This is a genomic window from Shinella sp. 838 (assembly GCF_029623935.1).
GTDB lineage: Bacteria > Pseudomonadota > Alphaproteobacteria > Rhizobiales > Rhizobiaceae > Shinella.
In genome coordinates this window covers 960027-1017129 of sequence record NZ_JARSBQ010000001.1, presented here as the reverse complement: position 1 = coordinate 1017129, position 57103 = coordinate 960027, and the positions used below count along the sequence as shown (strand labels likewise).

General features: G+C 64.6%; 50 protein-coding genes and 1 other RNA gene (1 of these 51 running past the window's edge). 14 read left to right on the top strand and 37 right to left on the bottom strand.

What is annotated here, in order from left to right; genetic code table 11:
* The 8 genes from ligA to P9A16_RS04755 form a co-directional block, all read right to left on the bottom strand.
* Window positions 1–686 carry the 5' portion of an NAD-dependent DNA ligase LigA gene (gene ligA, locus P9A16_RS04790; protein ID WP_278025563.1) on the bottom strand. The gene continues 1477 nt to the left of window position 1, outside the view, so only the first 686 of its 2163 coding nucleotides appear in the window; it begins with the start codon at window positions 684–686; the stop codon falls past the left edge of the window.
* A gap of 82 nt (window positions 687–768) precedes the next feature.
* Entirely contained in the window at window positions 769–2439 is a 1671-nt protein-coding gene (gene recN / locus P9A16_RS04785) for a DNA repair protein RecN (RefSeq protein WP_023513534.1), read from the bottom strand.
* A gap of 20 nt (window positions 2440–2459) precedes the next feature.
* Window positions 2460–3326, bottom strand: a complete 867-nt coding sequence (locus P9A16_RS04780; protein ID WP_023513535.1) for an outer membrane protein assembly factor BamD — start codon at window positions 3324–3326, stop codon at window positions 2460–2462.
* A 154-nt stretch (window positions 3327–3480) separates the two neighbouring features.
* Window positions 3481–4437, bottom strand: a complete 957-nt coding sequence (lpxC, locus tag P9A16_RS04775; RefSeq protein ID WP_023513536.1) for a UDP-3-O-acyl-N-acetylglucosamine deacetylase — start codon at window positions 4435–4437, stop codon at window positions 3481–3483.
* Between the two features lie 361 nt (window positions 4438–4798).
* Window positions 4799–6535, bottom strand: a complete 1737-nt coding sequence (ftsZ, locus tag P9A16_RS04770; RefSeq protein WP_023515849.1) for a cell division protein FtsZ — start codon at window positions 6533–6535, stop codon at window positions 4799–4801.
* Between the two features lie 97 nt (window positions 6536–6632).
* Window positions 6633–7964 (bottom strand): cell division protein FtsA, encoded by a 1332-nt coding sequence (gene ftsA / locus P9A16_RS04765; RefSeq protein ID WP_023515848.1) that lies wholly within the window; start codon window positions 7962–7964, stop codon window positions 6633–6635.
* Window positions 7961–8881 carry a cell division protein FtsQ/DivIB gene (locus P9A16_RS04760; protein ID WP_023515847.1) on the bottom strand — a complete coding sequence of 307 codons (921 nt, stop codon included), beginning with the start codon at window positions 8879–8881 and terminating at the stop codon, window positions 7961–7963. Before P9A16_RS04760 ends, ftsA begins: the two co-directional genes overlap by 4 nt.
* Window positions 8869–9795, bottom strand: a complete 927-nt coding sequence (locus P9A16_RS04755) for a D-alanine--D-alanine ligase (RefSeq protein WP_024271548.1) — start codon at window positions 9793–9795, stop codon at window positions 8869–8871. The genes P9A16_RS04760 and P9A16_RS04755 overlap by 13 nt, the downstream gene beginning before the upstream one ends.
* A 436-nt stretch (window positions 9796–10231) precedes the next feature.
* Between P9A16_RS04755 and P9A16_RS04750 the strand changes: the two genes are divergently transcribed.
* Window positions 10232–11536, top strand: coding sequence for an MFS transporter (locus tag P9A16_RS04750; RefSeq protein WP_023517526.1), 1305 nt, complete (start codon window positions 10232–10234; stop codon window positions 11534–11536).
* A 64-nt stretch (window positions 11537–11600) separates the two neighbouring features.
* Here the strand turns inward: P9A16_RS04750 and aqpZ (P9A16_RS04745) are convergent, their stop codons facing one another.
* The 19 genes from aqpZ (P9A16_RS04745) to P9A16_RS04655 form a co-directional block, all read right to left on the bottom strand.
* Complete coding sequence (gene aqpZ, locus P9A16_RS04745; RefSeq protein ID WP_023516476.1) at window positions 11601–12287, bottom strand: aquaporin Z; 687 nt, start codon at window positions 12285–12287, stop codon at window positions 11601–11603.
* Between the two features lie 126 nt (window positions 12288–12413).
* Window positions 12414–13151 carry an aquaporin Z gene (aqpZ, locus tag P9A16_RS04740; protein ID WP_051758817.1) on the bottom strand — a complete coding sequence of 246 codons (738 nt, stop codon included), beginning with the start codon at window positions 13149–13151 and terminating at the stop codon, window positions 12414–12416.
* A gap of 136 nt (window positions 13152–13287) precedes the next feature.
* Window positions 13288–14262 (bottom strand): UDP-N-acetylmuramate dehydrogenase, encoded by a 975-nt coding sequence (murB, locus tag P9A16_RS04735; protein ID WP_023516474.1) that lies wholly within the window; start codon window positions 14260–14262, stop codon window positions 13288–13290.
* Window positions 14259–15674, bottom strand: a complete 1416-nt coding sequence (gene murC, locus P9A16_RS04730; protein ID WP_278025562.1) for a UDP-N-acetylmuramate--L-alanine ligase — start codon at window positions 15672–15674, stop codon at window positions 14259–14261. The genes murB and murC overlap by 4 nt, the downstream gene beginning before the upstream one ends.
* Window positions 15671–16807, bottom strand: coding sequence for an undecaprenyldiphospho-muramoylpentapeptide beta-N-acetylglucosaminyltransferase (murG, locus tag P9A16_RS04725; RefSeq protein ID WP_023516472.1), 1137 nt, complete (start codon window positions 16805–16807; stop codon window positions 15671–15673). Before murG ends, murC begins: the two co-directional genes overlap by 4 nt.
* Before the next feature lie 9 nt (window positions 16808–16816).
* Complete coding sequence (gene ftsW / locus P9A16_RS04720; RefSeq protein WP_023516471.1) at window positions 16817–17971, bottom strand: putative lipid II flippase FtsW; 1155 nt, start codon at window positions 17969–17971, stop codon at window positions 16817–16819.
* Window positions 17972–18038: 67 nt separating this feature from the next.
* A complete protein-coding gene (gene murD, locus P9A16_RS04715) occupies window positions 18039–19436 on the bottom strand; it encodes a UDP-N-acetylmuramoyl-L-alanine--D-glutamate ligase (RefSeq protein WP_024271547.1) in 1398 nt (465 codons plus the stop codon).
* 7 nt (window positions 19437–19443) lie between these two features.
* Window positions 19444–20544 carry a phospho-N-acetylmuramoyl-pentapeptide-transferase gene (gene mraY, locus P9A16_RS04710; protein ID WP_023516116.1) on the bottom strand — a complete coding sequence of 367 codons (1101 nt, stop codon included), beginning with the start codon at window positions 20542–20544 and terminating at the stop codon, window positions 19444–19446.
* Between the two features lie 116 nt (window positions 20545–20660).
* Window positions 20661–22094: a UDP-N-acetylmuramoylalanyl-D-glutamyl-2,6-diaminopimelate--D-alanyl-D-alanine ligase gene (locus tag P9A16_RS04705; protein WP_023516117.1), complete on the bottom strand. Its 1434-nt coding sequence runs from the start codon at window positions 22092–22094 to the stop codon at window positions 20661–20663.
* On the bottom strand, window positions 22091–23542 hold the full coding sequence (locus tag P9A16_RS04700; protein ID WP_023516118.1) for a UDP-N-acetylmuramoyl-L-alanyl-D-glutamate--2,6-diaminopimelate ligase: 1452 nt from the start codon (window positions 23540–23542) through the stop codon (window positions 22091–22093). The genes P9A16_RS04705 and P9A16_RS04700 overlap by 4 nt, the downstream gene beginning before the upstream one ends.
* Window positions 23543–23606: 64 nt before the next feature.
* Window positions 23607–25355, bottom strand: coding sequence for a peptidoglycan D,D-transpeptidase FtsI family protein (locus P9A16_RS04695; protein ID WP_023516119.1), 1749 nt, complete (start codon window positions 25353–25355; stop codon window positions 23607–23609).
* Window positions 25355–25756, bottom strand: a complete 402-nt coding sequence (gene ftsL / locus P9A16_RS04690) for a cell division protein FtsL (RefSeq protein ID WP_023516120.1) — start codon at window positions 25754–25756, stop codon at window positions 25355–25357. Before ftsL ends, P9A16_RS04695 begins: the two co-directional genes overlap by 1 nt.
* Window positions 25757–25759: 3 nt before the next feature.
* Window positions 25760–26785, bottom strand: a complete 1026-nt coding sequence (rsmH, locus tag P9A16_RS04685; RefSeq protein ID WP_023516121.1) for a 16S rRNA (cytosine(1402)-N(4))-methyltransferase RsmH — start codon at window positions 26783–26785, stop codon at window positions 25760–25762.
* A gap of 14 nt (window positions 26786–26799) precedes the next feature.
* A complete protein-coding gene (gene mraZ, locus P9A16_RS04680; protein ID WP_023516122.1) occupies window positions 26800–27240 on the bottom strand; it encodes a division/cell wall cluster transcriptional repressor MraZ in 441 nt (146 codons plus the stop codon).
* 420 nt (window positions 27241–27660) lie between these two features.
* Window positions 27661–28056: RNase P RNA component class A (rnpB, locus tag P9A16_RS04675), an RNA gene on the bottom strand.
* Between the two features lie 41 nt (window positions 28057–28097).
* A complete protein-coding gene (locus P9A16_RS04670; RefSeq protein ID WP_023516142.1) occupies window positions 28098–29279 on the bottom strand; it encodes an NAD(P)/FAD-dependent oxidoreductase in 1182 nt (393 codons plus the stop codon).
* 73 nt (window positions 29280–29352) lie between these two features.
* Complete coding sequence (locus P9A16_RS04665) at window positions 29353–30015, bottom strand: lytic transglycosylase domain-containing protein (RefSeq protein ID WP_023516141.1); 663 nt, start codon at window positions 30013–30015, stop codon at window positions 29353–29355.
* A 225-nt stretch (window positions 30016–30240) separates the two neighbouring features.
* Window positions 30241–31005: an N-acetylmuramoyl-L-alanine amidase gene (locus tag P9A16_RS04660; protein WP_023516140.1), complete on the bottom strand. Its 765-nt coding sequence runs from the start codon at window positions 31003–31005 to the stop codon at window positions 30241–30243.
* Window positions 31002–31742 (bottom strand): TerB family tellurite resistance protein, encoded by a 741-nt coding sequence (locus P9A16_RS04655; protein WP_037409464.1) that lies wholly within the window; start codon window positions 31740–31742, stop codon window positions 31002–31004. Before P9A16_RS04655 ends, P9A16_RS04660 begins: the two co-directional genes overlap by 4 nt.
* Window positions 31743–31981: 239 nt before the next feature.
* On the opposite strand from P9A16_RS04655, the gene P9A16_RS04650 reads away from it, so the two are divergent.
* The 3 genes from P9A16_RS04650 to P9A16_RS04640 all read left to right on the top strand — a co-directional run bounded on the left by P9A16_RS04650 (window position 31982) and on the right by P9A16_RS04640 (window position 34972).
* Complete coding sequence (locus tag P9A16_RS04650) at window positions 31982–33196, top strand: pyrophosphate--fructose-6-phosphate 1-phosphotransferase (RefSeq protein ID WP_023517180.1); 1215 nt, start codon at window positions 31982–31984, stop codon at window positions 33194–33196.
* 84 nt (window positions 33197–33280) lie between these two features.
* Complete coding sequence (locus P9A16_RS04645) at window positions 33281–33910, top strand: LysE family translocator (RefSeq protein WP_023517179.1); 630 nt, start codon at window positions 33281–33283, stop codon at window positions 33908–33910.
* Window positions 33911–34042: 132 nt separating this feature from the next.
* Window positions 34043–34972 (top strand): lytic transglycosylase domain-containing protein, encoded by a 930-nt coding sequence (locus P9A16_RS04640; RefSeq protein ID WP_023517178.1) that lies wholly within the window; start codon window positions 34043–34045, stop codon window positions 34970–34972.
* A 22-nt stretch (window positions 34973–34994) separates the two neighbouring features.
* Here the strand turns inward: P9A16_RS04640 and P9A16_RS04635 are convergent, their stop codons facing one another.
* Window positions 34995–35582 carry a GNAT family N-acetyltransferase gene (locus tag P9A16_RS04635; protein ID WP_024271545.1) on the bottom strand — a complete coding sequence of 196 codons (588 nt, stop codon included), beginning with the start codon at window positions 35580–35582 and terminating at the stop codon, window positions 34995–34997.
* Between the two features lie 183 nt (window positions 35583–35765).
* Between P9A16_RS04635 and P9A16_RS04630 the strand changes: the two genes are divergently transcribed.
* Window positions 35766–36167 carry a ketosteroid isomerase-related protein gene (locus P9A16_RS04630; protein WP_278025561.1) on the top strand — a complete coding sequence of 134 codons (402 nt, stop codon included), beginning with the start codon at window positions 35766–35768 and terminating at the stop codon, window positions 36165–36167.
* Here the strand turns inward: P9A16_RS04630 and P9A16_RS04625 are convergent.
* A complete protein-coding gene (locus P9A16_RS04625; RefSeq protein ID WP_023514321.1) occupies window positions 36152–37558 on the bottom strand; it encodes a serine hydrolase domain-containing protein in 1407 nt (468 codons plus the stop codon). The two genes, P9A16_RS04630 and P9A16_RS04625, sit on opposite strands and share 16 nt — an antisense overlap.
* 64 nt (window positions 37559–37622) lie before the next feature.
* Window positions 37623–39185, bottom strand: coding sequence for a putative bifunctional diguanylate cyclase/phosphodiesterase (locus P9A16_RS04620; RefSeq protein ID WP_023514320.1), 1563 nt, complete (start codon window positions 39183–39185; stop codon window positions 37623–37625).
* A 232-nt stretch (window positions 39186–39417) separates the two neighbouring features.
* On the opposite strand from P9A16_RS04620, the gene P9A16_RS04615 reads away from it, so the two are divergent.
* The 4 genes from P9A16_RS04615 (at window position 39418) to P9A16_RS04600 (ending at window position 43505) form a co-directional block, all read left to right on the top strand.
* Window positions 39418–40086: an outer membrane protein gene (locus P9A16_RS04615; protein ID WP_023514319.1), complete on the top strand. Its 669-nt coding sequence runs from the start codon at window positions 39418–39420 to the stop codon at window positions 40084–40086.
* Between the two features lie 190 nt (window positions 40087–40276).
* Entirely contained in the window at window positions 40277–41056 is a 780-nt protein-coding gene (locus P9A16_RS04610; protein ID WP_037409461.1) for a glycoside hydrolase family 25 protein, read from the top strand.
* 172 nt (window positions 41057–41228) lie between these two features.
* Window positions 41229–42425, top strand: coding sequence for a lytic murein transglycosylase (locus tag P9A16_RS04605; protein WP_023514317.1), 1197 nt, complete (start codon window positions 41229–41231; stop codon window positions 42423–42425).
* Between the two features lie 153 nt (window positions 42426–42578).
* A complete protein-coding gene (locus P9A16_RS04600) occupies window positions 42579–43505 on the top strand; it encodes a DMT family transporter (RefSeq protein WP_023517043.1) in 927 nt (308 codons plus the stop codon).
* 153 nt (window positions 43506–43658) lie between these two features.
* On the opposite strand, the gene P9A16_RS04595 is transcribed toward P9A16_RS04600, so the two are convergent.
* From P9A16_RS04595 to P9A16_RS04575, 5 genes are all read right to left on the bottom strand, one after another.
* Window positions 43659–43856, bottom strand: a complete 198-nt coding sequence (locus P9A16_RS04595) for a hypothetical protein (protein ID WP_037409459.1) — start codon at window positions 43854–43856, stop codon at window positions 43659–43661.
* Between the two features lie 142 nt (window positions 43857–43998).
* Window positions 43999–44901, bottom strand: coding sequence for a methylenetetrahydrofolate reductase [NAD(P)H] (metF, locus tag P9A16_RS04590; protein WP_023517042.1), 903 nt, complete (start codon window positions 44899–44901; stop codon window positions 43999–44001).
* Window position 44902: 1 nt separating this feature from the next.
* The gene (locus tag P9A16_RS04585; protein WP_023517041.1) at window positions 44903–45910 is read right to left on the bottom strand and encodes an ArsR/SmtB family transcription factor; all 1008 of its coding nucleotides are present in this window, start codon (window positions 45908–45910) and stop codon (window positions 44903–44905) included.
* Window positions 45911–46059: 149 nt separating this feature from the next.
* Window positions 46060–47709 (bottom strand): energy-dependent translational throttle protein EttA, encoded by a 1650-nt coding sequence (gene ettA, locus P9A16_RS04580; RefSeq protein WP_130515303.1) that lies wholly within the window; start codon window positions 47707–47709, stop codon window positions 46060–46062.
* A gap of 203 nt (window positions 47710–47912) precedes the next feature.
* Window positions 47913–48659, bottom strand: coding sequence for a ribonuclease (locus P9A16_RS04575; RefSeq protein WP_278025560.1), 747 nt, complete (start codon window positions 48657–48659; stop codon window positions 47913–47915).
* A gap of 174 nt (window positions 48660–48833) precedes the next feature.
* Between P9A16_RS04575 and P9A16_RS04570 the strand changes: the two genes are divergently transcribed.
* The 4 genes from P9A16_RS04570 (at window position 48834) to P9A16_RS04555 (ending at window position 53750) form a co-directional block, all read left to right on the top strand.
* The gene (locus P9A16_RS04570; RefSeq protein WP_023515195.1) at window positions 48834–49793 is read left to right on the top strand and encodes an alpha/beta hydrolase; all 960 of its coding nucleotides are present in this window, start codon (window positions 48834–48836) and stop codon (window positions 49791–49793) included.
* Window positions 49790–50737, top strand: a complete 948-nt coding sequence (locus P9A16_RS04565; RefSeq protein WP_024271542.1) for a DMT family transporter — start codon at window positions 49790–49792, stop codon at window positions 50735–50737. Before P9A16_RS04570 ends, P9A16_RS04565 begins: the two co-directional genes overlap by 4 nt.
* A 170-nt stretch (window positions 50738–50907) precedes the next feature.
* Window positions 50908–52104, top strand: coding sequence for a CaiB/BaiF CoA transferase family protein (locus P9A16_RS04560; protein ID WP_023515376.1), 1197 nt, complete (start codon window positions 50908–50910; stop codon window positions 52102–52104).
* The gene (locus P9A16_RS04555) at window positions 52101–53750 is read left to right on the top strand and encodes a thiamine pyrophosphate-binding protein (RefSeq protein ID WP_023515377.1); all 1650 of its coding nucleotides are present in this window, start codon (window positions 52101–52103) and stop codon (window positions 53748–53750) included. The genes P9A16_RS04560 and P9A16_RS04555 overlap by 4 nt, the downstream gene beginning before the upstream one ends.
* A gap of 185 nt (window positions 53751–53935) precedes the next feature.
* On the opposite strand, the gene P9A16_RS04550 is transcribed toward P9A16_RS04555, so the two are convergent.
* Both P9A16_RS04550 and P9A16_RS04545 read right to left on the bottom strand, forming a co-directional pair.
* Complete coding sequence (locus tag P9A16_RS04550) at window positions 53936–54274, bottom strand: TIGR01244 family sulfur transferase (protein ID WP_023515378.1); 339 nt, start codon at window positions 54272–54274, stop codon at window positions 53936–53938.
* Window positions 54275–54434: 160 nt separating this feature from the next.
* Window positions 54435–55289: a DUF4432 family protein gene (locus P9A16_RS04545; protein WP_023515379.1), complete on the bottom strand. Its 855-nt coding sequence runs from the start codon at window positions 55287–55289 to the stop codon at window positions 54435–54437.
* A gap of 391 nt (window positions 55290–55680) precedes the next feature.
* Here P9A16_RS04545 and P9A16_RS04540 point away from each other — a divergent pair, with 391 nt between their 5' ends.
* A complete protein-coding gene (locus tag P9A16_RS04540) occupies window positions 55681–57030 on the top strand; it encodes a L,D-transpeptidase family protein (protein ID WP_439605492.1) in 1350 nt (449 codons plus the stop codon).
* Window positions 57031–57103: the final 73 nt, after the last annotated feature.

The window sequence follows — 57103 nt, the reverse complement described above, 5'->3', positions numbered from 1 at the left end:
GCCGTCACCGTCGCGTCGAGCTGGCGCAGCGAGCCCGCCGCCGTGTTGCGCGGGTTGACATAGGTCTGCTTGCCCTCCGCCGCCATCTTCTCGTTGAGCGCCAGAAAGTCGCTCTTGGCCATATAGACCTCGCCGCGCACCTCAACGACATCAGGCGCACCGGCCGGCAGGCGGTTCGGGATCTCGCCGATGGTCATGACATTGGCGGTGACGTTCTCGCCCGTCGTGCCGTCGCCGCGCGTCGCCGCGCTGACCAGCCGGCCGTTCTCGTAGCGGATCGACATCGAAAGGCCGTCGATCTTCGGCTCGGCGGTAAACGCGATCGAATCGTCCGGCAGGCGGCCAAGGAAACGATAGACGGAGGCGACGAAGTCCCGGACGTCCTCGTCGGAGAACGTATTGTCGAGCGAGAGCATCGGGCGCGAATGGGTGATCGGCGCGAAGGTCGGCAGTGGAGCCGAGCCGATGCGGCGCGACGGGCTGTCGTCGCGCACCAGCGCCGGAAACCGCGCCTCGATCGCCTCGTTGCGCCGCTTCAGGGCGTCATAGTCGGCATCCGAAATTTCCGGCGCGTCCTGACCGTGGTACAGGTCGTCGTTGCGCGCAATTTCGGCCGCCAGAAAGGCGAGTTCTGCCGCAGCCTCTTCTTCATTGAGATTCTCGACGGGGGTTTTCACATTCGCCATGGCCTGCTCCGGGATTCTGCCACCGTTCTAGAGGAAATGAGGTGAAAGAAAAGATGGGAGCACGATGAGGGGCCGTCGCCGGCTATACCCCACCCGAAAGCAACCGCGCCGCCGCCGCCCTCGCCTCGTCGGTCACCGAAGCGCCGGCGAGCATGCGGGCGATTTCTTCCGTGCGCGCGCCATCGTCCATGCGGGCGACGCGGGTGGCGACGGTCTCGCTGCCTTCGACTGGTCCCTTGGAGATGAGAAGGTGCGTCGCCGCACGGGCCGCGACCTGCGGGGCGTGGGTGACGGAGAGCACCTGCACGGTGGAGGACAGCCGCTTCAGCCGCTGGCCGATGGCATCGGCCACCGCACCGCCGACGCCGGTGTCGATTTCGTCGAAGACGAGGGTCGGCGCAGAGCCGCGGTCGGCGAGCGCCACCTTCAGCGCCAGCAGGAAACGCGAGAGTTCGCCGCCGGAGGCGACCTTCATGATCGGACCGGGACGCGTTCCGGGATTGGTCTGGACGTGGAATTCGACCGTGTCGATCCCCTCTTCCGCGCCACCCTCCAGGTCGGTGGTGATCTCGACGGTGAAGCGCGCGCGCTCCAGCTTCAGCGCCGGCAGCTCCGCCATGACGGCGGCGGCAAGCGCGTCCGCCGCATGGTGGCGCTTGTCGGAGAGCGAACGGGCGGCCTGGTCGAATACGGCACGCGTCTCGGCAAGATGCGCCTGAAGCCGCACCAGCTTCTCCTCGCCGGCATCGAGATCGGCAAGATCGGCGATCATCTTGGCGGCAAGGGCCGGAAGGCCGGTGACGGGCACGGAGTATTTGCGGGCGGCCGCGCGCAGGGCGAAGAGGCGCTCTTCCGTGCGCTCCAGCTCCTTCGGATCGTATTCGGTCTTGCGCAGCGCCACCTCGACGGCCATCTGTGCGTCGGAAAGCTGGTTCAATGCCTGGTCGAGCAGCTCGACCGTCTCCTCCAGCAGGCCCGGCGCCTCGTGGCTCTTGCGCTCAAGACGGCGCACAAGCGCGGCGATGAGGGGCACAGGCGAGGCATTGCCATTCAGGAATTCGCTCGCCTCGTTTATGTCACCGGCGATACGCTCGGCCTTCATCATGCGGGCGCGGACTTCCGCCAGCGCATCCTCCTCGCCATCGCGTGGCGAGAGGACTTCCAGCTCCTCAACGGAGGAACGCAGGTAATCGGCCTCGCGGGCAGCCGCTTCCACCTTGTCACGGTGACGGCGCAGCGTGCGTTCGGCTTCCTTCCACTGGTGATAGAGCGTGCCGACATCGCCTGCCGCCTCGCCGAGACCGCCGAAGGCATCGAGCAGCAGACGGTGCGCATCGGTATCGACAAGCGCACGATCGTCATGCTGGCCATGAATTTCGACGAGGCGCTGGCCGACCTGCCGCATCAGCTGCACGGAGACCGGCTGATCGTTGACGAAGGCCTTGGTGCGCCCGTCGGCGGATTGCTGGCGCCGGAAGATGAGGTCGCCATCGTCGTCGATGCCGTTGTCGCGCAGGAGCGTCCGGGCGGCGTGACCATGCGGCACGTCGAAGACCGCCGTCACCTGACCGCGATCCACGCCATGGCGCACCAGCGAGCCGTCACCCCGCCCGCCGAGCGCGAGCGACAGACTGTCGAGAAGAATGGATTTTCCGGCGCCCGTCTCGCCCGTCAGCACGGAAAGGCCCGGCTCGAAAGCAAGGTCGAGCCTTTCGATCAGGACGATATCGCGGATCGAAAGCTGCGCCAGCATGGCCCTGCCATATCTCTTGCTTAGACGCCGAGCAGCTTCTTGCCTGCACGAGAAATCCAGGACCCGCTGTTTTCACGCGGTTCGAGGCCCTTCGACTGCAGGAGCTTGTAGCTGTCGGAATACCACTGGCTGTCGGGATAGTTATGCCCGAGCACCGCCGCCGCCGTCTGCGCTTCCGTATCCACGCCCATGGCGTAATAGGTCTCGACGAGACGGGCGAGCGCTTCCTCGATCTGGTTGGTCATCGGATACTTTTCGACGACGACGCGGAAGCGGCTGGCTGCCGCGATATATTCCTTGCGCTCGAGATAGTAGCGGCCGACCTGCATTTCCTTGCCGGCGAGCTGGTCGCGGGCAAACCGCATCTTGGTCTGCGCGTCCTCGACATATTCCGAATCGGGGTAGTTCTCGACAACGGCCTGCATGGCTTCCAGCGTCTGCGCGGAGGCGCGCTGGTCTTGCGTCACGCTCGGGATCTGCTTCCAATAGGCAAGGCCGACGATGTACTGCGCATAGGCGGCGTCTTCCGAACCCGGATAGAGGTTGAGATAGCGCTTGCCGGCGGTGATCGCTTCCTCGTTGCGGCCCTGGCGGTAATTGGTGAAGGCCGACATGACGAGCGCCTTGCGCGCTTCTTCGGAGAAGGGATGCTGGCGATCGACGGCCTCGAACTTGCGGCTCGCCTCTCCCACCTTGCCGGCGTTCAGGTTGGCAAGGCCCTGGTTGTAGAGCTTGTCGGCAGGCTCAGTCTCGCCGGCCAGCTTGGTGATGTCGATATCGGGATCCGACTGGCACGCGGAAAGAACGACAGGCGAAGCCGCCGCAAAAAGCGTAAGATAGACAATGCGCGCCGTCTTCTTCACACCAACAGACCCTGCAACAACCATGTGACAATCCCAGTTCAACGGACGCGATGCGGTAACCCGCCCCGCGCGCCCCGCGTTGTATCTCCAAATACGTGAAGACCGCAACGCCATGCCGATGCATTAACGCATTTTTGTGGCAAGGCTGTCTGGAAAGCAGCGGCCGGAAAAATTCCCCTCAAAGGGACCAGGGCGCAAATTCCGGCGCGTTGACCGCGATCAGCTCGCGCTGACCCGGCCGCGAGCGCGGCGCGGCGGCTTCGACGACCTCATAGGCCGTACGGTCGCTGAGCAGCGCCTTCAGGGCATGGGCGTTCATCTTGTGGCCGCCGCGATAGGAGCGGTAGCAGCCGATGAACTGTGCGCCGGCAAGCGCAAGGTCACCCACGGCGTCGAGCGTCTTGTGGCGCACGAACTCGTCCTTGGCGTACCGCAGGCCCTCGACATTGATCACGGTGTTGTCATCGGAAATGACGACGGAGTTTTCCAGCGACGAGCCGAGCGCAAAGCCGGCGGCCCAGAGCTTTTCCACGTCGCGCATGAAACCGAAGGTGCGGGCGCGCGACAGTTCGTTGCGGAACGCTGTCGGCGTGAGGTCGCCCTTCCAGGACTGGCGGCCGATCAGCGGGCAGTCGAAATCGATCTCGACTTCGAATCGCGTGCCGTCATAGGGCAAGAACTCGGCCCAGGACGCGCCTGCCTCGACGCGCACCGGCTTGACGATGCGGATATAGCGGCGCTTGACGGCGAGCGGGATGAGGCCGACCTGATCGATCGCGTCGATGAACGGCGCAGAACTGCCGTCCATGATCGGCATTTCGGCGCCGGTGACTTCGATCAGCACGTTGTCGAGGCCAAGCGCGTACAGCGCAGCCATGACGTGCTCCACGGTGGCGATCATGGTGGCCGGCGAAAAGCCGAGGACCGTGCAGAGGTCCGTGTTGCCGACCTGTGCGGAGACCGCGCGGTATTCGCTGACGGTGCCATCGTCGTGCAGGCGCTGGAAGACGATGCCGCTGTCGGCTTCCGCAGGATTGAAGGTGATCGAAACGGCCGCGCCGGAATGGACGCCCGTGCCCGAAATGGTCACCGGGTTCGCAATCGTCGTCTGGAAACCGAGCATACCGATCGTCATGTGCATTCGCCTCGTCTTACTGTCGGCTCATTCCTCGCCGACATTCTGTCTTTCATGGGCTCGCGGAAGCCCCGGTCTTTCATTGGCCCAAGGAAACCCTTGGCCGGGCGCGCTGCGCCCACCGACAAGTCCGCCTCAACGTCTGGAGTGATTTGATGCTCTCCGGCGTGATGCCGGCATCCGATCCCTGACTGGCCCCTGTGCCTAGCCTGAATGTAGTAGGTCCCTCAGGGCTACACAAATCACTGTTTCTTTCGCTTTGTAACGCTTTATCTCTGCGGCAAGCTCTTGAAATCAGAGGCGAATCAAAAATGCCCGGACCAGGGTCCGGGCATTCTGAAAAACGATCTCCGGGAAGACCTCAGTTCGACTGGCGGCGCAGGAAGGCCGGGATTTCGAGCTGGTCGTCCTCACCGAGCGAACGCGGCTGCGGATTGGCGCGGCCATGGTCGTCGAGCTGGCCGCGGCGCGGAGCATAGAGGCTGGCTTCAGCCGACAGCGGGCGGCGCTGCTGCTGGGCCTGCGGTGCCGGCTCCTGGGCGACCTGCGGCTCCTCGTGACGGCCGAGCGAGGACGTCAGGCGCTTCAGGAGACCCATCGGGCCGCGCTCTTCGCTGTGCGAGGCGACCGGCTGCTGGGCAGCGCGATGGTCGATCTCGGCCTGCACGACCGGCGGGAAGTCCTCGATCTTCGGCATGCGCATCGTCTGCGGCTCCTGCCGGATGATCGGAGCGGACGGTTCGACGCGCTGCTGCATGACCGGAGCCTGGTGCATCGGCTGCTGCTGGACCGGACGCTGCGCCGGCATTTCTGCCGGAGCGGCGAAGAGACGGTTCTGCAGGCGCGGCTCTTCCTGGATGGAAGCGGCCGGCTGCTGCACCGGAGCCGGACGGTTCACCGGAATGGCCAGTTCCCGCTCGAGGCTCTCTTCCGAGGCACGGATGGCTTCGGCGATCGGATCGACGAGCGGCTGCTGGGCAACCGGCTGCTGCATGACGGGCTGCTGCATGACCGGCTGCGGCTGGGGCGCGACGGCCTGGAACTGCGGCTGGACCGGAACGGCGGCGGAGGGACGAACTACCGGCTTGCTGAGGCTGCGAAAGTCAGCATTACGTGCAGCCACCTCCGAGGCCGCGCGGTCGATACCGGTTGCAACAACGGAAACGCGGATCAGGCCTTCGAGCTCTTCATCGAAGGTAGCGCCGAGTATGATGTTTGCGTCCGGATCGACTTCCTCGCGGATGCGGGTTGCGGCTTCGTCGACTTCGAAGAGGGTGAGGTCACGGCCACCCGTGATGGAGATGAGCAGGCCCTGTGCGCCCTTCATCGAGGTTTCGTCGAGCAGCGGGTTGGCGATCGCGGCTTCGGCAGCGGCCATTGCGCGGCCTTCGCCCGAAGCTTCGCCCGTGCCCATCATGGCGCGACCCATCTCGCGCATCACCGAGCGGACGTCGGCGAAGTCGAGGTTGATGAGGCCTTCCTTGACCATCAGGTCGGTGATGCAGGCGACGCCCGAATAGAGCACCTGGTCGGCCATCGCAAAGGCGTCGGCGAAGGTGGTCTTGTCGTTGGCGATGCGGAAGAGGTTCTGGTTCGGAATGACGATCAGGGTGTCAACCGACTTCTGCAGTTCCTGGATGCCTTCTTCGGCAAGGCGCATGCGGCGGCCGCCTTCGAAGTGGAACGGCTTGGTGACGACGCCGACCGTCAGGATGCCCTTGTTGCGGGCGGCCTGGGCGACGACCGGAGCCGCACCCGTGCCCGTGCCGCCGCCCATGCCGGCGGTGACGAAGCACATGTGGGTGCCGTTGAGGTGGTCGATGATCTCATCGATGCACTCTTCGGCGGCAGCGCGGCCGACTTCCGGCTGCGAGCCGGCGCCAAGACCTTCGGTGACGGCGACACCCATCTGGATGATCCGCGTCGCCTTGGTCATGGTCAGCGCCTGGGCGTCGGTGTTGGCGACGACGAAGTCGACGCCTTCCAGGCCCGCGGTGATCATGTTGTTGACAGCATTGCCACCGCCCCCGCCGACACCGAAGACGGTGATGCGGGGCTTCAGCTCGGTGATGTCCGGCTTCTGGAGCTTGATAGTCATTGCAGTGTTCCTTTCGTTTCCGGCCGCTTCGCCCAGCCGGTCTATTCCCAAAACTCAAATCTCGGTCTTTCCCGGCACTACGCCGCCGGAAAACCCGTCAGAAACTTTCCTTCAGCCACTGGCCCATGCGGGCAATGCGGCCGTTGCCACCCGTGAGCTGCGAGAGCATGCCGCCCTGCACAGCGTGTTCTTCCAGTTCCGCGACCTGCGGATAGATCATCAGGCCGACCGCTGTCGAAAAGGCCGGGCCCTTCGCCGCAGTCGGCAGGCCGGACACGCCGAGCGGGCGGCCGATGCGGACATTGCGGGCGAGGATGCGGCGCGCGACTTCCGGCAGGCCGGTGAGCTGGCTCCCGCCGCCCGTCAGCACGATTCGCTTTCCAACGATCGGCGAAAAACCGGAGCGCTGGATGCGGTCGCGGATGAGTTCGATGGTCTCTTCGATGCGGGCACGCACGATGCGCGAGAGCAGCGCACGCGGCACATGGGTCGGCTGGTCGCGGTCATCCTCGCCGATCGGCGGGACGGTGACGATGTCGCGCTCGTCGGCAGCGTTCGGCAGCGCCGAACCGTGCACGACCTTCAGGCGTTCGGCATCCTCGATGCGGGTCGAAAGACCGCGCGCAAGGTCCGTCGTGACGTGGTGGCCGCCGAGCGAGACGGCGTCGGAATGCACCAGCTTGCCTTCGGCGAAGACGGAGATCGTCGTCGTGCCGCCGCCCATGTCGATGCAGGCGCAGCCGAGTTCGACCTCATCGTCGACGAGCGCGGAAAGGCCGCTGGCATAGGGCGTCGCGACCATGCCCTCGACGGAGAGGTGGGCGCGGTTGATGCACAGTTCGAGGTTCTTCAGCGCGGCGCGCTCCGCCGTCAGCACATGCATGTCGACGCCGAGCACGTCGCCGAACATGGAGAGCGGATCGCGGATGCCGCGCTCGCCGTCGAGCGAGAAGCCCGTCGGCAGCGAGTGGAGGATGGCGCGGTCCTGGCGCAGCGACTGCTGGCCGGCAACGGCAAGCACCTTGCGCAGGTCGTTCGCGTCGACTTCCTGGCCACCAAGATCGATGGTCGCGGTGTAGACGTCGCTTTGCAGGCGACCGGCCGAAACGTTGACGATCAGGCTTTCGATGGTGAGGCCGGCCATGCGCTCGGCCGCATCGACGGCAAGGCGTACGACGCTTTCGGCCGCGTCGAGATCGGTGATGACGCCGTTCTTCACGCCGCGGGATTTCTGGTGGCCGATGCCGATGACTTCGACATTATGCGTGCGGCCGGGCAGGATCTCGCTCTCGGCGCGCGGCGTCAGCCGGCCGATCATGCAGACGACCTTGGTGGAGCCGATATCGAGGACCGAAACGACATGCGCCCGCTTGGAGGAAAGCGGCTTCAAGCGCGGCAGGCCAAAATGGGACGAACCGAAAATGCTCATGTGCGCTTCGCTGCCTTCTTCAGGTCCTTCGTTCTCTGCTCGACCGCCGCATTGCGGCGTTCCAGCGCCCCTTCCGTCAAACGAACCGTCGTGCGGTCTTCCAACCGAAGATCGACGGCCGCGATGTCCCGTTCCAGAATGCCCTGCTCCGCTTCAAGCGTTGCCAGCGTATCCATGGCGCGCGGCACGTTGTGCTCCGGCAGCTTGACGACGATGCCGTTGTCGAGCCTCAGGTCCCAGCGCCGGCCGGCGACCCGGATGTAAGCCTTCACGCGCGCCTTGATTTCCGGCCAGTTGTCGAACTCGTCGGCAAAGCCTGCCGCAGCGGTTTCGGCGTCGCGGCCGACGAACAGCGGCAGCGTCGAAAACTTGTTGTCGCGCAGCGGCGCAATCACGCTGCCGTTCTTCTCGATCAGCGAAAGATCGCTGCCGTGCTGCCAGATGCCGAACGCTTCGCGCTCTTTCAGTGCGATCTCGATCGTGCCCGGATAGATCTTGCGAACCGAGACATCCTCGACCCACGGCAGTTCGGTGAGCTGCTTGCGGGCTTCGTTGACGTCGAGCGCGACCAGCGAGGTCGTGCCATCGAGGCCAAGGCGCTCGAGAATGTCGATTTCCGAAGTCTCGCGGTTGCCGGAAACCTTGACGTCCTCGATGGCAAAGCCGATCGCCGTCGTCGAGGCCTGGGCGACATCCTGCGAATGACCGCCGAGCGACATGCCGTAGAGGCCCGTCGCGCCGATGAAAAGCACGGTCGCGATGCTGCCGGTATGGCGCGGAATGTGGATACGGCCGGCCGCAAGGCTGACCAGGAACCGGACGATCCGGCGCAGCGGGCGCGGCAGCACACGACCGGCTTCCGTTTCCGGAGGCCCGACGGGGCGTACCCTGCTCCTTTTGACGCTCAACGCAAACACGACGCGTCCTCCACCATCCACCGCAAGAATTCACCAAAGGAATGGCCGGCATGAACAGCCATTTCGGGCACCAGGGAGGTGGGGGTCATGCCGGGCTGGGTGTTGATTTCTAGCCAGACAAGCTCGCCATTCTCGGAGAATCGGTCGTCGTAACGGAAGTCGGAACGGCTGACGCCACGGCACCCGATCGCTTGATGCGCCTTGAGGGAGAGTGTTTGTACTTTTTGGTAAATATTCGGTGAAATTTGTGCCGGGATGACGTGTTTCGAACCGCCTTTTACGTATTTGGAATCATAGTCGTAGAAGGCGTGGCCCTGGGGCACCACTTCCGTGACGCCAAGCGCCACGTCTCCCATAACGCCGCAGGTCAGTTCGCGGCCGTAGATGTAGCGCTCGACCATGACGCTGTCGCCATAGCGCCATTCGGACGAGGTAATGATCTGCGGGGGATGAGACTGGTCTTCCTTGACCATGACGACGCCGAAGGAGGACCCCTCGCGCACGGGCTTCACCACATAGGGCGGCTTCATCGGATGCGAGGAGGTAAAATCGAAGCGGTTCATCAACCGCTGCTCGGCGATCGGAATGCCCGCCGCCTTGGCGACGATCTTCGCCTGCGCCTTGTCCATGGCAAGCGCCGAGGCGAGCACGCCGGAATGGGTATAGGGGATCTCGAGATATTCGAGCACGCCCTGGATGGTGCCGTCCTCGCCGAAGGGGCCATGCAGCGCATTGAAGGCGACATCGGGCTTCAGTTCGGCAAGCACACTTGCAACATCGTGACCGACATCGACACGCGTGACCTTGTAGCCCTCGGCCTCAAGCGCGTCGGCGCAGGCGTTGCCCGACGAAAGGCTCACCGGCCGTTCCGACGAAAAACCACCCATCAGCATCGCGACATGCTTTACGCTCATAGAACCCCCAACTGAATTCCGCACACTGCCTCTCGTCCCTTGCGCGGACCTGATTTGCCTCTGCGATCCGACTCGGCGAGCGAGTTGGGATCACTAGAGCGCCATTAAGGTTAATGAAGCGTTTACTTTCGTTAACCGCGGCCGCCCGGAGGCGAATTTTCCTGTCCCGAATCAAGTCACGCTTCGATTCTCTCTCTGGAATCAGAGAGTTGTGACGGACGCAAGAAAAAGAAAAATTTAGCTCTTCCTAAAGCGGCACCGAACGGCCGCCGCCTGCCCGCAAAGGCTTGGTAAATGCGGGATCGCCCGAAAGCGTACGAAAAGTACGATTTTTTACCGTTCAGCGTACTTTTATTGTTTCACCGACCGCTCGGTTGACGTAATAGAACGGCGCTGCCTCCCAAGACAGCCTCAAAACCAAGAAAAGGCACCCACGATGAGTGATACGCTCGCTTCCGGGTCGCCGACCGCAACGCATTCCAACCGCGCCGGGCTCAACTCCCCGGCGCGCGTTCTCTTTGCAAGCCTGGTCGGAACGACCATCGAATTCTTCGATTTCTACGTCTACGCCACCGCCGCCGTGCTGGTCTTCCCGACGCTGTTCTTCCCGAACAGCGATCCGACGACTGCCCTGCTCGCGTCCTTCGCAACCTTCTCGATCGCCTTCTTCGCCCGTCCGCTCGGTGCGGTCGTCTTCGGGCACTATGGCGACCGCGTCGGCCGCAAGACGACGCTGGTGGCGGCGCTCCTGACCATGGGCGTCTCCACCGTGATCATCGGCCTCCTGCCCTCCTACGAGACGATCGGCGTGCTCGCGCCGCTGCTTCTGGCGCTCTGCCGCTTCGGCCAGGGCTTCGGGCTTGGCGGCGAATGGGGCGGCGCGGTGCTGCTCGCCACCGAAAACGCCCCTCCGGGCAAGCGCAGCTGGTACGGCATGTTCCCGCAGCTCGGCGCCCCCGTCGGCCTTTTCCTCTCCTCCGGTGTCTTCTGGCTTCTGCTGCATGTCATGTCGCAGGAATCGCTGCTCGCCTGGGGCTGGCGCATCCCCTTCGTCGCCTCGATCATCCTGATCGCCGTCGGCCTGTGGGTTCGCCTGTCGATCACCGAGACGCCCGCCTTCCAGAAGGCCATCGACAAGCAGGAGCGCGTGGAGGTGCCGGTCGTGGAGCTCTTCCGCAACCACAAGCGCAGCCTCGTGCTCGGCACCTTCGTGGCGCTCGCCACCTTCGTGCTGTTCTACATCGGCTCAGCCTATCTGCTGTCCTACAACGTCAAGATACTGAAGCTGCCCTTCGTCGAAGCGCTGGAAGTCCAGCTCCTCGGCTCGGTGCTGTTCGGCCTCTTCATTCCTTTGGCTGGAAAGCTTGCCGAAAGGTTCGGCCGCCGGGAGGTGCTGATTCTCACGACCGTGCTGATCGGCGCCTTCTCGTTCCTCCTGCCGGGTCTGATGACGGGCGGCGAGAGCGGCATCTTCGTCTTCGTCATCCTCGCCATGGCGCTGATGGGCATGACCTATGGTCTGATCGGCACGGCGCTCGCCGCACCCTTCCCGACGAAGGTGCGGTATACGGGCTCGTCGATCACCTTCAACTTCGCCGGCATCTTCGGCGCGTCGCTTGCGCCCTATATCGCGACGTGGCTCCAGGCGAACCACGGCATGACCTATGTCGGATACTATCTCGGCCTGTCAGCCGTCATCACGCTCGTCTGCATCCTGCTCTCGGGCAAGGAAGAAGTCTGAGCCCTTCGTGGCTTCCTTCAAAAAACCCGCCGCGGCAACGCGGCGGGTTCTTTTTTGTCCGCTATCAGTCGTCCTCGCCGACGATCTTCCAGATCACCGCGCCGACCACGGCGCCAAGAACCGGGGCGAGCCAGAACAACCAGAGCTGCGAGAGCGCCGCCGTATCGGCAAAGAGCGCCGCGCCGGTCGAGCGGGCCGGGTTGACCGAGGTGTTCGTCACCGGGATCGAAATGAGGTGGATCAGCGTCAGGCCGAGGCCGATGGCGATCGGCGCAAAACCGACGGGCGCACGGCCATGGGTCGATCCGAGGATGATGATAAGGAAGAACGCCGTCAGCACCACTTCGGCAACCAGCGCCGCCGTCAGCGAGTAACCGCCCGGCGACAGGTCGCCATAGCCGTTCGAGGCGAAACCGCCCGCCTGGAAGCCTGTCTTGCCGGACGCGATGAGGTAGAGCACCGCCGCCGCCGCAACCGCCCCGACGACCTGCGCCACGACATAGGGCACGAGGCTGGAAGCCGGGAATTTGCCGGCGACCGTCAGGCCGACAGAGACGGCGGGATTGAAATGCCCGCCGGAAATGCCGCCGACCGTATAGGCCATGGTCAGCACCGTGAGGCCGAAGGCGAAGGACACGCCGAGATGGCCGATGCCGACCTCCGGGAATGCGGCAGCCAGCACCGCACTGCCGCAGCCGCCGAAGACAAGCCAGAACGTGCCGAGGAATTCGGCGGAAAGTTTCTTGAACATGAATGCCCCCTGGTCAAAGCCCCGCTGGAGCGAGGCTTCATCGCGCAACCATCGCGCGATCCAGCATAGCTTTCGCTAAACCCCTATGAACAGGGGCTGAACAGGAAAAATAAATGTTCGTATTTTCTAATTAAGCACATTATTTCCGCTCGAAACCAGAGCCGGTTTCGCCTGCGCTTCGTCTGCCTCTCCGACATATCTCCAGGCCACGGCACCGATGATGGCGCCGAGAAGAGGGGCGAGCCAGAACAGCCAGAGCTGCGACAGAGCCGCCGTCTCGGCAAAGAACGCGACACCCGTCGAGCGCGCCGGATTGAGGGACGTGTTGGTGACCGGTATCGACACGAGGTTGATCGCCGTCAGGCTGAGACCGATGACGGCGGGCGCAAAATCCACCGGCGCACGCCGATGGGTCGAGCCGAGGACGATGAACAGGAAGAGCGCCATCAGCACCACCTCGGTCGCAAGACCCGCCGTCAGCGAATAGCCGCCCGGCGAGAGATCGCCGTAACCGTTCGCGGAAAAACTGCCCGCCTGGAAACCGGCCCTGCCGGAAGCGATGAGATAGAGAACGGTGCCCGCCGCCGTTGCACCGGCAACCTGCACCACCGCGTAGGGCAGGATATGGGCAACCGGAAACCGGCCGGCGATGGCAAGGCCCACGGAAACGGCAGGGTTCATATGCCCGCCGGAAATGCCGCCGATCGTGTAGATCATCGCCATCAGCGCGATGCCGGCGGCAAGGGAAATACCGGCAAGGCCGATGCCACTCTCCGGAAAGGCCGCAGCCAGGATTCCGCTGCCGCAGCCGCAGAAGACGAGCCAGAACGTGCCGATGAACTCGGCAGCGAGTTTCCTGTTCATGAATATCCCCATCAGGGCCCTGCGCGCAGAGCCGCATCGCGCGCTGGAGGCGCGACGTCACACAGTTTCGTTTCGATGAACTTGCCTGTGGGGGAGAGGGCGCTTGTCAAAACGCCCCAGCAAGAGTGTTGTCGGATCAGGCCGTTGCGCGGCCCAGGAACTCCTTGACCTCGTAGCCCGGCATGAAATTGCCGAGGCGCTTGATTTCCCATTGCAGCATGATGCCGGAATGCTCCAGCACGCGGCTGCGCACGGTCTCGCCGAGATATTCCAGCTCGTAGCCGGTCGCCTGACCCGTATTGATCATGAAGTTGCAGTGCATCGGCGACATCTGTGCACCGCCGATCATCACGCCGCGGCAGCCCGCCTCGTCGATCAGCTTCCAGGCCGAATGCCCCCCGGGATTCTTGAAGGTCGAACCGCCGGTCTTCTCGCGGATCGGCTGCACGGTCTCGCGATGCTGACGCACCGCATCCATCCTGGCGCGGATATCCGTCTTGTCACCCGCCTCGCCCTGGAAGACGGCGTGGGTGAAGATCAGGTCGGCAGGCGCAGCCGAATGGCGATAGGTATAGCCCATGTCCGCATGGGACAGCACATGCGGGTTGCCCCTGCGGTCGATCGCATGCACCTCCACCACGAGGTCCTTGGTCTCGCCGCCATTCGCGCCGGCGTTCATGCGCAGCGCGCCGCCGATCGAGCCGGGAATGCCGTAGTAGAATTCGAAGCCGGCAATGCCGTGGTCGAGCGCCATGGCGGCGATGTTCTTGTCCGGGCAGATCGCGCCGGCCTTGATCCGGTTCTCGCCAACGAGCTCGACATCACCGAACCCCTTGGCCGAAAGACGAATCACGACGCCGGGAATGCCGCCATCACGCACCAGAAGGTTCGAGCCGACACCGGTCACCGTGACCGGTACTTCCTCCGGAACCAGCTTCAGGAACGTTGCAAGGTCTTCGCCGTCATGCGGATGAAACATCAGCTCGGCAAGGCCGCCGGCCCGGAACCAGGTGACGCGATCCATCGGCGCATCGGGCGTCAGGCGGCCACGGACCTCCTTGATCCCCTCACCCAACGACGCCAGAAGTTTTGCACCATCCACCTGCTTCATGCCACCTGCCCCGAAATGCCTGCCAAGTCCTTCGGCAGCGCCTGCGCCCAATACGTGATGCTGCCAGCCCCCAAGAGAACCACAAAGTCACCGGGCTTTGCAATGCCGGCGACGATCGGCGCCAAAGCTTCCGGCGACGACAGGAAACGCGCGTCCCGGTGGCCGGCGGATTTGATGCGGGAAACCATTTCCTCCGCCGTGACGCCCTCGATGGGGTCCTCGCCCGCCGCATAGATCGGCGCGATCATCGCCGTATCGGCATCGTTGAAGCAGCCGGCGAATTCTTCGAACAGGCTCGCGACGCGGCTGTAGCGGTGCGGCTGGTGAACGGCAATGACGCGGCCCGTGCAGGCCTCGCGCGCCGCGCTCAGCACGGCCTTGATCTCGACCGGGTGGTGACCATAGTCGTCATAGACGTTCACGCCGTTCCAGCTGCCCGTCAGCGTGAAGCGGCGCTTGACGCCGCCGAAGCTGGCGAGCCCCTTGGCGATCGCCTCCGGCGCGATGCCGAGACGCTGCGCAACGGCAATCGCCGCCGTCGCGTTGGAAACGTTGTGGCGACCCGGCATCGGCAAGCGCAGGTCCTTCAGGGAAATGACCTGGCCGATGCGGCGGCGGCGGATCTCGACGTCGAAGACCGAGGTCGCGCCGTCCATGCGGATATTGCCGAAGCGCACGTCGGCCTGCGGGTTTTCGCCATAGGTGATGACCTTGCGGTCCTCGATGCGGCTGACCATGGCCTGCACTTCCGGATGGTCGAGGCACATGACGCCAAAGCCGTAGAACGGCACGTTTTCCACGAACTGGCGGAAGGCCGCGCGCACGGCATCGAAATTGCCGTAGTGGTCGAGATGTTCGGGGTCGATATTGGTGACGATGGCGACATCCGCCGGCAGCTTCAGGAAGGTGCCGTCCGATTCGTCGGCTTCCACCACCATCCATTCGCCCTCGCCCATGCGGGCATTGGTGCCATAGGCATTGATGATGCCGCCATTGATGACGGTCGGGTCAAGGCCGCCGGCCTCGAGCAGCGTCGCGACCATCGAGGTCGTCGTCGTCTTGCCATGTGTGCCGCCGATGGCGATGGCATTGCGGAAGCGCATCAGCTCGGCAAGCATCTCCGCCCGACGCACGACCGGCAGCAGCTTTTCCCGCGCCGCGACGAGTTCCGGATTGCTCTTCTTGATGGCGGTGGAGACGACAACCACTTCAGCGTCGCCCAGGTTTTCCGCCTTGTGGCCGACAAAGACCTCGATGCCCTTTTCGCGCAGGCGCTGCACGTTGGCGCTGTCCGCCTGGTCGGAGCCCTGGACCTTGTGGCCGAGATTGTGCAGCACCTCGGCAATGCCGCTCATGCCGATGCCGCCAATGCCGATGAAATGAACGAGCCCTATGCTCTGCGGCATCTTCATGGCCGTTCTCCCTTGAATTGTGCGCCCTTGAACTGTGCAATGGGCTTGCCGCCCGCAATAGCCTCAACCATCAAGGCGAGCAAGCGCGCGGCATCCGGTTTGCCCGCCTTTCTGGCGTTTGCGGCCATCTCCGTCATGCGCGCCGGATCGTGCATCGCCTTCGAAACGATGCTGGCAAGCCGCTCCGTCGAGAGCTCTCCTTGCACGATCACCTTCGCCCCGCCGCCCGCGGCGAGCGCCGCGGCATTCGCCGCCTGGTCGTGATCAAGCGCATAGGGATAGGGCACGAGGATGGCGGGCCGACCGATGACCGAGACCTCCGAGACCGTCGAGGCGCCGGAGCGGCTGATGACAAGGTGGGCGTTGCCGATACGCGCGGCCATGTCGGTGAAGAAGGGCGAGACGTCGGCGGGAATGCCGAGCTCGCCATAGGTGCGCACCACCTCGTCGCGGTCTTCCGGCCGCGCCTGCTGGGTGATCCTGAGCCGCATCCGGTCCGCCGGCTCGAGCGCCGCGATCGCCGAAGGGATGGCCTTGGAGAAGAACTGCGCGCCCTGGCTGCCGCCGAACACCACGAGACGGAATTCGCCATCCGTCGAGGCCTGGTAGGGAATGGTCGCGGCTTCGAGCACGGCCGGGCGGACCGGGTTGCCCGTCGTCACCGTCTTTGCCGCATAGAGACCGTCCGTTTCCGGCAGGAAGCCGCCGGCAATCGCCTTGACGCGGTTCGCCAATGCCTTGTTGGCGCGGCCCATCACGGCGTTCTGCTCGTGGATCATCGAGGGGATGCCCATGCCCGTCGCGGCGATGAGCGGCGGCACGGTGGGATAGCCGCCGAAGCCGACGACGACCTTCGGCTTCAGCCGCGCCATCAGTTTTCGCGCAACGCGAATACCCCTCCACAGCGTGAACAGCGACTTGACCACGCTGACCGGGTTCTTCGAGCCGATCGTCGCCGACGGCACGACATGGATCTCGTCTGCCGGGAACTTGCCCGCAAAACGTTCGGCGCGGCTGTCGGTGACGAGATGCACCGACCAGCCGCCGGCCTTCAGCTCATGGGCGAGCGCCTCTGCGGGAAAGAGATGGCCGCCGGTACCCCCGGCGGCGAGAAGAACGATGCCTTTGTTCATGCAAAACCCTTATTCGGCAGGCGCCATGATACCACCACGGAACAGGCTGCGCTCGGAGGCGCGCTTTTCCGGACGGTGGCGGGTCAGCGCCAGAATGAAGCCGGCCGTCACGCAGATCGCGATCATCGACGAGCCGCCATAGGAGATCAGCGGCAACGTCATGCCCTTGGCCGGCAGGAGTTCGAGGTTCACGCCGATGTTGATCATCGACTGCGTACCGATCTGCAGCACGAGGCCGGCAACGGCGAACCGCGTGAAATCGTTGCGCTCCTTGAAGGCATGGTTGAGGCCGCGCATCACCACGAAGGCGAAAATCATGACGATGACCATGCAGAAGAGAATGCCGAATTCCTCGGCCGCGACGGAGAAGATGAAGTCGGTGTGGCTATCGGGGATGATGCGCTTGACGGTACCCTCGCCCGGCCCCTGGCCGAACCAGTCACCGCGGATGATCGCCTCGCGCGCCGTGTCCATCTGGAACGTGTCGCCCTCGCCGGTCAGGAACTTGTCGATACGGCCGGCGACGTGCGGCAGGAAGGTATAGGCCGTCAACAGGCCGCCGACGGCAGCACCGCCAAGCACGATGATCCAGAGCCATGGCATGCCGGCCATGAAGAACATGCCGCCCCAGACGGCAGCGGTCAGGATGGTCTGGCCAAGGTCGGGCTGGGCGACGAGCAGCGCCGCGACGATGCCGAAGAGGATGATGGCGAAGAGGTTGCCGGGGATCTCCGGCTGGCGGGCGTGTTCGGCGAAAAGCCAGGCACAGATGACGACGAAGGCCGGCTTCATGAATTCCGACGGCTGGATGGAGAAGCTGCCGATGGAAATCCAGCGCCGCGAGCCCTTGACCTCGACGCCGAAGAACAGCGCCAGCACCATGGCAGCGATCGAGATGACGAGAAGGATCATCGCCGCCCGCCGCACCTGCCGGGGCGTCATGAAGGAAATGCCGAACATCACGGCGATGGCCGGGATCAGGAACATGGCGTGGCGCTTGACGAAGTGGAAGCTGTCGAGCCCGAGGCGCTCGGCAACCGGCGGGCTCGCCGCGAAGGACAGCATGAAGCCGAGGCCCATCAACAGGATGAAGGCCGCCAGGAAGAACCGGTCTATCGTCCAGAACCAGTCCGCCAATGCACCACGTTCGGCACGACTAACCATGTTTCAATCCTCTGTTTCCACCATTCCAGACGCAAGCCGCCGCATGCGCCTGCCGGAATCGCTTCGTCTAAACCTCGACCAGCATGGACACGCCCGGCAGCGCCGCGACATGTTTCACGAAGGCATCGCCTCTCACTTCGAAGTTCTTGTACTGGTCGAAGCTTGCGCAAGCCGGGGAAAGCAGAACGGCAACCGGGCCGTTTCCTTCCCGCTCGGCATCCGCCGCCGCGTCCTGAACCGCCCGCTCCAGCGTACCGGACATGTCGAAGGGTACCGCCTCGCCCAGTGTTGCCGCGAAGGCGGGCGCCGCCTCGCCGATAAGATAGGCCTTGGCGATCTTCGGGAAGAAGGTGCCGAGCGAGGAAATCCCGCCCTCCTTCGGCACACCGCCGGCAATCCAGTAGATGCGGTCGAAGCTCGACAGGGCGGGTGCCGCCGCATCGGCATTCGTCGCCTTGGAATCGTTGACGAAGAGCGTGCCGCCCTTGCGCCCGACCGGCTGCATGCGATGTTTGAGGCCCGGGAAGGACGCAAGGCCGGCGCGGATCTCGTCCTCACCGATACCGACGGCAAGGCATGCGGCGACGGCGGCTGCGGCGTTCTGGGCATTGTGGGCGCCGCGCAGGGTCTGGATCAAAGAGAGGTCCGCGATCACACGGGTCGCACCACCTTGCGCGAAGATGAGACGCGGCCCCTCGGCATAGATGCCGTCGGCCAGAACATTGCGCTTGGAGATGCGCACGACCTTCGTGCCGGCCCGCTCGACGCGGTCGGCAATGCGTTCGCAAAAACTGTCGTCGACGCCGACGATCGCGGTCCGGCTGCCGGCGACAAGGCGTTCCTTGACGTCGGCATAGTGCTCCATCGAACCGTGCCGATCGAGATGATCCGGCGTCAGATTGAGCAAAATGCCGGCGGACGGATTCAGCGTCGGCGCCAGATCGATCTGGTAGGAGGAGCACTCGACCACATAGAAGCGGCCGGCCTTCGGCGGGTCGAGCGTCAGCACCGCAGTGCCGATATTGCCGCCGAGTTGGGTATCGCGCCCGCTCGCCTTGAGGATATGGGCGATCAGCGCCGTCGTGGTCGATTTGCCGTTCGTGCCCGTTATGGCGATGAAGGGGCAATCGGGCGCGTGCGCCCGGCGCTCACGCACGAAGAGCTCGACATCGCCGACGATCTCGACGCCGGCGGCGCGGGCAAGCTCCGCGCTCCAATGGGGCTTCGGATGAGTGAGCGGCACACCGGGCGAGAGCACCAGCGCGTCGATGGCCGTCCAGTCGAGATTGTGCAGGTCACCCGTGCGGATACCGGCGGACGACGCGTTCTTGACGCTTGCCGCGCTGTCGTCCCAGGCGGTGACGTCGGCACCGCCGGCGGCAAGCGCCAGCGCCGTCGCAAGACCGGAGCCGCCGAGCCCGAAGAGCGCGACCGTCTTTCCCTTGAAGGTGGTGACGGGGATCATGGCCTCTTCACCGCAGCTTGAGCGTGGAAAGGCCGACCAGCGCCAGGATGACGGCGATGATCCAGAAGCGGATGACGACCTGGCTTTCCGTCCAGCCCTTCTTCTCGAAATGGTGGTGGATCGGCGCCATCAGGAAGACGCGCTTGCCCGTCAGCTTGAAGGAAGCGACCTGGATGATGACCGACAGTGTCTCCATGACGAAGAGACCGCCGATGATGGCCATGACGATTTCGTGCTTCGTGGCGACGGCGACGGTACCGATGAGGCCGCCGAGCGCCAGCGAACCCGTGTCGCCCATGAAGATGGCGGCCGGCGGGGCGTTGAACCACAGGAAGCCGAGGCCGGCGCCGATGACCGCACCGAGCACCACGGCAAGCTCGCCCGTGCCGGGCACGAAATGGATCTGCAGGTAGTTCGCGAAGACGGCGTTGCCGGCAAGATAGGCGATGACGCCGAAGGAGGCGGCAGAGATCATCACGGGGACCGTCGCAAGGCCATCGAGGCCGTCCGTCAGGTTCACCGCATTGCCGGCCGCCACGATGACGAAACCGCCGAACAGCACGAAGAAGATGCCGAGGTTGAGCAGGAAGTCCTTGGCGAAGGGAAAGGCGATGGAGGAACCGAAGGTCGAGCCGGCGGCACCCGTCGCCAGCGACGCCCGCATCATGAAATAGGTCGCAGCCCCGGCGATAAGGAATTCAAGGCCAAGGCGCGCCTTGCCGGAAAACCCCTTCTCGGTCTGCTTGGTAACCTTGAGATAATCGTCGTAGAAGCCGATCGCACCGAAGCCGAGGGTGACGAGCAGCGTCGCGACCACGTAGACGTTGGAAAGGTCGGCCCACAGCAACGCACTGCCGACGATGCCGGCGAGGATCATCAGACCGCCCATCGTGGGCGTACCGGCCTTCTTGAAATGCGTCTGCGGCCCGTCGGCGCGGATCGGCTGGCCCTTGCCCTGGCGGATGCGCAGGGAGGAGATGATCATCGGCCCGAACAGGAAGACGATGGTGGCCGAGGTGAACAGCGCAGCGCCCGTCCGGAAGGTAATGTAGCGGAACAGGTTGAACACCTGCACGGTGTCAGCCAGTTCGACGAGCCAAAGCAGCATTGTCACCCTTTCCCCAAAAGGTTCCCCAAGTCATCCACGGCGTGACCGACCGCAGACGGAGATGTCGATTCCATAAAAAAGAAGGCCCGGCGGGCGTCTGCCCGGCCGAACCTCCCTCAAAGCTCGCGTTCCCTCTCCGAGAACGCCGGATATTTGTCAAGCAGGGCCGCCACGATACGGCTGAATCCCGTGCCTTTCGACGATTTCACGACCAGAACGTCGCCCGGCTGCACCGCGCCCAGCGCGTGAGCGGCCAATGCATCCGCCGTATCGCGATACTCCGTTGCAACGCCTTCCGGCAGCGCATCGCGCAACGCCGCCATATCAGGCCCGCCGAGCCAGACATCGCCAATGCCCGCCTCGAGAAGCGGTTCGGCAAGGCCGGCATGAACGAGGGGCGAATGTTCGCCCATTTCCAGCATGTCGCCGAGCACGGCGATACGCCGGCCGCGGCCATGCGGCTCGGCGTCGCGCAAGAGCGCGATCGCCGCACGCATCGAGGCCGGATTGGCGTTGTAGCTCTCGTCGATCAGCGTGAACCAGCCGCCATCCTTGGCAAGCCGGTAGCGGCGTCCCCGCCCCTTCTCCGCCTGCATGGTGGCGAGCCCCGCCATCGCCTTCTCGACATCGCCACCGGCAAGATGCACCGCGCCGAGCACGGCGACGGCATTCTCGGCGATGTGCCGGCCGGGCGCGCCCATCGGCACCTCCAGCGTCTGCCCGCCGACCGCGGCGCGCAGCAGCCCGCCCTCGGCGCTCGGCATGAAATCGAGCAGGCGGAACTCGGCCGCCGGATCGGCGCCGAAACTGTGGATATGCGAAACGCCGGCCGCTTCGGCCGCCTTTTCGAGGAAGGCGAACTGCTCGTTGTCGCGATTGAGAAGGGCATGGCCACCCGGTACGACACCCTCGAAGATCTCGGCCTTGGCAGCGGCGATCTCCTGGAGATCGCGGAAATTGCCGAGATGGGCCGGTGCGATCGTCGTGATCATTGCCACATGCGGGCGCACCATAGCGACCAGCGGGCGAATCTCGTCGGGGTGATTCATGCCAATCTCGAAGACACCATAGTCGGTGGTCTCCGGCATGCGGGCGAGCGTCAGCGGCACGCCCCAGTGGTTGTTGAAGGATGCGACGGAGGCATGCACGCTGCCGGACGGCAAGAGCGCCTGGCGCAGCATCTCCTTCGTCGTCGTCTTGCCGACGGAGCCGGTGACGGCGATGATGCGGGCAGCCGTACGGTCACGCGCCGCGCAGCCAAGATCGACAAGCGCCTGGAGCACGTCAGGCACCACGATCATCGGCGTCACGAGCCGGCCGAGCGCCGGCAGCTTGCCCTCGCTGACAACGAGCAGCGCCGCACCGTTGGCAACGGCGAAGCTTGCGAAGTCATGGCCATCGACGCGGTCGCCCTTGATGGCGAAGAACGCTTCGCCAGGGCCGATGTTGCGGCTGTCGATGGAAATGCCGGTGACGCCCTGCGGCAGGTTGCCGATGGGGCGGCCGTGCAGGGCGGCGACGAGATCAGGCGTGGTCCAGAGCCATTTCAACGGTCGAGTTCCTCCAGGGCCTTGCGCAGTTCCGCGTGGTCGGAGAACGGCAGCGTAACGGTACCGACGGTCTGCCCCTCCTCGTGGCCCTTGCCGGCGACGATCAGCGTATCACCGGACTGCAGCATGCGGACGGCGCTGCGGATGGCCTCGGCGCGGTCGCCGATCTCGGTCGCCCCCCTTGCTGCAGCCATGATTTCCGAGCGGATGACAGCGGGGACTTCGGAGCGCGGATTGTCGTCGGTGACGATCGTCACGTCAGCGAGGCGCGTCGCGATCTCGCCCATGATCGGCCGCTTGCCCTTGTCACGGTCGCCGCCGCAGCCAAAGACCACTATGACGCGACCCGTCGTGAAGGGGCGCACGGAATTGAGGACGTTTTCCAGCGCATCCGGCTTGTGGGCATAGTCGACATAGGCGAGCGCGCCGTTCCTGGCATGCCCCACCAGTTCGAGGCGGCCAGCGGCGCCGATCAGCTTTTCGAGTGCGGCCATGGCGGTTGCAGCGGAAACGCCGGTCGACATGGCAAGGCCGGCGGCCACAAGGGCGTTCGCCACCTGGAAATCGCCGGCAAGCGGGATGTGCACCTCATAGATGTCGTCGCCGACATGGATTTCGGCGGTCTGCTTGTGGCGGAAATGCTCGACACGCTTCAACGCGAGATAGTCGCCCTTGCGGCCGACCGTGCGCACATCGAGCCCGGCTTTCTTCGCAGCGTCGATTGCCTGGGCCGACCACTCGTCGTCGGCATAGATGACGGCGGGCTGGCCCTTGGCAAGCAGCGTATCGAATAGCCGCATCTTGGAGGCCATGTAGTGCTCGACCGTCGGATGATAATCCATGTGGTCGCGACCAAGATTGGTGAAGGCGGCGGCGGCAAGCTTCACGCCGTCGAGGCGCGCCTGGTCGAGCCCGTGGCTGGACGCTTCCATGGCCGCATGCGTGACGCCGGCAGCGGCAAGTTCGGCGAGCAGTTCGTGCAGCGACACCGGATCGGGGGTCGTCAGCGACCCATAGTCGTTGCGGCCGGGTGCGACGACGCCGGTCGTGCCGATCATCGCGGCGGCGTGGCCGGCATGGGCCCAGATCTGGCGAGTGAAGGACGCGACGGAGGTCTTTCCGGCGGTACCGGTCACTGCGACCATGGTCTCCGGCTGGCGACCGTAGAAGCGGGCGGCGGCAAGCGCCAGGAACCGGCGCGGCTCGGCAACCGCAATGACCGGGACAGAGGCGTCAGCCTTGCTCCCGGCGGCAACGACGACCGCGGCGGCGCCGCGCGAGACGGCATCGGCGATGAAGGCGCTGCCATCGGCCTTGGTGCCCGCAAGCGCGACGAAGAGATCGCCCGGCTTCACCTTCCGGCTGTCGCTGGTTATGCCGCGGATGTCTGTCGCGGCTGCGACGGAAAGGTCGTTGGTTTCGGGTCCGGCAAGGTCACTGATCTTCATTGTCCGCTCTGCTGCTTTCCAGTGGAAACCGTTTCCATTCGAATCGGCTTCCCGTCTTCTCCATTCAATAAGACACGAGCAAGGCAGACCCGTCCTCACCGAATTTCGGCTTTACACCGAGAAGCGCGGCCGAGCGGCGGATGATCTCGCCGACCATCGGCGCGGCGTTGAGGCCGGCGGTGCGCCCCCCACCCTCGCCCGTCTGCGGCGCGTCGATGAAGGTGAGGACCACATATTTCGGGTCGTCGATCGGGAAGGCCGAGAGGAAGGCGTTGAAGTTCTGGGTGTTGGAATAGCGGCCGCCGACGACCTTGTTGGCCGTACCCGTCTTGCCGCCGACGTTGAAACCCGGAACGAGCGCCCGGCGACCGGAACCGTCATTCGCATTGAGCTTGAAAAGGTAGCGCATCTTGTCGCCGGTCTCCGGCTTGACCACGACCTTCGCCACCTCGTTCGCCTCCTCGGCCGTGCGCGGCAGGAAGGTCGGGTTGATCAGGAGGCCACCGTTCATCAGCGCTGCCGCGGCCACCGCCGTCTGCAGCGGCGTCGTCGAGACGCCGTGGCCGAAGGAAATGGTGATGGAGTTGATCTTCTTCCATTCGCGCGGCTGCGTCGGGGTCTTCACCTCGGGCAACTCGGTCTCGAGCTTCGTCAGCAGGCCGAGCCGCGTCAGAAACTCCTTGTGGCCGGCAATGCCGACGACGTCGGCCATCTTGGCCGTACCGATATTGGAAGAGTACTGGAAGATTTCCGGCACGGTCAGCACGCGGTGCTTGCCGTGGAAGTCCTTGATGGTGAAGCCGCCGATGCGGATCGGCGCGCGGGCATCGAAGCTGTCGGTGATCTTCACCTTGCCCGAATCGAGCGCCATGGCCGTCGTGAAGCTCTTGAAGGTGGAGCCCATCTCGAACGTGCCGTTCGACATGCGGTTCATCCAGCCGTCCTTGGCGCCTTCGGCCGGGTTGTTCGGATCGTAGTCCGGCACCGAGGCCATGGCGAGAATCTCGCCCGTATGTACGTCCATCACGACGGCGCCGGCGGCGATGGCCTTGTATTTCTCCATGCCCGTCGCGACGACCTCGCGCACGATGGCCTGGACGCGCAGGTCGATGGACAGGCGCACCGGTTCCAGTTTGGCATCGCTCGTCATGCCGATCGCAGCGAGGTCGGCAAGACCCTGGCTGTCGATGTAGCGCTCCATCCCGGCAATGCCGCGGTTGTCGATATTGACGTGGCCGACGATATGCGAGGCCGTAACGCCGCCCGGATAGAAGCGGCGCTTTTCCGGCCGGAAGCCGACACCGGGAATGCCGAGCGCCAGGATACGGCTCTGCTGCTTGGGCGTCAGCTGGCGCTTCAGCCACTGGAAGCGGGATTTCGAGGTGAGCTTGCGGTAGATGCCGCGCCGATCGAGATCGGGCATGACGGTCGCGAGCATTTCCACCGCCTCGTCCGCATCGACGATCTTGTGCGGCTCGGCATAGAGCGAGACGGTGCGGATGTCGGTGGCGAGGATTTCACCGTTGCGGTCGACGATGTCGGGGCGCGAAGCCATCAGGTGGTCGGCAGGACCGATCGAGGACACGGTTTCGGGCGAGGCCATGCCATATTGCACGAGTCGCCCGCCGATGACGGCATAGACCATGCCGAAGCAGCAGATGATGACGGCGACGCGGCTGCGGGCCTGCGAGCCGGAGCGCTTGCGCGTGCCCTCGAAGGCGTGGCCTCCACTGCCGGTCGCACGGTTGTTGTTGCCGCCGGCACTGAAATGCGCCTTGCTCTTGAGGTCCATGATGCGGGAGAGAAACGACATCAGTTTGCCACCGATCCGGTTTGGATTGCGTCCGTCTCTTTCGCCTTCTTCTTGTTCTTCTTGTCGTTTTGGGCGACCTTGTCGTCCTTCTCCGGCTCCAGCGCCGGCAGCTCGGCCATCGGCATGGGCAGCTCGTTCGGCTGGGCGAGCTGGGTCGATTCGGTCGGAACGAGCTTCAGGTCCGTCTCGAAGGTCTTCACCAGGCGGTTCAGGCGGTTCGGCTGGGTGAGCAGCGCCCAGTCCGCTTTGAGGAGGTCGATCGTGTCCTCTTCCAGCTTGATCTCGGCATCGAGCTTGCGCACCTCTTCCCGCTTGTTCTCCGCCTGGTGCTTGATCGAATAGGTGACGGTGGCTGCTGTGGTCATGACCGCTATCATCACGACATCAAGGGTACGGAACATCACTCAGCTTCCCATCTTCGCAAGGTCGGCAAGGTTCGGCAGGTTGAAAATGGACAGGTCATCCGTCCCGGCAGGAGCGCCCGTGCGCTCGCCCGCCCTCAGCTTCGCGGATCGGGCGCGCGGATTGACCGCGCTCTCCTCGTCGCTGGCCGCCACCATAGGGCGCCCGACTGGTGCGAAGGTTGCGGCCTTGTCGTGAACTTGCGGCAGATGCCGCGACCCTGCCGCCTTTCCGGCGCGATCCTGGAAGAATTTCTTGACGATCCGGTCTTCCAGCGAATGGAAGGAGACGATGACAAGACGCCCGCCCGGCTTCAGGGCCCGCTCGGCCGCGAACAGCGCCTCGGCGAGCTCGCCGAGCTCGTCGTTGACGAAGACGCGCAGCGCCTGGAAGACGCGCGTCGCGGGATGGATCTTGTCCTTGGCCTTGCGCGGCGTCGTCAGCTCGATGAGGTTGGCGAGCTGGCGCGTCGTGGTGAAGGGCTCCTTCTCGCGCGCCTTCTCGATGGCGCGGGCGATTCGGCCGGCCTGCTTCTCCTCGCCGAGGAAGCCGAAGATGCGGATGAGGTCGGAAACCTTTGCGCGATTCACCACGTCGGCGGCCGAAACGCCCGATGCGGACATGCGCATGTCGAGCGGGCCGTTCTTCTGGAACGAGAAACCGCGCTCGGCCTCGTCGATCTGCATGGAGGACACGCCGATATCGAGCACGACACCGTCAAGCCCGCCCGCGGGCGCGTGTTCGGCAAGCTCGGAAAAACGCGAATGGATGAGGCTCAGCCGGCCTCCGGAGGCCGCGACAAGCCCCTGGCCGCCGGCAATGGCGTTGGGATCGCGGTCAAGCGCGATAACATCCGCCCCCTCGGCGAGGATTGCGGAGGTGTACCCCCCGGCACCGAACGTGCCATCGAGGATGACCTGGCCGGGTTTCGGCGCAAGCGCCGCAAGAACCTCGGAGAGAAGAACCGGAATGTGACGGACCGATCCGCCATCGGCATCAGAAAAACCTCCGCCAAGATCCGCCGCCATTCCGATTCTCCGTCTTACCCCAAGCCCAGACCTCGCGTCCTGAACTCTTCCCGGGCGGCCGCCTGTGTGGCTAGGAATGTCTGCGGTGCCCAGAGCTGAAAATGATCCGCCCGACCGACAAAGGTCACGTCCGTGGCAATACCCGTATAGTCCCGGATGAAATCCGTGACCGGCAGGCGCCCTTCCGAATCGAGCTTCATGAAGACCCCGCCCCCGTGAACCAGGAGCGACATCCGATTGGCTTGCGGCGAAAGAACATCCTCGCTGGCGATCTGGCGCTCGAAACGATCGAGAAGATCCAGCCCGCCGACGCTGATCGCCGGAAACAAGAAATCCTGGAAGCAGTACAGCTCCCGGATGTCGCGCTGCGACAGCACGGAGCGAAAGGCCGAAGGAACGGAAACCCGCCCCTTGGCATCGATCCTGTTTGTCGCATTCGACAGGAACCGGTTCATGACGCGATACAGCCGCTTCCAGAGCCATGGCGCTGTGCATCCGCCCCGGCTCACCCAACACAACACCGCGCACGCAAGCCAGCCCTGATGCGTCGCCTACGCGCCGCACCGTCCCCAGCCGGTTAGCCTCAAAGCTTTGCGATGATCGGACGCTCATGCGTCCTCGTGCAGTGTGAGTTTGGGATACCATGGGACCATATGGGCGTCAATGGGAAGTGACCTCGTTCCCCGTAGTGAGACCGTCAAATGTTTATAAGGCGTTAAGTTTAACAAATGGTTAGGAACGGCCTGCCAACACCTTGTATTTGCACGGATCGAAACATTGGCCGCGTGCGTTTCGACGCACGGCAAGCCATGCGCGAACCCCAAGGAATTCAGCGCATTAGCACGTCGTGAAAAATCGTCATGCGACGAGAGATTTTTGCCAGTTGGCCTGTAAGCCGGGTTCTGTATGGCTCCGGCTTTCGCCGGAACGTGGCAGCCATTCATCTGGGACCGGACTTGCGCCCGGCCTCTTGCAACCCACCCGGATGACCGGCCCGGAAACAGGCTGAAGCGCTTGCGCGCTTCGCGTCATCCCTATTCGGTTTTGCTCCCGGTGGGGTTTACCTTGCCGTCCATGTCGCCATGGCCGCGGTGGGCTCTTACCCCACCCTTTCACCCTTACCTTCCGAGGAAGGCGGTTTGCTTTCTGTGGCACTTTCCCTGGGGTCGCCCCCGCCGGACGTTATCCGGCACCGTGTTTCCGTGGAGCCCGGACTTTCCTCCCCCTGCGGCCTTTCGGCACTTGCAAGGCGCGGCTGCCCGGCCAACTGGCAGGCGCTGACTAACCGATACCGAAGGGAAAGGCCAGTGGCTTAGCGGAAATGAACCGCAAAATCCGTCTTGTAGTCCGGCTCGTCCATCTTTCCGCGAATCACCAGGTCCGCACCGATGCGGCCAATCTCGTCGGAACTCTTCGCCGCCGCACCGTTGCCACCGGTCAGGAGCGCAATGCGGTCCCCCTCCACGAAACCGGCATAGGGATAGCCGTGCACCGTATAGGTCGTGACGCAGGGCACCGAGACAAGACGGACCGGATCGAGATCGGGGATCGACCGTGCAAGCAGGCGCTTCAGATGCACGATCGCCTCCGGACGCCCCTCCCCGCGGAACCAGTCGCGAATCGCCTGCTCGTCCTCGATCTCGACCTCGGTCGGATCACCGCCGATCTTGAGATAGGAATGGCCGTCCGGATAGACGATCGGCGGCAGGAAGTAGAAATGGTCGCTCGGATCGGCGCTTTCGTCGATCCAGGACGGCATGGTGCGATAGGCCTCGGCCTGTCCCGGCGAAAGCTGCGCCAGCACGACCGTGCGGGCCTTGATGACGAGCGCCGGCACCTTCGGCAAAAGCCCCGGGGCGCGGGAAAAGCCGCCCGTCGCCACCAGCACGCGCCCGCCGGTGACCGTGCCGCCAGACTTCAGCGCCACCGAAGCACGCTCGCCGGCATCCGTCACGGACAAGGCATCGTCGAGGATGGAAACGCCGCCGGCCTTTTCAAGGCAGGCAACCTGCGCGGCGACAAGCTTGCGCGGATCGACATAGCCGGCTCCCTTCACCTCGAAGACGCCGGCCGAACTTTCCGGCAGGTCGAACCAGGGAAACCGCGCCCGCAGTGCCGCCCGGTCGAGCAGCGGCGCTTCCAGCGCATAGCGCTTCGCCACCGCCTCCACGGCATTGAGGAAACCGCCACCGGCGGGACCGCTGATGAGGCAACCCGTCTCGCCGTAAAACTCTATGCCGCTCTCGGCCTCAATGGCGCGGTAGCGGGCGATCGACCGCTTGGCGAGCAGGGCCCAGTCCGGATCCTGGTCGATCGTGCGGGTAATGCGGCCGCTGTCGTAGTGACTGGCGAAGACGCCGTCGTGCTTTTGCCAGTCGGCAGGCTCTCCCCGCCCGACGAGCGCCACGGAAGCGCCCGTTGCGGCAAGGTGGCGCGCGGCCGCCGCCCCCATCATGCCCCTGCCCACGACGACGAAATCGAAATGCCGATCCATGCCCTACCCTCGCTTTTCACCGATGGCATAGCATGGCCGCGGGCCGATTCCAGCCCGCGAAACGTCGCGGCGATCAGTCGATGATGCTCTGCACCTTGCCGCAATAGCGCTTGGAGACCGGGTTCATGCGCTTGGCGCCATGGCCGGCATTGTAGCGCAGGATCGTGCCGCAGGTCGTGCCGCCGGAAAGGTCGTGCGCCATGGCAAGGTACTTCATGCCGAACTTGATGTTGGTCTCGGGATCGTAGAGACCCTTGGCGCCGCCGCGATAGCCCATCATGCGGGCCGTCGCCGGCTTGATCTGCATCAGCCCGATTTCACCGGCACCGCCGCGAGCCCGCGGGTTGAAGTTGCTCTCGACGCGCACCACCGCATGGGCGAGGTCGACAGGCACGCCGTAGGCCTTGGCGTAGGTCTGGATCAAGCCGGAATAGCTGGCCGTCTTGAGATCCGCGCTCAGCGGGTTTTCCGCCTTAGGATAGCCGGTCGTGCTCTTGTAGGTCTTCAGCTTGCCGACGACCACGCCGTCCTTGTCGATGACGGTCTTGCGCTTGTTGCTGCGCTTGCTGGAAACCTTGCGCGGCTTTTCCTTGCCGGCGGCCTCCTGTTTTTCGGAAGTCTGGAACAGATACTGTTTCTTGGCCGGGCCCCGGGAGGGTTCGGCATATGCCGTGGCGGCGGAAAAAACGGACACACAAAAGCAGGCCGCGCTGAAGGCAGCAAGAAGTCTTCTCATCTAGTCATCGTCTCCAAAAGGCGCAAAGGCACTGCCTTGGCCGGCGGCATTTCAAGCCGCGCAGCCCGCGCAAACGTCTCGATCCTCATTGATCGCGATCAGGCCCTGACCGCATGCTGCGCTGCAATGAACGCAAGCGGAAAGAACATCCCCAATCGGGTCAGGATGTGGCGAAACGGTAAACTTCTGTTACGGCCTGTAATATTCGAATATTCGGATGGGCTGTCAGGCAGCCAGTCGCGGCAGCGCGGAAAGCAGTCGGTGCAGCGTGTCGATGGTCGAAAAATCGGCGATGCCATCAACCCGCTCAGGCCGGAAATGGCGCTGGAAAGCAGCTACGGCGCCCTCCATTTTTTCCGAATAAACACCATCGATTTCAGTACCATAGCCGTAGAGTGACAGCATGGTCTGCAGGGCTTCGACGGGCTGGCCCGCATCCCCTTTCTGGAAGAAGCGTCCGCCGGCGATCGGCGACGGTGCCACCCAGTGCCCGACCCCCCCGGCGTGAAGGCGTTCCCAGGGGAACTTTTCACCCGGATCGACCTTGCGAACGGGGGCAACATCGGAGTGCGCGAGCACCCGTTCCGGGGCGATTTGCCATCTCTTGCCACAATCCCGACACAGTTCGACGACCGCTGCGACCTGAGCATCCGGAAAATCCGGCAGCCCGCCGGGGTGTCCGGCATTGGCGATCTCGATGCCGATGGAGGCCGAATTGATGTCGGTCTCGCCCTTCCAGAAGCTCTTTCCCGCGTGCCAGGCACGATCCGCCTCGCGCACGAGCTGCTCGACGCGCCCGTCCTCATGCACGAAGTAGTGACAGGAGACCTGGCTTTCCGGTGCGCAGAGCCATTTCAGCGCGCCGTCGGCCGTTTCCATGCCGGTATAATGCAGGAGGATGATGTCAGGCGTGCGCCCGCCCGCCCGCTCGCCGAAATTCGGCGACGGCGCAGCGGTCGCGCCGGCATAGTCACAGATGAATGCGCTCATGCAGCGCAGCGTTCCTTCTCGATCGCCTCATAGGCAGCGTTGAGCGCGGCCATGCGGTCGTTCGCAATCTGATGGAACTCGGCCGGCACGCCACGCGCCACCAGCCTATCAGGATGATTCTCCGAGGCAAGCACCCGGTACCGCTTGCGGATTTCCGCAAAATCGTCGCTCGGCTTGACGCCCAGCACCTTGTAGGGGTCACGGCCGCTGACATGCACATGCCGCGCCGTGATCTGCTCGAAGCGCTCGTCCGCCATGCCGAAGATTTCGGCGACCCGGCCGAGGAAGGCCATTTCATTCTCGTGAATCAGCCCGTCGGCCTTGGCAATATGGAACAGGCCGTCGACGATGTCCTCGAGGATCGGGCAGTTCTTTTCGCAGGAGACGCAGAGCGCCTTCATCTTCTCCGCATAGGCCTCGTAGCCGGCGACGTCCTGGCGCGCGAGGTTGTAGAGCCGGGCGACGTTGGCCGCCTGATTGTCGGGGTATTTGAAGATGTCCTTGAAGGCGTCGACCTCGGCGGTCGTCACGATACCGTCCGCCTTCGCCATCTTGGCCGAAAGCGCGATCATCGCCACCGAGAAGGCGACCTGCCTGCGGGTTTCCGGATCGCCTTCGAACAGCGTGCGCACGGCCTCGACCACGCCGGACAGCACGTTGCTGGCGGCATCCGAGACCATGCCGACGAGGCGATCCCATACGGCACTGATGAAGCAACTGGGCGAATTCTGGAACATAAGGTGATCTTGAGCAGACAATTGCAGGGAAAGCAAGGCGCGAAATGTCTGAATGACAAAATTTTGATGGCCCTCATCAAGTGGCGGCATGCAAAATCCCCGTTGCAGGATTTCCGCCTGTGGAGCACGAGAGTCAATCCGTCATGGAGTGCGGATAAGTTCGCCGCGCCGTTCCCCTCTCGGGGATTCTGCGCTAGAGCAACTGCACCATCGAGACGGGCTGACGCCGAGGAGGAAACATGGCCAAGCAGAAAGTCGCAATGCTGACCGCGGGCGGGCTCGCACCCTGTCTGTCGTCCGCTGTCGGAGGCCTCATCGAACGCTACAGCGACATCGCGCCCGACATCGAGCTCGTCGCCTATCGCTCGGGTTACCAGGGCCTGCTGCTGGCCGACCGCATCGAAATCACCAAGGACATGCGCGAAAAGGCGCCCCTCCTCCATCGTTATGGTGGTTCGCCGATCGGCAACAGCCGCGTCAAGCTGACGAACGCTGCCGACTGCGTGAAGCGCGGCCTCGTCAAGGAAGGCGAGAACCCGCTGCGCGTGGCGGCCGAACGCCTCGCCAAGGACGGCATCACCATTCTGCACACGATCGGCGGCGACGACACCAACACGACGGCCGCCGACCTTGCCGCCTATCTGGGCGCCAACGGCTACAACCTCACCGTCGTCGGCCTTCCGAAGACGGTCGACAACGACGTCGTGCCGATCCGCCAGTCGCTCGGCGCCTGGACGGCCGCGGAAGTCGGCGCCGGCTTCTTCGACCACGTCAGCAACGAGCAGAGCGCCGCGCCGAAGACGCTCGTCGTGCATGAAGTGATGGGCCGCCATTGCGGCTGGCTCACCGCCGCGACGGCCCGCGCCTATATCCAGAAGACCAACGGCAACGAGTATGTCGACGGCTTCATGATGAACAAGCAGCTGAAGAACATCGACGGCCTCTACCTGCCGGAGCTGGCCTTCAACCTCGAAGCCGAGGCCGAACGCCTCAGGGGCATCATGGACCGCGCCGGCTTCGTCACGCTCTTCGTTTCGGAAGGCGCCTGCCTCGACGCGATCGTGGCGGAGCGGGAAGCCGCCGGCGAAACCGTCAAGCGCGATGCCTTCGGCCATGTGAAGATCGACACGATCAATGTCGGCAACTGGTTCTCCAAACAGTTCGCCGCCCTGCTCGGCGCCGAACGCGCCATGGTGCAGAAGTCGGGGTACTATGCCCGCTCCGCCCCGGCGAACGGCGACGACCTCCGCCTCATCCAGAGCATGACCGACCTTGCCGTCGAAAGCGCGCTCAACAAGGTTTCGGGCGTTACCGGCCATGACGAAGGCCAGGGCGGCAAGCTGCGCACCATCGAGTTCCCACGCATCAAGGGCGGCAAGCACTTCGACACCTCGGCAAAATGGTTCGGCGACGTGATGAACGTCATCGGCCAGAAGTGGAAGCCGGCGGCCTGACGCCTGCCCGCGCAAAAACGCCGCTTGACGGCGAAAACTTGTGATGGCTTGCTCCCCGGATTGCACTCGATCCGGGGAGTTTTCATGTCTTTCGAACACTGGCTTGCCTTCGCCGCCGCCTCCGCCATCATGCTGGCCATTCCAGGCCCGACGATCCTCCTCGTGATTTCCTATGCGCTCGGCCATGGACGGCGCACGGCGGGCGCCACGGTCGCCGGCGTCGCGCTCGGCGATTTCACCGCCATGACCGCCTCGATGCTCGGCCTCGGCGCCCTCCTCGCCACATCGGCGGCCGTCTTTACCGTCCTCAAGTGGGTCGGTGCCGCCTATCTGATCTGGCTCGGCATCAAGCTGTGGCGTGCGCCCGTCTCCAGCGGGGTCGAGGGTGAGGCACCGGCGGAAGAAAAACCCTTCCGCATCTTCGCGCATGCCTATGTGGTGACCGCGCTGAACCCGAAGAGCATCGTCTTCTTCGTCGCCTTCCTGCCGCAGTTCCTCGACCTCACGCAGCCCGTCCTGCCGCAGATGGTGATCTTCGAAATCACCTTCCTCGTGCTCGCGACGCTCAACGCCTTTTCCTATGCCCTGCTCGCCTCCGCCGCGCGCAAAACCATCCGCAAACCCTCGGTTCAGAAGGTCGTCAACCGCACCGGCGGCACCTTGCTGATCGGCGCCGGGTTGCTGACGGCAGGGCTCAAGCGGGCAGGCACCTGAGGCCTCGGTAAGCCTACGGGTTGCCGCTTGCCGCCCGATCGGCTATGGACGGGGCACGGCCACGGCCGATTGATTTGCAAAGACGGGGGCGTTTCGGCGCCCGCGCACCCCCGCAAACCGAGAGCGACGACCATGGCTGATACACCCGTTTCCCGTCCGGCACGCATTGCCACGCTTGCCTGCGCCGGCCTTCTCGTGACGCTCGCCGGCTGCGCCAGCGTCGCCGACGATGCGACCTCGGCCAGGACCGTGACGCCGGCATCCGCGGGAACCACGGATATCGCCGCTGCCGCCGGGACGACGACGGAAGTCTCCTACGCCGCTCTGCCCGCCGCCAAACCCGGTACGGAAAACACGCCCGAAGCCCTGCCGACGCCGATCGCCGTTGCGGGCGGCACGTCGGGCATTGCCGTTCCGGTTTCGGCTCTTGCCGAGGCCAAGCCAGTGACCGGCGCCGCAGCCGCCACCGCCGCGCTTGCCGGCAACGACGTTGCGGGCGTAGCCACCACGACGAAGCAGGGTTATGACACGGTCATCGGCGTTTCCGTCATGGAGCCGGGCTTTGACAGTGGCGAGCCGGAAGGTCTCGAACAGCTCGTCGCCAGCCGCAAGATCGTGCCGATGGCGAAACCTGCTTTGGTGAGCAACGCCGTTCTGACGACGCAGACCCGTCTTGTCGTTCAGCAGTCCGAGCAGCCCTTCAAGAAGTCGGGCACGCCGATCGATGCGATCATCACCAAGTATGCCGCGATCTACGGCATCCCGGAATCCCTGCTGCATCGCGTCGTCAAGCGCGAAAGCACCTACAATCCCAGGGCCTACAATCGCGGCCACTACGGCCTGATGCAGATCAAGTATGCGACCGCGAAGAGCATGGGTTATGAAGGCCCGGCCGAAGGCCTGTTCGACGCCGAGACGAACATCAAATACGCCGGCAAGTATCTGCGCGGGGCCTGGATGGTCGCCGACGACAAGAACGACGGCGCGGTGCGCCTTTATGCCGCCGGCTATTACTATCACGCCAAGCGCAAGGGTCTGCTCGACGAGACCGGCCTGAGATAAGCCGGCCTCGCGGCAAAGGACGTCAGCGCGCCGGCTTCAGCCAGAACGTCATCGGCTTTTCCGTTTCCACCGCCTCGCCGATATCCTGCCAGGCAAGCATCGTGGTGAGCGCTGCACGGCGCTGGTAACCGCGTTTTCCCCAGAATTCATCGAGCGGCATGTAGTCCGCCGGCCGCAGCGGGTGCTCCTTCGGGCGATCGACGGCGCAGAAGGCGCACCAGTCGAAACGGCCGAGGTGGCGGGCATAGGCTTCGCGCTCCTCGAAGAAGCGCACGCCAAGGCCCCTGCCCCGATAGGTCGGCAGCAGCACGGATTCGCCGAAATAGAAGACCTTTTGGGGATCCATGCCTGCCGCGACGAACGGCGTCCGGAAAACCTCCGAGGCATCCGCCATCGGCACACCCGTCGAGGCCCCGACGATGCGCTCGCCATCGAGCGCCAGCGCGAAAAAACTCTCCGGTGACTGCGCATAGGTCGCGAGATAGGAGACTTCATAGTCCTCGCTGCCCTCGTAAAGATAGGGAAAGGCGCGAAAGACCTCGATGCGCAGGCGTGCAAGGTCGGCGATGTAAGGCGTCACGGCGGTGCCATGGACAATCTTGATCTGCATGATCCGTGAATGTTCCCAACGATTTGAACAATGCTATAAGGCGGACGGGCTTTGCCCGAAAGCATTTCCAGCAAAAGTGCGGAGCAGTTTTGCGTCCGGAAATGCGAGAGGAAAAAGAGATAGAGCGTTTTCGCGATTCGAAGAAAAGCGGAACCGATCTAGAGCAACGATATGAGGGATGACATGCCAGCAAAAGAGACGATCCGCGCCTATTACGATGCTTTCAACAGGCAGGACATGGAGGCCTTCTTCGACCTCCTGCACGAGGACGTCATCCACGACATCAACCAGGGCGGCCGCCAGGTCGGCAAGCAGGTCTTCCGCGACTTCATGGCGCATATGAACCGCAGCTACCGCGAGACGCTGACGGACATCGTCATCATGTCCAACGACGACGGCACGCGCGGCGCTGCCGAATTCACCGTCAACGGCCAGTACCTCGCCACCGACGAGGGCCTGCCGAAAGCCAACGGTCAGACCTATGTGCTGCCGGCCGGCGCGTTCTTCGAGATTCGCGAGGGCAAGGTCGCGCGCATCTCCAACACCTACAATCTCAACGACTGGATTGCTCAGGTCGGCGCCTGATCGGTCTGAAGGTCGGGTGCGTCCAGGATATCGAGAACGCTCTTCACCAGCGGCTGGGGCCGATAGCCGAGTTTCGACGGCGTCAGCCCCAGCCGGATTACCGCAAGCCTCTTCGCGGGAATGATGGCGGCCGACTGGCCGTCATGGCCGAGGATCCAGAACGTCTCGTCCGGCAGGCCGTAACCGGCATCGCTCTTGTCGCCCGGGCCCTTCGCCCAGGTCTGCATATGACTGTAGGCGCCGCCGGACGCTTTCGTCGGCATCGCCATGGCCCCGACGAACCCGGCAGGCAGCAACCGGTCGCCCTTCCACACCCCGTCGTCGAGCAGGAAGAGCGTGAAGCGCGCCCAGTCACGCGCCGTCGCATACATATAGGAAGAGCCGACGAAAATACCGGTCTCGTCCGGCTCCATCACCGCGCTTGCCATGCCGAGCGGCGCAAACAGCGCCCGCACCGGGAAGGAGAGCGCCTGGCTGCGCCCGTTGAGCGCGCCCATCCAGATGCGCGAGAGAAGCACCGCCGTGCCGCTCGAATAGGTGAAGCGCTCGCCCGGATTGGCCTCGAGCGGCAGCGACAGCACGAAGCGCGACATATCCGGCTCGAGGAACAGCATGCGCGTGACATCCGCCACGCTGCCATAGCTCTCGTTGAAGGCAAGCCCGCTCTCCATGGCCAGAAGCTGCGCGAGCGTGATCTTCGAGCGCGTATCGCCGCGCCATTCCGGGAAGAGGTTGTTCATGTCCGGCGTCAGGACGCCGGCCTGCATCAGCCGGCCGATCAGCGCCGCATTGACCGTCTTGGTCATCGACCAGCCGAGCAGCGGCACCGTCTTCGAAAAACCGTCCGCATAGGCTTCCGCGACGATGCGCCCGTCATGCACGACGACGATCGCCCGCATGCCAGGACCGGCAAGCTTGGGGTCGGCAAGCAGGGCCGCGACGCGCGCATCCTCCGTCACCGCCTCGCCATCGGGCCAGGCGACGGCCGGGTCCATGGGCGGGACCTTCGGCAGGGCGACATCGGAGATCGCCTGCCGCGCCGCCTCGAAATCGCCGTCCGGCACGCCGGTACAGCCGAACCCCTCGTGCCAGACGGCATACCCCGGAGCAAAGAGGCCGAGCAGGCGTGTCGTCACCGTCTTTCCGGCAAGATCGACATCCTGCTGCATCAGTTTGAGGAGCGGATGGCCGGGGGCCTGCACGTCCTCGGCGAGTACCTCATCCGGATCTCGGCCGGAGATGAAGGCGCTGGAGCAGACGATCTTGGCGGCATAGCCGGAGCCGACGCTGAGCAGAGCAGGCGGCGATACGATGAGCCAGCTCGCCCCCACCAGCACGACGGCGGCGAGAAGGGAAAGCGTCCAGGCGGCAAGCCTGTAGAATCGTCTCATACCGGCCTCTCCTTCCAGGTGCGAGACAATCAGGATTTGCCTGTCATGAAAAGGCATTTCGCATTCATGCGGAAAGCCGGTCTTCGGTTTGCGCAAGGAAGCGCATCACATCCGGCGCGCCCACCGGCCCGGAGATCAGGTAGCCCTGCGCCTCGGAGGCGCCGCGCTGGCGGATGAAGTCCAGCTGCCCCTCGGATTCGATACCCTCCACCGTCGTCGTCACCTGGAATGTGCGACCGAGCTTCAGGATGATGTCGACCAGGTCGGCGTCCCGCTTGCTTTCCATCATGGCCCGCGCAAAGGAGCGGTCGATCTTCAACTGGTCGATCGGGAAGGCACGCAGGTTGTTGATCGAGGAAAAGCCGATACCGAAATCGTCGAGCGCCACCCGCACCCCGTGGCTGCGCAGCTCCGACAGGCTTTCCCGGATCACCGTCTCGTCGACGGAGAAGGCGGATTCCGTCACTTCGATCGTCAGGCGCCCCGGGGCGAGCCCGGTCTCCGCGAGGCACTGCTTGACGTAGCCGACGAAAGCGCGGTCCTTGAACTGATCGCCGACGACATTGATGGCGACACCCGCCGGCGCCGGCCAGGTCGCCGCCTCGCGGCAGGCCTCGCGCACCACCCAGTTGCCGAGCGGCAGGATGAGCCCCGTCTTTTCCGCCGCCGGAATGAAGACGTCAGGCATGATCCGTCCCTTTTCGGGATGCCGCCAGCGCAGCAGCGCCTCGAAGGCGCGCACCGTGCGGCTCTCCACGCCGACGATCGGCTGGTATTCGAGGAAGAATTCGTCGGCGCGGATCGCCCGCGCAAGATCGTGCTCGATGGCCGAACGCGCCTGCACATCCGCAGCCAGCGCCGCGTCGAAGAAGCGGAAACCGCTGCCAGGCATCGTCTTCGCCTCGTAGAGCGCGAGGTCGGCACGCTTCAAGAGTTCGGACATGGACGTGTCGTCCGCATCCATGAAGGTGACCCCGATGCTGCAGCCGCTCGTCACCCGGTTACGCTTTATATCGAAGGGTTCGGCGAAAAGATCGCAGATCGTGCGGCAGACATCCTCGATCTTGCCTATGGAGGGTCGCCCCGCGATCGTGACCACGAACTCATCGCCGCCGAGCCGATAGACGCCCGTCGTCGCGCAGAGCGCACGTCGCAACCGCCCGGCAATGGCCGCAAGCAGCGCATCGCCCGCATCATGACCAAAGCTGTCGTTGACGAACTTGAAGCGGTCAAGATCGAGCAGCAGGAGCGCCGGCCGGTCCGCCTCCTCGCTCTTCTCGACGATCGCCTGAATATCACGCTCGAGGCAGAACCGGTTGGCCAGTCCCGTCAGCCGGTCGTGATAGGCGTCATGCGTCAGGCGCTGCTCCGTCTGCCGGCGCTGGCTGAGCTCGGCGATCAGCAGCGCCTTGGAGCGGCCTATCTGGTAGAAGCCGACGCCGAAGAAGACGGGCATGAGCGCGAGCGCCGTGGCGGTCGGTGCGGAAAAACCGAAGAGACTGGCCTGCGTATTGTCGCGCAGCAGCTGGTCGGCGGCAAGGCAGAGGGTCGGAAGGAAGGCTCCGAAAATCGACCCCGTCAACGCATAGCGCTGCTCGATCCTCGGCAACAAGGTTTTCAACATCATGTAACCCTAAACCGTTGTTATCATGACAACAGGGTGCTTCGAGCCGATACCGGCCCCACGGATGTTTCTAGCGAACAAAGAATGACAGAGTGTTAAGGGAGGGTTGGCATCCGCCCCCAAGATTCAAGGGGTCCTCTTTTTTCGGAACCATCGCCCCCGTCAGGCGTTGCGGCTCTTGTTGTCATTCGTGCGTGGGGCTTCGTGCGAGTATCCGAGTGGGAAGGACCATCAGATGAAATCCACGATCTTCGGTGCCGCTGGCATCTTCCTCGCCGCCGGCGCGCTCCCGGCCTTCGCAGCCGACATGACCATTGCCGAGCCGCCGGTGGAAACGCCCATCGTCGAAACGGCAGCCGGCGTCTACGACTGGGGCGGCTTCTATGTCGGCGTGAACGCCGGTTATGCCTGGACCAATGCCAATTCCGGCGGCCCGGCACCCGCCATAGACGAGGGCCTGGACGATTTTGCCCTCGGCGCCTATGCCGGCTACAATTTCTTCAATAACGGCTGGGTCTACGGCGTGGAAGCCGACGTCAAGCACGACTTCAACAATGAGCGCTTCTCCTCGGGCGGCACGCGCTACGAGGCGGAGACGAACTGGGGCGGCTCGGTGCGCGCCCGTCTCGGCTACGCCTTCGACCGCACGCTGATCTACGGTACGGGCGGCTGGGCCTTCACCCGGGCGGAGCTTGAAAACCGCGATACGGGCGTGAAGGAGAAGGACACCGCCCATGGCTGGACGATCGGCGCGGGTGTCGAGCAGGCCTTTACGGATACGGTGGCCGGCCGTGTCGAATATCGCTACACCGACTACGGAAGCTCCGACATCTTCGATGCCGCCGGCCGGAGCGGCGACCTCGATTCGCATTCGATCATGCTCGGCGTGAGCATGAAGTTCTGACGGAGCCGACCATCAAACCCCTCCCCGCGTCGAGCGGTGAGGGGCTTTGGCGCACCCGGCCGGCTTAACACGGCGCTAACCATAATTTTACGGAAATATGCGAGTGGTCTTCGACCCGTCTCGCGCGTCCGCCCTTTACGACCCGCCCCGTTCGAGGCAGGATTGGGAAACGCGCAACAACGGGACCTCCATGCGTCGGCTCATTCTGGCTTTGCTGCCCCTCGCCCTTCTCGCCTCGTCCTGTTCCACCACCGACTACGATTTCGCGTTGACTGCCTCCGTGCCGCCGCGCTTCGACGACAAGGACCCGCAGGATTTTGGTGCACGCAATCCGCACCGCCACGAGGTCCACGGCATCGACGTCTCCAAGTGGAACGGCGACATCGACTGGCAGGCCGTGAAGAAAGGGGGCGTCTCCTTCGCCTTCCTGAAGGCGACCGAAGGGACGGACCGCCTCGACAGCCGCTTTGCCGAATACTGGCGCGGCGCCCGCGCTGCCGGCGTCGCCCATGCGCCCTACCATTTCTACTATTTCTGCTCGACGGCGGATGCACAGGCCGACTGGTTCATCGCCAACGTGCCGAAGGAGGCCGTTCTGCTGCCGCCCGTGCTGGACGCCGAATGGAACCCCGCCTCCCCGACCTGCAAGACCCGCCCGCCGGCGGACGAGGTGCGCACGGCCCTGCAGCGCTTCATGGACCGCCTCGAAAAGCACTACGGCAAGCGGCCGATCATCTACACGACGGTCGATTTCCACCGGGACAATCTCGTCGGCCATTTCGCGGGCTATCCCTTCTGGCTGCGCGCGGTGGCGGAACACCCGGAAAACATCTATCCGGCGCGCAAATGGGCCTTCTGGCAATACACCTCGACGGGCGTCGTGCCGGGCATATCGGGCGATACGGACATCAACGTCTTCGCCGGTTCGGCGAAGAACTGGAACAGCTGGGTCAAGACGGTTTCCCGCTGACCACCGGATAGGTTGCAGGCGGCCTCGCATCCCCGAGAGGAGAGGCAAAGGTCGCCCGAAAGGCACAATCGCGTGAAAAGGGTGGCAGCAGGTCGCGGTGGCCTTTTTCTTCTTGCTTCCGTCACATTCATCTGAGACAGCCGGGCCAGCAACGGACCAAGGAGCATTCAAGATGCGGCTAAACCTGAAGACGAAACTTGGCGTGGGCCTGACGGCCTTTCTTCTCGCCGGCAGCGCCTACGCCCAGTCGACGGCAGCCTGCGGCGGCGATTTCAATGCCTTTCTTCAAGGCGTGAAGGCCGAGGCCCTGACGCGCGGCGTTTCCGCCGAAGTTGCCGACCGGGCGCTTGCCGGCGCCGCCATCGACCAGAAGGTGCTGTCGCGAGACCGCGCCCAGGGTGTCTTCCGCCAGACCTTTCTCGAATTCTCCAAGCGCACGGTCAGCCAGTCGCGCCTCGATATCGGCCGCAAGAAGCTGAAGGACCTCGCCCCGGTCTTCCAGCGCGCGGAACAGGAATTCGGCGTACCGGGCCCGATCATCGCCGCCTTCTGGGCGATGGAAACCGATTTCGGCGCCGTGCAGGGCGATTTCAACACCCGCAACGCGCTTGTGACGCTTTCGCATGATTGCCGCCGGCCGGAACTCTTCCGCCCGCAGCTTCTCGCCGCCATCGAGATGGTCGGCCACGGCGACCTCGACCCCAACGGCACGACCGGTGCCTGGGCCGGCGAAGTCGGTCAGGTGCAGATGCTGCCGAAGGACATCATCGAATTCGGTATCGATGGCGACGGCGACAACCATGTCAACGTCAAGCAGTCCTCGCCGGATGCCATCCTGACCGCCGCCAAGTTCATCCAGCATCTCGGCTTCGTGAAGGGCCAGCCCTGGATCCAGGAAGTCTCGGTGCCCGATATGCTGCCCTTCGAGAAGACCGGCCTGCAGCCGGGCATGAAGGCCGCCGACTGGTTCGCCCTCGGGGTCACGCCGCGCGACGGCGACACCTCCTTCGGCAATCTGCAAGCCTCGCTGGTGCTGCCGCAGGGCCGCAAGGGTCCGGCCTTCATCACCTATCCGAACTTCAACATTTACCTCGAGTGGAACCAGTCGTTCATCTACACGACCTCGGCCGCGTACTTCGCGACCCGCCTTGCCGGCGCCCCGCCCTATGAGCGCGGCACGCCGGAGGAAGGCCTTTCCGAAGACACCATGAAGCAGCTGCAGACCAAGCTGCAGGGCCTTGGCCACGACGTCGGCAAGATCGACGGCATCCTCGGCTCTGGCACGCGCGCAGCGATCCAGAAGGAGCAGCTGCGCCTCGGCCTGCCCGCCGACGGCTGGGCGACCCAGTCCCTGCTCTCCGCCCTCTGACGGAAATCGGGTGGCACCGCATAAACGCGGTGCTATAGGCACGAAGAGACCAAGAGCGGCAGCCCCGGTCGGAACCGGGCTGCCGCTCGGCCTTTTTGCCTCGCCGTTTTCGCGCTACACCAGCGGACGGCAGGATGCCCGGGAGAACGTGCAATGGAACAGCAGGCAGCAACGCGCATGAGCGCACAGACCTGGGGCCTGCTCGCGCTCCTCGGCATGATCTGGGGCGGCTCGTTCTTCTTCGCCCGCGTCGCCGTCGTCCATGTGCCGCCGGCAACGCTCGTGCTGCTGCGCGTCGGCATCGCCGCCCTCGCGCTGCACATCTACATTGCCGGCCGCTTCGACGTCTATGCGACGCTTCGAGCCCGCTGGCGCGAATTCCTGCTGCTCGGCCTCATCAACAACGCCGTGCCGCACATGCTGATCTTCCTCGGCCAGACGCAGATCGGCGCGGGGCTCGCCTCCATTCTCAACGCGACGACGCCGATCTTCACCGTGCTCATCGCCAACCAGTTCACGCTGGACGAGAAGCTCTCCTCGGAAAAGATCGCCGGCTGCCTGATCGGGCTGGTCGGAACCGCCGTGCTGATCGGCCCGCGGGCGCTCGCCCCCTTCACCGGCGACAGCGGCCCGCCGCTCTGGGCGGTCATCCTGCCGGTGCTCGCCGCCGTCTCCTACGGTTTCGCCGCGACCTATGGCAAACGCTTCCGCGGCACTTCTCCGCCGGTCATCGCCGCTGGCCAGCTCACCGCATCGACGCTGCTGATGCTGCCCGTTTCCTTTGCCCTCGACACGCCCTGGCAGCTCCCCCAGCCCCCGCTCTCGGCCATCCTCGCCGTGCTGGCACTGGCGCTCATCTCGACGGCCTACGGCTACATCCTGTTCTTCCGAATCATGGCGGCAGCCGGTGCCACCAACACCTCGCTCGTCACGCTGCTCGTGCCGCCGAGCGCCATCCTCGCCGGCATGCTCTTCCTCGGTGAAACACTGACGCCGCTCGGCATGCTCGGCATGGCGCTCGTCCTCTTCGGCCTCGTGGTGCTCGACGGGCGCGTTTTCGCCCGCTTGCGCAGCGCCTGAAGGGTCGGGAACAAAGCGTCTTCCCGGCCGTTTCATGGCAATCCGCCGGATTGCCCGTCCGACGTGCGCCATATTGGTAAATGCACAATGCCGGCATTCGTCATCTGGTAGGGATTGTGAATTTTTTGTGGCGCCCCCAATAGAGGAGGAAATTCAGAAGGTTAACACTGTGAATAAGTATCCGGCGACAGCCGGATGTTGCAGCGCAGCAACAAAACGTCTTTCCAACACGCTTTTTTCAGTCGTAATATCGATCTGCAAACGCAAGGAGGTAGCCATGGGACTCACACATTCCTTGAATGTTCTGATGATCAGTGCAGCGTTCCTCTTCATCGCAACGATGATCTTCATCTGAGGCGATCAAAGCGCAGTCCGGGAGGCCAGGGACCAAAAACTCAAAAAACACCCTGCCGAAACGAATTCTAGAAAAATGCATGGCCCCGGAGACGGCGCCATGCATTTTCGTTTGGGGGCTGCGGTCTGGCAGCGGCGCTCAGGCCGCCGCGCCCGCCGGCTGCCGCTCGCTGCGGGCAAAGCCGGCGCGGTCGCACACGGCCGAGACCAGTGTGGCGCGGTTCATCGTGTAGAAGTGGAACTCGCCAATGCCGCGGGCGATGAGATCCTCCACCTGCCGGGCGGCAAGGTCGATCGCCACCGCGGCGCGCTCCTGCGGACGGTCGTCGACGGGTGCCAGCCGGTCGGCCAGCCAATCCGGCACGGAGGCTCCGCACAGGCCGGCGAACTTCTGCACCTGCGACAGATTGTGCACCGGCAGGATGCCCGGCACGACCGGGATCGAGATGCCAGCCTTGCGCACGCGCTCCAGGTAACGCTCGAAATCGTCGTTCTCGAAGAAGAACTGCGTGAGCGCACGTGTCGCGCCGGCGTCCACCTTGCGCTTGAGCATGTCGATGTCGGCGGCGACATCGGGGCTCTGCGGATGCTTCTCCGGATAGGCGGACACCGAGATCTCGAAATCGGCAAGGCCTCGCAGACCGGCGGTCAGCTCCGCCGCATTGGCATAACCACCCGGATACGGCTGGTAGGCCGTGCCGACGCCGCCCGGCGGGTCGCCCCGCAGCGCCACGAAGTGCTTGACGCCGACCGCCTGGAATTCGGCGACGACGGCATGCACCTCCTCCTTCGTCGCTCCGACGCAGGTCAGGTGCGAGGCGGCAGGCAGGCCCATCGCAAGAAGCTGGCGAACGGTGGCGAGCGTCGGCGCCTTGGTGGAACCGCCGGCGCCGTAGGTCACCGACATGAACCCCGGATCATAGGCCGAAAGCGCGGCGGCCGTCTCCCAGAGCTGGCCTTCGGCTTCCGCCGACTTCGGCGGAAAGAACTCGAACGACAGGCGGATGTCCTTGCGGGCTGGGCGTGCGGTCGCCTTGTTCATGTCAACTCCTCCTGCGGATGGCAATGGTGTCGGCGGCTCGTTCACGCTGGTCGCGGGCAAGCCAGATGGTGACGGTCAGCGCATCGGCGGCCGAATGCGCAGGCTTGAGGTCGACGACCTCCTCGACGACAAGCCCCGCCTTCTCCAGCCACTCGGCGAGCGTCTGGTGCGAGAAGCCGAGGCGGATATGGGCATGTTCGTCGCGCAGATGTTCGAGCGCGTGCGGGGCAAGGTCTATGATGGCGAGGCGCCCGCCGGGCGCGAGCATGCGGGCGGCCTCGGCCACCGCCGCGTCCGGCTCGTCGAGAAAGTGCAGCACCTGGTGGATCGTCACGACGTCGAACTCGTCACGCTCCAGCGGCAGGTTGAAGATGTCGCCGTGGCGGATCGAGGCCTTGGTGATGCCGGCGCGATCGAGATTGGCGCGCGCCACCGCGAGCATGTCGCGGCTGGCATCGACGCCGACGCCGCGCTTGTAGAGCCCCTCGAAGAGCTGAAGGATGCGCCCCGTGCCCGTGCCGAGATCGAGGAAACCGTCTACCGGCTCCGTGCCGATCATCTGGGCCAGCCTCGCCTCCACCTCCGCCTCGCTGACATGCAGCCGGCGCACCGCGTCCCACTCGGCCGCGTTTCGGCTGAAATAGGCCTGCGCCTTGTCGGCGCGGATCTTCTTCAGCACGCGCAGCCGCTCGTCGTCGCGGGCGAATACCGCGTCTGCCGGGTCGGCGCTCTCGAGGAGCTGACGGGCGAGCGTGACGGCAGGTCCCCCCTGGCTCAGCCGGAAGAAGGCCCAGGCACCCTCCTGGTAGCGGTCGACGAGCGCGGCCTCGGCGAGCAGCTTCAGGTGGCGCGAGATGCGCGGCTGGGACTGGCCGAGGATGTCGGTCAGGTCGGTCACGGTCAGGTCGCCGTGCGACAGCAGCGCGAGAAGGCGAAGGCGCGTCGGTTCACCCGCCGCCTTCAGGATCTCCACGATGTCGTCCAGTCCGAGTTTCTGCATGTCGCCCATGGCCCATCCAATCAAGACATAAAGATATGTTTATGTGATTAACCCGCGTCGCGCAAGGGCAAATCCGTGTCTCCGATCTTCCCATCAACACGCCAAAAGAAAAACCCCGGCAAGCCGGGGTTTCTCAAAGGGTGTGATCGCACCGTGCCTCAGCGCGTCAGGCGCTTGTAGGCCTGGCTGCCGGGGTTGAGGGCATCGGGACCGAGACGGCGGACCTTGTCCTCTTCGTAGTCCTCGAAGTTGCCTTCGAACCATTCGACATGACCGTCGCCCTCGAACGCCAGGATGTGCGTCGCGAGGCGGTCGAGGAACATGCGATCGTGGCTGATGATGATCGCGCAACCGGCAAAGCTCTCAAGCGCGCTTTCAAGCGCACCGAGCGTTTCCGTGTCGAGGTCGTTGGTCGGTTCGTCGAGCAGCAGCACGTTGCCGCCGGCCTTCAGCATCTTGGCAAGGTGCACGCGGTTGCGCTGGCCGCCCGAAAGATTGCCGACCTTCTGCTGCTGGTCGCCACCCTTGAAATTGAAGGCCCCGCAATAGGCGCGCGAATTCATCTCGAACTTGCCGAGCTTGACGACTTCGGCGCCACCCGAGATTTCCTCCCAGACGGTCTTGTTGCCGTCGAGCGCGTCGCGGCTCTGGTCGACATAGCCGAGGTGCACGGTGTCGCCGATACGGATCGAGCCGCTATCGGGCGTTTCCTGGCCGGTGATCATCTTGAACAGCGTCGACTTGCCGGCGCCGTTCGGGCCGATAATGCCGACGATGCCGCCCGGCGGCAGCTTGATCGACAGGTCGTTGATCAGCGTGCGACCGTCAAAGCCCTTCTTGATGCCTTCCAGCTCGATGACCACGTTGCCGAGACGCTCGGAGACCGGGATGATGATCTGGGCGTCGCCGGGCCGGATGTTTTCCGCCGCATCGACCAGCTGTTCGTAGGCCTTGATACGGGCCTTGGACTTCGCCTGACGCGCCTTCGGGCTGGAGGCGATCCACTCCTGTTCGCGCGACAGCGCCTTCTGGCGGCCGGCTTCCTCGCGGCTTTCCTGCTTCATGCGCTTGGCCTTGGCCTGGAGATAGGCAGAGTAGTTGCCTTCGTAGGGAATGCCGCGGCCGCGGTCGAGCTCGAGGATCCAGCCCGTCACGTTGTCGAGGAAGTAGCGATCGTGGGTGATCATCATCACGGCGCCCGGATAGTCGCGCAGGTGCTTTTCCAGCCAGGCGATGGTTTCGGCATCGAGATGGTTGGTCGGTTCGTCGAGCAGCAGGAGGTCCGGCTGCGACAGCAGCAGGCGGCAGAGCGCGATGCGGCGGCGTTCACCACCCGACAGCAGCGTGACGTCAGAATCCTTCGGCGGGCAGCGCAGCGCTTCCATCGCCATCTCGACCTGCTGTTCCAGGTCCCAGAGGTTCTGGCTGTCGATGATATCCTGGAGCTTGGCGCCCTCGTCCGCCGTCTCGTCGGAATAGTTCATCATCAGCTCGTTGTAGCGGTCGATGATGGCGGTCTTGTCGGCAACGCCGACCATGACGTTCTCGAAGGCGGTCTTGGTCGGGTCGAGATGCGGTTCCTGCTCCAGGTAACCGACGGTCGCACCGTCGGCGAGCCAGGCTTCGCCGGTATATTCCTTGTCCTGGCCGGCAATGATGCGCAGCACCGTCGACTTACCCGCGCCGTTCGGGCCGAGGATGCCGATCTTGGCATCGGGATAGAAAGACAGGTTGACGTTTTCGAGAATTTTCTTGGCGCCGTAGGCCTTGTTGAGCCCCGACATGTGGTAGATGAATTGACGTGCCATGCAAACGCGCTCCGGATCGGACAAATTTGCCCGCTATGTAGGCGAATTCTCCGCCCGCGGCAATGTAAGAAAGCCGCACTGCGCCCCACGGCGAAAACCCCGCCCCGCATCCTGTTGATACCGTCGGCAAGCGACACGGTGCCCAAATCCGACCGGTGTCTCGCCAGTCCGGGCTGAAGGATACCCCGCCCGCTCGCGCTGCCCTACCCCGCCTGCCCCGGGCCCGTCACACCCTCTGTGCACCGCGACTTCGTCGGGACGGCGGCGGCGATGCGCTCGGCCAGCGTCGGACCATCTCCGGCAAGGCCGATGGTGAGGCCGGTCACGACGGAGCCGCGCTCCGTCTTGCGGCAGCTGAGCCGCACGCGCTCGCCGGCCCCCTTGCCGAAGGCGGCGTCGAAGGCGGCCCGCACTTCGGCAAGGGTGACCGCCGCCCCCGCCTTCTGCGAAAAGAGCGCGCGCACCGGCGAGGCGTTGAGCGTATCGAGCAGGTCGAGCGAGCGGCTGTAGTAGATCTCCGGGGACACCGCGACGCAGCTGCCGCTGCGCAGCCATTGCTGGCGGTCGAGGCCGAGGCGCGCGGCGGGCATGGCCGCCATCAGGCGCTCCTTCGTGACGGAAGCGAGCACGATATCCGGCAACTCCGTCCACTTGCCCTTGCGGGCCCTTTGCTTGAGCGCCGCCTCGATGCCGCAATAGCTCTTGCGCACCTGGAACCGGCTGAGCAGCGAGAACTGCCGGGCCGCCGGCGCATTCGCGGAGAAATCCGCACAGCCGCGGCTCCTCGGCCGGGCGGCGCAGTAGCCTTTCTGCCAGCTGACGGACAGCACCTCGCGGCCCTCTCTGCTCGCCGGTACGGTCTGGGCGGCCGCGGGACTTGCGAGGAAAAGGAGGCACGCAGCAAGGAGGGAAAGGGCGGCTTTGAAAGTCAGTGCGGCATTGGTCATCATGACCGGCTCCCGAACAAGAACAAAACAAGATCATATGCAACCAAAAATCCATAAAATGCAACCATAAATCGGAAAAATCACGACATGCGGGAGAAAGCGTAAAAATACACGCCGTATCCCGTTGTCTTTCATCGGCAAATCGCGTTGACCTTGCCGAAACGGGAGGACAGACCGGTGTTTTCGCTGGCTTCGATGCTGCAAAGCCCAAGTGGAGCGAGCCTTGCACTGCGGCACGAGGCCGCCCGGGGCGAGGCGCGCGGCATCCTGCTCGTAAGCCACGGCCTCGCCGAGCACAGCGCACGCTACGCGGAATTTGCCGGACGCCTGGCGGCGGAAGGGTTTCATGTCTATGCCCACGACCATCGCGGCCACGGCTTCACCACCGCGCCGGACGCCCCGCGCGGCCAGTTCGCGCCCAAGGACGGCATCGCCCGGGTGATCGCGGACCTGCGCGCCGTGCGCGACCATGCGGCGGCGCGGCATCCGGGCCTGCCGGTCGTGCTCTTCGGCCATTCGATGGGCGGTCTGCTGGCCCTCGCCTTCGCGCAGGCGCATCCTGGCGATATCGACGCGCTCGCGGTGTGGAACTCCAATCTCGAACCGGGGTTTTCCGGACGCGTGGCGCAGGTCGTGCTGGCGGCAGAACGCATGCTGAAGGGATCCGATGTGCCGAGCGGCCTGCTGCCGCGCCTGACCTTCGGCGCCTGGGGCCGCGCCATCGCGAACCGCCGCACGGATTTCGACTGGCTGTCGCACGACCCCGCCGAGGTGGACGCCTATATCGCCGACCCGCTCTGCGGCTTCGACGTCAACGTCGCGATGTGGATCGACATCTTCGCCGTCACCTTCGCCAATGCCTCGGCGGAAGGGCTTGCGCGCCTGCCGAAGCGCCTGCCGATCCATCTCGTCGGCGGCGAGGAGGACCCGGCGACGGATTTCGGCCGCGCGGTGCACGCCTTTGCCGGGCGACTGAAAAAATCGCGGCTTGAGGACGTCACCACAACAGTCTATCGCGGCATGCGTCACGAAACGCTCAAGGAGAGCCGGTCGCTCCGCGATCCCGCCGTCGACGCCTTTGCCGGCTGGTGCCGGCGGGTGGTGGACGCACGGACCCGCGCCCGGGAACACGCATGACCACATCCGCCACCATCACGCCGCTGCGCAACGAGGTCAGCTTCGGGCTCTCCCTCATGGTGCTCTCGGTTCTCATCGCGCCGATCATCGACATTTTCGCGAAACTGGCGGTCACCGCCGTGCCGGCGACCGAAATCACCTTCGTGCGCCTGCTCTTCCAGATGACCGTTCTGGGGCCGATCTGCCTCCTGCGCGGCACGCTTCTTGATGTCACCTGGCGGAAGATGGGCCTGCATGCCGCCCGCGGCCTTCTGATGGCGATCACCATGATCACCTTCGTCACACCGCTCGCCGTCATGGAACTGGCCGACGCTATCGCCATCTTCTTCGTCGAGCCGATCATCCTGACCATCCTCGGCTCGATCTTCCTCAAGGAGACCATCGGCTGGCGGCGCTACACGGCCTGCGGCGTCGGCTTCTTCGGCTCGCTGCTGGTCATCCAGCCCAGCCTGCAGGAGGTCGGCCCCATCGCGTTGCTGCCCGTCGTGTCGGCGCTCTCGCTCGCGCTGTTCTTCCTCCTGACGCGGCTCGTCGCCCAGAAGGAGGACCCCTGGTCCATGCAGTTCTATGCAGGCCTCTGGGGCGCGCTGTTCTCCGGCCTGCTCCTCCTCGTCGGCGGCAGGCTCGGCATCGCCATGCTGACGCCGGTCGTGCCCGACATGGCGAACACAATCTACATCGCGAGCGCCGCCGTCGCCGCCACCATCGCCGGCGTGCTCGGCGTCTACGCCTATCGCTCGGCCCCCGCCTCGACGCTCGCCCCGCTGCAATATCTCGAGATCGTCTCGGCGACGATCCTCGGCTGGCTCGTGTTCGGCCACCTGCCGGACGCCGTGAAATGGCTCGGCATCGCCATCATCATCGCCTCCGGCCTCTACGTCATCTGGCGCGAGCGCAAGCTCAACAAGACGGCGACGATACCGCCCGTCTCCACGCCGATCTGACCTTGCCCGCCCGCGCGAACGGCGCGGCAGGCATCATGTCAGTCTGAGCCGTCATGATCTCCCGCCGGGCGCCGTCTATCGTGTCCGGCAGCTTTTTGTTATCGAAAGGGAAACGGGCGAAAAGCCCGGCGGCCGGCCGCATTCCGGCACCGCCGAGGAGGGAGTGCACGATGGAGAAGTCGAACCTGCCGCTGTCAGGCATTAGGGTCATCGAGCTGGCGCGGGTTCTCGCCGGACCCTGGGCCGGGCAGATGCTGGCCGATATGGGCGCCGATGTCATCAAGATCGAAAACCCCGACGGCGGCGACGACACGCGCGCCTGGGGCCCGCCCTTCGTGACCGGCAGGGACGGCGAGAACCTGTCCGCCGCCTATTACCACTCCACCAATCGCGGCAAGCGCTCGATCACTGTCGACCTCAAGACCGAGGAAGGCCGCGCCGTCGTCCACCGCCTTGTCGCGACGGCCGATGTCGTCATCGAGAACTTCAAGGTCGGCGGCCTCGTCAAATACGGGCTCGATTACCAGAGCCTCGCCAAGGTCCATCCCAAACTCGTCTACTGCTCGATCACCGGCTTCGGCCAGGACGGTCCTTATGCCGCCCGCGCCGGCTATGACTATATCGTGCAGGGCATGTCCGGCTTCATGTCGGTGACGGGCGCACCGGACGGCGAGCCGATGAAGGCCGGCGTCGCCATCGCCGACATCTTCACCGGCATCTATGCCGTCGCCGCCATCCAGGGGGCGCTCATCCATGTCATGAAAACCGGTCAGGGCCAGCATGTCGACATGGCGCTGCTCGACGTGCAGTCGGCCGTCATGGCGAACCAGAACATGAACTTCCTCGCCTCCGGCAACGCGCCGACGCGGCTCGGCAATGCGCATCCCAACATCTCGCCCTACGAGGTCGTGCCCACCTCCGACGGGCACATCATCCTCGCCGTCGGCAATGACGGGCAGTTCCGCAAGCTCTGCGGCATCCTGAAGCTCGAGGGCGTCGCCGACGACGAGCGCTTCGCCACCAACCGGGCGCGCGTCGCCCATCGCGACGAGGTGCGCCGCCTCGTCACCGGTGCGACGGCCAGCATCAGCAAGGCCGATCTGCTCGCCGCCTGCGAGCGCGAGGGCGTGCCAGCCGGGCCGATCAACTCCATCGCCGAGACCTTCGAGGATCCGCAGGTGAAGGCGCGGGGCTTGCGCATCGATCTACCCGATGCCGACGGCAACCGCATTCCCGGCGTGCGCACGCCCATCGTCTATTCGGGCACGCCCCTTGCCTATGACCGGCCGAGCCCGCGGCTCGGCGAACATACTGACGCCGTGATGGCGGAACTTGGCATCCTCGAAGCAGGAAAGAAAAGCGCATGAAGACCGGTGGCCAGTTGATCGTCGATGCCCTCGTTGCCAATGGCGTCAAGCGCGTCGCCTGCGTGCCGGGCGAAAGCTACCTTGCCGTGCTCGATGCGCTGCATGACACCGATGTCGACGTGCTCGTCTGCCGGCAGGAAGGCGGCGCGGCGATGATGGCGGACTGCTGGGGCCGGCTGACGGGCGAGCCCGGTATCTGCATGGTCACGCGCGGCCCGGGCGCCACCAACGCCTCGGCGGGCCTGCACATCGCGCGGCAGGATTCGATCCCGATGATCCTCTTCATCGGCCAGGTACAGCGCGATGCGCGCGAGCGCGAGGCCTTCCAGGAGGTGGAATACCGTCGCGCCTTCACCGAGGTCGCCAAGTGGGTGGCGGAGATCGACGATGCCCGCCGCATCCCCGAATTCATCACGCGCGCCTTTGCCGTCGCCACCTCCGGCCGGCCGGGCCCGGTGGTGCTGGCGCTGCCCGAGGACATGCTGACGGATACGGTCGAGGCCGTCGACGCAAAGGCCTATATGCCGGTCGAGGCACACCCCGGCCGCAAGCAGATGGAAGAGCTGGCGCGACGTCTCGAAACAGCCGAGCGTCCGCTCGTCATCCTCGGCGGCACACGCTGGTCCGAAGAGAGCGTCGCCGGCTTCACGGCCTTTGCAGAGCGCTGGTCGCTGCCCGTCGCCTGTTCCTTCCGCCGCCAGATGCTGTTCGATCATCAGCACCCGAACTATGCCGGCGACAGCGGCATCGGCATCAGCCCCGCACTCGGCAAGGAGATCCGCGAGGCGGACCTCGTCATCCTGCTCGGCGGCCGCTATTCGGAAATGCCGTCCTCGACCTACAGCCTGCTCAAGGTGCCCTACCCGCAGCAGGCGCTGGTGCATGTCTATCCGGACCCGTCCGAGCTCGGCCGTGTCTACAGGCCGGACCTTGCGATCTGCGCAGCGCCAGAGGATTTCGTCGCCGCGCTCGACGGCCTCGCGCCGAAGACCGCCCCGCGCTGGGCCGCCCGCACCGCCGCCATGCATGAATCCTACCTGAAATGGTCGACCCCGCCGCAAACCGGCCCGGGCGGCGTGCAGATGGGCCCGATCATGGCCTGGCTGGAGGAAAACACGCCCGAGGATACGATCTTCACCAATGGCGCCGGCAACTATGCGACCTGGGTGCATCGCTTCCATCGCTTCCGCCGCTTTGCGACGCAGGCCGCCCCGACATCGGGCTCGATGGGCTATGGCCTGCCCGCCGCGGTCGCCGCCAAGCAGCTCTTCCCGGAGCGTGAGGTCATCTGCTTTGCCGGCGACGGCTGCTTCATGATGCACGGCCAGGAATTCGCCACCGCCGTGCGCTACAACCTTCCGATCATCACCGTCGTCGTCAACAACGGCATCTACGGCACGATCCGCATGCACCAGGAGCGGGAGTATCCCGGCCGCGTCAGCGCCACGGATCTGACCAACCCGGATTTCGCCGCGCTCGCCCGCGCCTATGGCGGCCATGGCGAAACGGTGGAGACGACGGAGGATTTTGCGCCAGCCTTCCTGCGCGCCCGCCAGAGCGGCAAGCCGGCGATCATCGAGGTGAAGCTCGACCCGGAAGCGATCACGCCGACGCGCACGCTCTCGGATATCCGCAGCGGGAAGTAAGGTTTGGAGGTGTGAACGCCCCTCATCCGGCTACTGCGACCTTCTCCCCGCAAGCGGGGAGAAGGCGGATGGGGCAATGCCTCACCTACCAACATATCGTCGATGCTTTGGGAAGCCGTTGCGGCATTCCCCTTCGCCCCGCCTACGGGGAGAAGGCAACGGCAGGCGGTTGAGGAGCCAGGTCCTCAGCCGCGAAGATGCTGCGCCTGCTCGTAGGTCTTCGTCGAGCGCATGCCGGAACGGCAGTAGCCAAGCATCGGGCGCGGCAACTCGTCGAGCGCGTCAACCATGCCGCTCACCGCTTCCGCAGTCACGCCCATCGGGCCGACGGGCACATGGGCCGTCTCGATACCGAGTTCCTTCGCACGCGCCGCAATGGCCGAGAATTCCGGCTGGCCTGCCTCTTCATGGTCCGGGCGATGGCAGACGATGGATTTGAAGCCCAGGGCGGCGATGGCGTCGAGATCCCCGACGGCGATCTGGCCGGAGACGGAATATTCGTCGTTGATCTCGCGGATATCCATGGGCGGTTCCTTCTAGAAAACAGGGGTGCTCACCGTTTAAGCCCGAGCCGCGGGAGCGTCAATCATGCAAAATCTATAGCAATTCCCGAAAAGAGCTGAAGCGCATCGCTCCGGCAACGAAGGAACGCCCCCTCCGCCCGAAAAACGCGCAGACATCCTACTAGCGGACCTCGAAGGCGAGGCCGTAGCTCACGCTTTCGCCGGGCGCGAAATTCGCCGCCTCACCGGAGGTGATCAACTCGGCGCGCGGCACGAGACGGTGCGAGACGGGCTCGATGCCGAGCACCGCCGAGCCTGGCGACAGGTTTCGCCAGACCTGCAGATGCGGCAGGGTATCCGTGCGGAAACGGATATGGACGCTGCGACCGCCAAGCGCCGCAATCGGGCCGATGGCGATCTCGGCCCAGCCATGCGCCGCCATTTCGGCCGCCGGCACGCAGAAGATCTCGCGGTCGCCCTCGCCGAAGCGCCACGGCAGGCTGCCGCCGGGCAGCATCGCCCCCGTCAGCCGCGTGTCCGCATCGAAGAGGCCGGTGCCGAAATTGATGTGATACATGCCGAAGGGCGGCCAGGAGGTGCCGCCCGTATTGGTGACGCGGTCGTCGAGCGTGATGTGGCCGGTGCTCCGGTCGGCGCGCCAGCGGCGGGCGAGATCGGCCTTGCCGCCATGGGCAAGCGAAACGGCGACGCGCCCCTCGCAGATAACCTCCCCCTCGTCCTCCTCGACCAGCACGTCCCGCGCCGGCGAGGACGAAAACGACCCGTGCAGCGGATAGAGCCGCCCGTCAGCAGCCCCCTCGACCGGCACCGGGTGGCGGATGTGATCCGGCCCGCAGGTGAACAGGAAGCCCGGCAGCGCCTTGTCGATGCGCGGATCGCCGTCCGAAGGCACCGTTGCCCCCGGCGCAAGATCGACGCCGTGAAAAACGGCACCGGCGACGTCGAGCACCGATTGCGGCGTCAGATCGAGACGAAAGGACTGGTCTTGTGTCTGGGCGGTAAGGGAAAAGGTCATCCGGGTCTCCGGCAAGGGGCAATCAATCGGCGGCATGCTAGAGCAATTCCCGCGAAAGTGCGACGCGGTTTTACGGCCGGAACGGCGATAAAACAAAAGGATAGCGTGTCTTCCCGATTCGGCGGAAAACCGAAAGGCTGCGTGGCGGGATGGCCGCCGGGGCACGGACCGCCACCCTTGCCTCGCATCGCGTCACGGGAACCATCACGCCCGGTCACAAGTTTTTGCAATGCGCGTTGACCTTACATTCACCATCGATTCAGTTTTTTCATATTAAGGTCTGAATTGAAGTGTTCCGTCCGCGCGATATGTGCAAGCAGGCAGGTCAAGAGTCGTGAATTCTATTTTTAAAACAAGCCTTTCGCTCCTTGCCGCGGCATCCGTCCTCGGAATCGCCGTCTTGCCGGCGCACGCGCAGCAGCGTTTCTCCTCGCGCGACACGGTTCTGGTCTCGCCGGAAGGCGATATTCTCGACTATGTTCCCGACGATGGCAGCGTGCGCGTGATGCGCGACAACCGTGGTCGCACCGTCTATGTCGACGGCTGGGGCAACGTCGTCGCTACCGCCATGCAGGCCGACCGCTATTTCGCGCGCGGCGACGACTATCGCCCGCGCCGCGAGGCGCGCGGCTACCCCGAAACGAACCCCGACTATTTCCCCCCGGCGCCGGAAGCCGACTACGGCGACGAGCTGACCACCAGCTCCGTGCCGGAAATGCGCGAGGGCCTGCCGGGCGACATCGAGCGCCAGCCGCTGCCGGACGCCGATTTCGGCGGCTCGCAGCCCCTGCCCGATTTTTCCGACGACAGCACGGCGCTGCCGGAAAACAGCACCGACCCCAATGCGGAATTCGTGCCCGGCCCGAAGTTTCAGCCGGCGATCGCGATCGGCAAGATGTCCTCTGCCGAGATCACCGCGCTCCAGGTCTTCCTCGACCGCGAGGGCTTTTCGCCCGGCGTGATCGACGGCAGGAAGGGCTCGAACGTCACCAAGGCGATCGAGGCCTGGCAGAATGCGACGGGCGAGACGCTCGATCCGAACAATGCCGACGACATCCTGGAACGGCTGCGCCTGTCGGGCGGCCTCGCCTTCACCACCTACGAGATCAGCGCCGCCGATGCGGCCGGGCCCTATGTCGCCGCCATCCCGGACGACTATGCCCAGAAGGCGACGCTGCCGCACCTCTCCTTCACTTCGACCACGGAAATGCTGGCCGAAAAATTCCACATGGACGAGGCCTATCTGAAGGAGATCAACCCGGGGGTCGACTTCACCATTCCCGGCACGATCATCAAGGTCGTCGACACCGGCGAGAAGAAGACCGGCAAGGTTGCCAAGATCCTCGCCGACAAGGGTCGCAAGCAGGTGCTCGCCTATGACGCGAACGGCACGCTGATCGCCGCCTATCCGGCCAGCATCGGCTCGGCCGACACGCCCTCGCCGTCGGGCACCGTGACCGTGGAGCGCATCGCGCTCAATCCCGGTTACACCTACAACCCGAAGATCAACTTCCAGCAGGGCAGCAACAACAAGGTGCTGACCCTGCAGCCCGGTCCGAACGGTCCGGTCGGCACGGTCTGGATCGCGCTGTCGAAGCCGACCTACGGTATCCACGGGACGCCGGAGCCTTCGAAGATCGGCAAGACGCAGAGCCACGGCTGCATCCGTCTGACCAACTGGGACGCGACGGAACTCGCCAAGATGGCCAGCGCCGGCGTGACGGTCGAGTTCGTCGACTGACGATGACACGATGTCCCGCAAAAGCCGGCCCTCAGGCCGGCTTTTTCATTTGCGCGGAAAAACCGTTGCATGG

Excerpts from the sequence above, each read along its gene's own strand:
- P9A16_RS04595 (WP_037409459.1), bottom strand. The coding sequence starts at position 43,856 with ATGAAGATCATCGTTGCGATGAAGAGGAACGCTGCACTGATCATCAGA.
- ftsA (WP_023515848.1), bottom strand. The coding sequence starts at position 7,964 with ATGAGCATTTTCGGTTCGTCCCATTTTGGCCTGCCGCGCTTGAAGCCG.
- P9A16_RS04665 (WP_023516141.1), bottom strand. The coding sequence starts at position 30,015 with ATGAGAAGACTTCTTGCTGCCTTCAGCGCGGCCTGCTTTTGTGTGTCC.
- P9A16_RS04750 (WP_023517526.1), top strand. The coding sequence starts at position 10,232 with ATGAGTGATACGCTCGCTTCCGGGTCGCCGACCGCAACGCATTCCAAC.
- P9A16_RS04700 (WP_023516118.1), bottom strand. The coding sequence starts at position 23,542 with ATGAAGATCAGTGACCTTGCCGGACCCGAAACCAACGACCTTTCCGTC.
- aqpZ (WP_023516476.1), bottom strand. The coding sequence starts at position 12,287 with ATGTTCAAGAAACTTTCCGCCGAATTCCTCGGCACGTTCTGGCTTGTC.
- P9A16_RS04650 (WP_023517180.1), top strand. The coding sequence starts at position 31,982 with ATGGCCAAGCAGAAAGTCGCAATGCTGACCGCGGGCGGGCTCGCACCC.
- mraZ (WP_023516122.1), bottom strand. The coding sequence starts at position 27,240 with ATGAACCGGTTCCTGTCGAATGCGACAAACAGGATCGATGCCAAGGGG.
- P9A16_RS04560 (WP_023515376.1), top strand. The coding sequence starts at position 50,908 with ATGGAGAAGTCGAACCTGCCGCTGTCAGGCATTAGGGTCATCGAGCTG.
- P9A16_RS04695 (WP_023516119.1), bottom strand. The coding sequence starts at position 25,355 with ATGTCGTTTCTCTCCCGCATCATGGACCTCAAGAGCAAGGCGCATTTC.
- P9A16_RS04600 (WP_023517043.1), top strand. The coding sequence starts at position 42,579 with ATGGAACAGCAGGCAGCAACGCGCATGAGCGCACAGACCTGGGGCCTG.
- P9A16_RS04655 (WP_037409464.1), bottom strand. The coding sequence starts at position 31,742 with ATGTTCCAGAATTCGCCCAGTTGCTTCATCAGTGCCGTATGGGATCGC.
- mraY (WP_023516116.1), bottom strand. The coding sequence starts at position 20,544 with ATGCTGCTTTGGCTCGTCGAACTGGCTGACACCGTGCAGGTGTTCAAC.
- P9A16_RS04610 (WP_037409461.1), top strand. The coding sequence starts at position 40,277 with ATGCGTCGGCTCATTCTGGCTTTGCTGCCCCTCGCCCTTCTCGCCTCG.
- P9A16_RS04630 (WP_278025561.1), top strand. The coding sequence starts at position 35,766 with ATGCCAGCAAAAGAGACGATCCGCGCCTATTACGATGCTTTCAACAGG.
- ftsZ (WP_023515849.1), bottom strand. The coding sequence starts at position 6,535 with ATGACTATCAAGCTCCAGAAGCCGGACATCACCGAGCTGAAGCCCCGC.
- metF (WP_023517042.1), bottom strand. The coding sequence starts at position 44,901 with ATGAACAAGGCGACCGCACGCCCAGCCCGCAAGGACATCCGCCTGTCG.
- P9A16_RS04605 (WP_023514317.1), top strand. The coding sequence starts at position 41,229 with ATGCGGCTAAACCTGAAGACGAAACTTGGCGTGGGCCTGACGGCCTTT.
- P9A16_RS04585 (WP_023517041.1), bottom strand. The coding sequence starts at position 45,910 with ATGGGCGACATGCAGAAACTCGGACTGGACGACATCGTGGAGATCCTG.
- P9A16_RS04545 (WP_023515379.1), bottom strand. The coding sequence starts at position 55,289 with ATGACCTTTTCCCTTACCGCCCAGACACAAGACCAGTCCTTTCGTCTC.
- ftsW (WP_023516471.1), bottom strand. The coding sequence starts at position 17,971 with ATGGTTAGTCGTGCCGAACGTGGTGCATTGGCGGACTGGTTCTGGACG.
- rsmH (WP_023516121.1), bottom strand. The coding sequence starts at position 26,785 with ATGGCGGCGGATCTTGGCGGAGGTTTTTCTGATGCCGATGGCGGATCG.
- recN (WP_023513534.1), bottom strand. The coding sequence starts at position 2,439 with ATGCTGGCGCAGCTTTCGATCCGCGATATCGTCCTGATCGAAAGGCTC.
- P9A16_RS04645 (WP_023517179.1), top strand. The coding sequence starts at position 33,281 with ATGTCTTTCGAACACTGGCTTGCCTTCGCCGCCGCCTCCGCCATCATG.
- P9A16_RS04565 (WP_024271542.1), top strand. The coding sequence starts at position 49,790 with ATGACCACATCCGCCACCATCACGCCGCTGCGCAACGAGGTCAGCTTC.
- aqpZ (WP_051758817.1), bottom strand. The coding sequence starts at position 13,151 with ATGAACAGGAAACTCGCTGCCGAGTTCATCGGCACGTTCTGGCTCGTC.
- P9A16_RS04555 (WP_023515377.1), top strand. The coding sequence starts at position 52,101 with ATGAAGACCGGTGGCCAGTTGATCGTCGATGCCCTCGTTGCCAATGGC.
- lpxC (WP_023513536.1), bottom strand. The coding sequence starts at position 4,437 with ATGACGATCGGTATGCTCGGTTTCCAGACGACGATTGCGAACCCGGTG.
- P9A16_RS04755 (WP_024271548.1), bottom strand. The coding sequence starts at position 9,795 with ATGAGCGTAAAGCATGTCGCGATGCTGATGGGTGGTTTTTCGTCGGAA.
- murC (WP_278025562.1), bottom strand. The coding sequence starts at position 15,674 with ATGAAGATGCCGCAGAGCATAGGGCTCGTTCATTTCATCGGCATTGGC.
- P9A16_RS04780 (WP_023513535.1), bottom strand. The coding sequence starts at position 3,326 with ATGGTTGTTGCAGGGTCTGTTGGTGTGAAGAAGACGGCGCGCATTGTC.
- P9A16_RS04640 (WP_023517178.1), top strand. The coding sequence starts at position 34,043 with ATGGCTGATACACCCGTTTCCCGTCCGGCACGCATTGCCACGCTTGCC.
- P9A16_RS04620 (WP_023514320.1), bottom strand. The coding sequence starts at position 39,185 with ATGATGTTGAAAACCTTGTTGCCGAGGATCGAGCAGCGCTATGCGTTG.
- ftsL (WP_023516120.1), bottom strand. The coding sequence starts at position 25,756 with ATGTTCCGTACCCTTGATGTCGTGATGATAGCGGTCATGACCACAGCA.
- P9A16_RS04660 (WP_023516140.1), bottom strand. The coding sequence starts at position 31,005 with ATGAGCGCATTCATCTGTGACTATGCCGGCGCGACCGCTGCGCCGTCG.
- P9A16_RS04615 (WP_023514319.1), top strand. The coding sequence starts at position 39,418 with ATGAAATCCACGATCTTCGGTGCCGCTGGCATCTTCCTCGCCGCCGGC.
- murG (WP_023516472.1), bottom strand. The coding sequence starts at position 16,807 with ATGAACAAAGGCATCGTTCTTCTCGCCGCCGGGGGTACCGGCGGCCAT.
- ettA (WP_130515303.1), bottom strand. The coding sequence starts at position 47,709 with ATGGCACGTCAATTCATCTACCACATGTCGGGGCTCAACAAGGCCTAC.
- P9A16_RS04635 (WP_024271545.1), bottom strand. The coding sequence starts at position 35,582 with ATGCAGATCAAGATTGTCCATGGCACCGCCGTGACGCCTTACATCGCC.
- P9A16_RS04575 (WP_278025560.1), bottom strand. The coding sequence starts at position 48,659 with ATGATGACCAATGCCGCACTGACTTTCAAAGCCGCCCTTTCCCTCCTT.
- murD (WP_024271547.1), bottom strand. The coding sequence starts at position 19,436 with ATGATCCCCGTCACCACCTTCAAGGGAAAGACGGTCGCGCTCTTCGGG.
- murB (WP_023516474.1), bottom strand. The coding sequence starts at position 14,262 with ATGAAGCAGGTGGATGGTGCAAAACTTCTGGCGTCGTTGGGTGAGGGG.
- P9A16_RS04550 (WP_023515378.1), bottom strand. The coding sequence starts at position 54,274 with ATGGATATCCGCGAGATCAACGACGAATATTCCGTCTCCGGCCAGATC.
- P9A16_RS04625 (WP_023514321.1), bottom strand. The coding sequence starts at position 37,558 with ATGAGACGATTCTACAGGCTTGCCGCCTGGACGCTTTCCCTTCTCGCC.
- P9A16_RS04670 (WP_023516142.1), bottom strand. The coding sequence starts at position 29,279 with ATGGATCGGCATTTCGATTTCGTCGTCGTGGGCAGGGGCATGATGGGG.